The sequence below is a fragment of the Xanthomonas sp. Leaf148 genome, from assembly GCF_001423585.1.
In the GTDB taxonomy this organism is placed as follows: domain Bacteria; phylum Pseudomonadota; class Gammaproteobacteria; order Xanthomonadales; family Xanthomonadaceae; genus Xanthomonas.
The window spans coordinates 916,351-974,021 of the sequence record NZ_LMOP01000001.1 but is presented as its reverse complement, the minus strand read 5'-3'; the positions used below and the strand labels follow the sequence as shown (position 1 = coordinate 974,021).

The 57,671-nt window shown below is 64.5% G+C and carries 46 protein-coding genes and 1 pseudogene (1 of these 47 running past the window's edge); 26 read left to right on the top strand and 21 right to left on the bottom strand.

Annotated elements, in window-relative coordinates:
• A protein-coding gene (locus tag ASF90_RS04020) for a TonB-dependent receptor (protein WP_055846101.1) crosses the window boundary here: on the bottom strand, positions 1 to 1,204 show its 5' portion. It extends 920 nt beyond the left edge of the window; only the first 1,204 of its 2,124 coding nucleotides appear in the window; the start codon lies at positions 1,202 to 1,204; its stop codon lies beyond the left edge, outside the window.
• Positions 1,205 to 1,449: 245 nt separating this feature from the next.
• Here ASF90_RS04020 and ASF90_RS04015 point away from each other — a divergent pair, with 245 nt between their 5' ends.
• On the top strand, positions 1,450 to 2,847 hold the full coding sequence (locus ASF90_RS04015) for a 3-deoxy-7-phosphoheptulonate synthase class II (protein ID WP_055846098.1): 1,398 nt from the start codon (positions 1,450 to 1,452) through the stop codon (positions 2,845 to 2,847).
• Between the two features lie 85 nt (positions 2,848 to 2,932).
• Positions 2,933 to 4,060 carry a mechanosensitive ion channel domain-containing protein gene (locus tag ASF90_RS04010; RefSeq protein WP_055846095.1) on the top strand — a complete coding sequence of 376 codons (1,128 nt, stop codon included), beginning with the start codon at positions 2,933 to 2,935 and terminating at the stop codon, positions 4,058 to 4,060.
• Positions 4,061 to 4,151: 91 nt separating this feature from the next.
• Here ASF90_RS04010 and ASF90_RS04005 read toward each other — a convergent pair whose 3' ends face one another.
• The 3 genes from ASF90_RS04005 to typA form a co-directional block, all read right to left on the bottom strand.
• On the bottom strand, positions 4,152 to 5,765 hold the full coding sequence (locus ASF90_RS04005) for an amidase (protein WP_201782814.1): 1,614 nt from the start codon (positions 5,763 to 5,765) through the stop codon (positions 4,152 to 4,154).
• Between the two features lie 104 nt (positions 5,766 to 5,869).
• Positions 5,870 to 6,340 (bottom strand): DUF2127 domain-containing protein, encoded by a 471-nt coding sequence (locus ASF90_RS04000; RefSeq protein WP_055846090.1) that lies wholly within the window; start codon positions 6,338 to 6,340, stop codon positions 5,870 to 5,872.
• A gap of 21 nt (positions 6,341 to 6,361) precedes the next feature.
• Complete coding sequence (gene typA / locus ASF90_RS03995) at positions 6,362 to 8,191, bottom strand: translational GTPase TypA (protein ID WP_055846087.1); 1,830 nt, start codon at positions 8,189 to 8,191, stop codon at positions 6,362 to 6,364.
• A 243-nt stretch (positions 8,192 to 8,434) separates the two neighbouring features.
• On the opposite strand from typA, the gene ASF90_RS03990 reads away from it, so the two are divergent.
• Both ASF90_RS03990 and ASF90_RS03985 read left to right on the top strand, forming a co-directional pair.
• Positions 8,435 to 8,929 carry a peptidylprolyl isomerase gene (locus tag ASF90_RS03990; protein ID WP_055846084.1) on the top strand — a complete coding sequence of 165 codons (495 nt, stop codon included), beginning with the start codon at positions 8,435 to 8,437 and terminating at the stop codon, positions 8,927 to 8,929.
• Between the two features lie 118 nt (positions 8,930 to 9,047).
• Entirely contained in the window at positions 9,048 to 10,034 is a 987-nt protein-coding gene (locus ASF90_RS03985) for a malate dehydrogenase (RefSeq protein WP_055846083.1), read from the top strand.
• 200 nt (positions 10,035 to 10,234) lie between these two features.
• Here ASF90_RS03985 and ASF90_RS03980 read toward each other — a convergent pair whose 3' ends face one another.
• Positions 10,235 to 10,849 carry a glutathione binding-like protein gene (locus tag ASF90_RS03980; RefSeq protein ID WP_055846080.1) on the bottom strand — a complete coding sequence of 205 codons (615 nt, stop codon included), beginning with the start codon at positions 10,847 to 10,849 and terminating at the stop codon, positions 10,235 to 10,237.
• Positions 10,850 to 10,984: 135 nt separating this feature from the next.
• On the opposite strand from ASF90_RS03980, the gene ASF90_RS24475 reads away from it, so the two are divergent.
• The gene (locus tag ASF90_RS24475) at positions 10,985 to 11,287 is read left to right on the top strand and encodes a CBS domain-containing protein (protein ID WP_082473394.1); all 303 of its coding nucleotides are present in this window, start codon (positions 10,985 to 10,987) and stop codon (positions 11,285 to 11,287) included.
• 90 nt (positions 11,288 to 11,377) lie between these two features.
• Here the strand turns inward: ASF90_RS24475 and ASF90_RS03970 are convergent, their stop codons facing one another.
• The 4 genes from ASF90_RS03970 to ASF90_RS03955 form a co-directional block, all read right to left on the bottom strand.
• Complete coding sequence (locus ASF90_RS03970; RefSeq protein ID WP_055846073.1) at positions 11,378 to 11,839, bottom strand: cell wall hydrolase; 462 nt, start codon at positions 11,837 to 11,839, stop codon at positions 11,378 to 11,380.
• 980 nt (positions 11,840 to 12,819) lie between these two features.
• Positions 12,820 to 14,100 carry an MFS transporter gene (locus ASF90_RS03965; protein WP_236699189.1) on the bottom strand — a complete coding sequence of 427 codons (1,281 nt, stop codon included), beginning with the start codon at positions 14,098 to 14,100 and terminating at the stop codon, positions 12,820 to 12,822.
• A gap of 248 nt (positions 14,101 to 14,348) precedes the next feature.
• Complete coding sequence (locus tag ASF90_RS03960; protein ID WP_055846068.1) at positions 14,349 to 16,388, bottom strand: NADPH-dependent 2,4-dienoyl-CoA reductase; 2,040 nt, start codon at positions 16,386 to 16,388, stop codon at positions 14,349 to 14,351.
• 268 nt (positions 16,389 to 16,656) lie between these two features.
• Entirely contained in the window at positions 16,657 to 17,679 is a 1,023-nt protein-coding gene (locus ASF90_RS03955) for a zinc-binding alcohol dehydrogenase family protein (protein WP_055846065.1), read from the bottom strand.
• A gap of 413 nt (positions 17,680 to 18,092) precedes the next feature.
• Between ASF90_RS03955 and ASF90_RS03950 the strand changes: the two genes are divergently transcribed.
• The 3 genes from ASF90_RS03950 to ASF90_RS03940 all read left to right on the top strand — a co-directional run bounded on the left by ASF90_RS03950 (position 18,093) and on the right by ASF90_RS03940 (position 20,772).
• Positions 18,093 to 19,190, top strand: coding sequence for an OmpA family protein (locus ASF90_RS03950; protein WP_055846063.1), 1,098 nt, complete (start codon positions 18,093 to 18,095; stop codon positions 19,188 to 19,190).
• A gap of 201 nt (positions 19,191 to 19,391) precedes the next feature.
• Complete coding sequence (locus ASF90_RS03945; RefSeq protein WP_055846060.1) at positions 19,392 to 19,892, top strand: hypothetical protein; 501 nt, start codon at positions 19,392 to 19,394, stop codon at positions 19,890 to 19,892.
• Between the two features lie 19 nt (positions 19,893 to 19,911).
• Positions 19,912 to 20,772, top strand: a complete 861-nt coding sequence (locus ASF90_RS03940) for a pseudouridine synthase (protein WP_055846057.1) — start codon at positions 19,912 to 19,914, stop codon at positions 20,770 to 20,772.
• On the opposite strand, the gene ASF90_RS03935 is transcribed toward ASF90_RS03940, so the two are convergent.
• Positions 20,711 to 21,115 carry a hypothetical protein gene (locus ASF90_RS03935; RefSeq protein ID WP_055846054.1) on the bottom strand — a complete coding sequence of 135 codons (405 nt, stop codon included), beginning with the start codon at positions 21,113 to 21,115 and terminating at the stop codon, positions 20,711 to 20,713. The two genes, ASF90_RS03940 and ASF90_RS03935, sit on opposite strands and share 62 nt — an antisense overlap.
• 2 nt (positions 21,116 to 21,117) lie before the next feature.
• On the bottom strand, positions 21,118 to 22,326 hold the full coding sequence (gene kbl, locus ASF90_RS03930; protein WP_055846051.1) for a glycine C-acetyltransferase: 1,209 nt from the start codon (positions 22,324 to 22,326) through the stop codon (positions 21,118 to 21,120).
• Positions 22,327 to 22,418: 92 nt separating this feature from the next.
• On the opposite strand from kbl, the pseudogene ASF90_RS03925 reads away from it, so the two are divergent.
• From ASF90_RS03925 to ASF90_RS03905, 5 genes and pseudogenes are all read left to right on the top strand, one after another.
• A pseudogene (locus tag ASF90_RS03925) lies at positions 22,419 to 23,515 on the top strand (sulfate ABC transporter substrate-binding protein).
• A gap of 2 nt (positions 23,516 to 23,517) precedes the next feature.
• Positions 23,518 to 24,375: a sulfate ABC transporter permease subunit CysT gene (gene cysT / locus ASF90_RS03920; protein ID WP_055846046.1), complete on the top strand. Its 858-nt coding sequence runs from the start codon at positions 23,518 to 23,520 to the stop codon at positions 24,373 to 24,375.
• The gene (gene cysW / locus ASF90_RS03915) at positions 24,372 to 25,325 is read left to right on the top strand and encodes a sulfate ABC transporter permease subunit CysW (protein ID WP_055846044.1); all 954 of its coding nucleotides are present in this window, start codon (positions 24,372 to 24,374) and stop codon (positions 25,323 to 25,325) included. Before cysT ends, cysW begins: the two co-directional genes overlap by 4 nt.
• A gap of 7 nt (positions 25,326 to 25,332) precedes the next feature.
• Complete coding sequence (locus ASF90_RS03910) at positions 25,333 to 26,364, top strand: sulfate/molybdate ABC transporter ATP-binding protein (protein ID WP_055846341.1); 1,032 nt, start codon at positions 25,333 to 25,335, stop codon at positions 26,362 to 26,364.
• A gap of 293 nt (positions 26,365 to 26,657) precedes the next feature.
• On the top strand, positions 26,658 to 27,374 hold the full coding sequence (locus ASF90_RS03905) for a TorF family putative porin (protein ID WP_055846041.1): 717 nt from the start codon (positions 26,658 to 26,660) through the stop codon (positions 27,372 to 27,374).
• A gap of 137 nt (positions 27,375 to 27,511) precedes the next feature.
• Here ASF90_RS03905 and tdh read toward each other — a convergent pair whose 3' ends face one another.
• Together tdh and ASF90_RS03895 are read right to left on the bottom strand one after the other, a co-directional pair.
• Entirely contained in the window at positions 27,512 to 28,546 is a 1,035-nt protein-coding gene (tdh, locus tag ASF90_RS03900) for an L-threonine 3-dehydrogenase (protein ID WP_193552558.1), read from the bottom strand.
• Positions 28,547 to 29,152: 606 nt separating this feature from the next.
• Positions 29,153 to 31,477, bottom strand: coding sequence for a TonB-dependent receptor (locus ASF90_RS03895; protein ID WP_055846038.1), 2,325 nt, complete (start codon positions 31,475 to 31,477; stop codon positions 29,153 to 29,155).
• 194 nt (positions 31,478 to 31,671) lie between these two features.
• Between ASF90_RS03895 and ASF90_RS03890 the strand changes: the two genes are divergently transcribed.
• From ASF90_RS03890 to ASF90_RS03835, 11 genes are all read left to right on the top strand, one after another.
• On the top strand, positions 31,672 to 33,753 hold the full coding sequence (locus ASF90_RS03890) for a phospholipase C, phosphocholine-specific (protein ID WP_055846036.1): 2,082 nt from the start codon (positions 31,672 to 31,674) through the stop codon (positions 33,751 to 33,753).
• A 387-nt stretch (positions 33,754 to 34,140) separates the two neighbouring features.
• Positions 34,141 to 34,785, top strand: coding sequence for a histidine phosphatase family protein (locus ASF90_RS03885; RefSeq protein WP_055846033.1), 645 nt, complete (start codon positions 34,141 to 34,143; stop codon positions 34,783 to 34,785).
• Between the two features lie 64 nt (positions 34,786 to 34,849).
• A complete protein-coding gene (locus ASF90_RS03880; protein WP_153066537.1) occupies positions 34,850 to 35,410 on the top strand; it encodes a hypothetical protein in 561 nt (186 codons plus the stop codon).
• An 862-nt stretch (positions 35,411 to 36,272) separates the two neighbouring features.
• Positions 36,273 to 37,541, top strand: coding sequence for a bifunctional tetrahydrofolate synthase/dihydrofolate synthase (folC, locus tag ASF90_RS03870; RefSeq protein WP_082473393.1), 1,269 nt, complete (start codon positions 36,273 to 36,275; stop codon positions 37,539 to 37,541).
• Between the two features lie 67 nt (positions 37,542 to 37,608).
• Positions 37,609 to 38,673 carry an SPOR domain-containing protein gene (locus ASF90_RS03865; protein WP_055846026.1) on the top strand — a complete coding sequence of 355 codons (1,065 nt, stop codon included), beginning with the start codon at positions 37,609 to 37,611 and terminating at the stop codon, positions 38,671 to 38,673.
• A 226-nt stretch (positions 38,674 to 38,899) separates the two neighbouring features.
• The gene (locus tag ASF90_RS03860) at positions 38,900 to 39,655 is read left to right on the top strand and encodes a CvpA family protein (protein ID WP_055846024.1); all 756 of its coding nucleotides are present in this window, start codon (positions 38,900 to 38,902) and stop codon (positions 39,653 to 39,655) included.
• 30 nt (positions 39,656 to 39,685) lie between these two features.
• Positions 39,686 to 41,152 (top strand): amidophosphoribosyltransferase, encoded by a 1,467-nt coding sequence (gene purF, locus ASF90_RS03855; RefSeq protein ID WP_055846019.1) that lies wholly within the window; start codon positions 39,686 to 39,688, stop codon positions 41,150 to 41,152.
• Entirely contained in the window at positions 41,127 to 41,726 is a 600-nt protein-coding gene (locus ASF90_RS03850; protein WP_055846017.1) for a hypothetical protein, read from the top strand. Before purF ends, ASF90_RS03850 begins: the two co-directional genes overlap by 26 nt.
• Entirely contained in the window at positions 41,723 to 42,529 is an 807-nt protein-coding gene (locus tag ASF90_RS03845; protein WP_055846014.1) for a ferritin-like domain-containing protein, read from the top strand. Before ASF90_RS03850 ends, ASF90_RS03845 begins: the two co-directional genes overlap by 4 nt.
• 1,402 nt (positions 42,530 to 43,931) lie before the next feature.
• Positions 43,932 to 45,185: a zinc-dependent metalloprotease gene (locus ASF90_RS03840; RefSeq protein ID WP_055846011.1), complete on the top strand. Its 1,254-nt coding sequence runs from the start codon at positions 43,932 to 43,934 to the stop codon at positions 45,183 to 45,185.
• Between the two features lie 148 nt (positions 45,186 to 45,333).
• Entirely contained in the window at positions 45,334 to 45,753 is a 420-nt protein-coding gene (locus tag ASF90_RS03835) for a hypothetical protein (protein WP_055846009.1), read from the top strand.
• A 422-nt stretch (positions 45,754 to 46,175) separates the two neighbouring features.
• Here ASF90_RS03835 and lpxH read toward each other — a convergent pair whose 3' ends face one another.
• From lpxH to ASF90_RS03795, 8 genes are all read right to left on the bottom strand, one after another.
• Entirely contained in the window at positions 46,176 to 46,919 is a 744-nt protein-coding gene (gene lpxH, locus ASF90_RS03830; RefSeq protein WP_055846006.1) for a UDP-2,3-diacylglucosamine diphosphatase, read from the bottom strand.
• Positions 46,920 to 47,112: 193 nt separating this feature from the next.
• On the bottom strand, positions 47,113 to 47,655 hold the full coding sequence (locus tag ASF90_RS03825; protein WP_055846003.1) for a phosphatase PAP2 family protein: 543 nt from the start codon (positions 47,653 to 47,655) through the stop codon (positions 47,113 to 47,115).
• Positions 47,636 to 48,772, bottom strand: coding sequence for a glycosyltransferase family 1 protein (locus ASF90_RS03820; RefSeq protein ID WP_055846000.1), 1,137 nt, complete (start codon positions 48,770 to 48,772; stop codon positions 47,636 to 47,638). Before ASF90_RS03820 ends, ASF90_RS03825 begins: the two co-directional genes overlap by 20 nt.
• A gap of 229 nt (positions 48,773 to 49,001) precedes the next feature.
• Positions 49,002 to 50,528, bottom strand: coding sequence for an exopolyphosphatase (gene ppx / locus ASF90_RS03815; RefSeq protein ID WP_055845998.1), 1,527 nt, complete (start codon positions 50,526 to 50,528; stop codon positions 49,002 to 49,004).
• A 57-nt stretch (positions 50,529 to 50,585) separates the two neighbouring features.
• Positions 50,586 to 52,688: a polyphosphate kinase 1 gene (gene ppk1 / locus ASF90_RS03810; protein ID WP_055846336.1), complete on the bottom strand. Its 2,103-nt coding sequence runs from the start codon at positions 52,686 to 52,688 to the stop codon at positions 50,586 to 50,588.
• Between the two features lie 120 nt (positions 52,689 to 52,808).
• Positions 52,809 to 54,137 (bottom strand): phosphate regulon sensor histidine kinase PhoR, encoded by a 1,329-nt coding sequence (gene phoR, locus ASF90_RS03805; RefSeq protein ID WP_055845995.1) that lies wholly within the window; start codon positions 54,135 to 54,137, stop codon positions 52,809 to 52,811.
• A 76-nt stretch (positions 54,138 to 54,213) separates the two neighbouring features.
• Positions 54,214 to 54,903 (bottom strand): phosphate regulon transcriptional regulator PhoB, encoded by a 690-nt coding sequence (gene phoB, locus ASF90_RS03800; protein ID WP_002806631.1) that lies wholly within the window; start codon positions 54,901 to 54,903, stop codon positions 54,214 to 54,216.
• Between the two features lie 179 nt (positions 54,904 to 55,082).
• Positions 55,083 to 56,729: a M48 family metalloprotease gene (locus tag ASF90_RS03795; RefSeq protein WP_055845992.1), complete on the bottom strand. Its 1,647-nt coding sequence runs from the start codon at positions 56,727 to 56,729 to the stop codon at positions 55,083 to 55,085.
• Positions 56,730 to 56,878: 149 nt separating this feature from the next.
• On the opposite strand from ASF90_RS03795, the gene grxC reads away from it, so the two are divergent.
• Both grxC and ASF90_RS03785 read left to right on the top strand, forming a co-directional pair.
• Complete coding sequence (gene grxC, locus ASF90_RS03790) at positions 56,879 to 57,184, top strand: glutaredoxin 3 (protein WP_055845990.1); 306 nt, start codon at positions 56,879 to 56,881, stop codon at positions 57,182 to 57,184.
• On the top strand, positions 57,181 to 57,576 hold the full coding sequence (locus ASF90_RS03785) for a carboxymuconolactone decarboxylase family protein (RefSeq protein WP_011036180.1): 396 nt from the start codon (positions 57,181 to 57,183) through the stop codon (positions 57,574 to 57,576). The genes grxC and ASF90_RS03785 overlap by 4 nt, the downstream gene beginning before the upstream one ends.
• Positions 57,577 to 57,671 lie beyond the last annotated feature (95 nt).

The following is a 57,671-nucleotide window of genomic DNA, read 5'->3' as shown; positions in this document are numbered from 1 at the left end:
ACAGCGCGTACGTGCTGGCGTGGAAGCGGCTGCCATCGGCAATGAACACCGGCACGTTGCTGCTCTGGTTGCCGTCGGCATCGGCCGGGAAGACAAAAGAATTGTTGCTGGCGATGGCATGTTCAAAATTGCCGTACAGGCCATAGCGCAGCGTGTGCGCATTGCCCCAGGGCGTGGAGAAATCCGCCTGCACGGTGTTGGCGCGATTGCTGCGGTCCACCTGCGAGGCGATGCCGTTGAAGATCAGGTCGCCGGCCACATCGGGCGAGAAGGCGACGCTGCTGTAACGCTGGCCAGCCGACAGCTGATAGCTGGTGCCGCCGAGTGTGCCCTGCAGTGCCAAGGTGCCAAAACGGGTGGTTTCGCGCTGGTTTTCGTCCAGGCGCGAGGAATCGAAATCGGTGGTGCCAAGGTAATCGAAGGCCGGAGTCTGGCCGGGATTATTGGGGATCTGAAAGCGATTGTTGGCATAGCCGACCAACAGGCTGAGGCGGGTATTTTCGTCGATCAGATAGCTCAGATCGGCAAAGCCTTTGCCCTGATGGGTCTTGTCGTGTTCCGGCGAGCGGCTGTCGACCGGGTTTTCCAGGCCGTGGCTGTTCTGTTCGTAGTCGCCGGTCACGAACCAGCTCCAGCGCCCACTGCTGCCCCACAGCGAGGCGTTTGGATTGACGGTGTCGTAGGAGCCGCCGGTGATGCCGATGCTGCCGCCATTGCCCAGCTCGGCGCCGTTTTTGGTGGTGATGTCGACAACTGCGGCGGTGCGGTCGCCGAACTGCGCGGGCAAGGCGCCATCGAGCAGTTTGAGGTTCTTGATGATGCGCGGCTCCAGGCTCTGGCCGAAGCCGGAGATGGATTCGGGCAGCATCACGCCATTGATGCGGTACTGCAGGTTGGCATGATCGCCGCGCACGTGAATGCCGCCGTACGAGTCCTGTACCACGCCCGGCGCCTGCAGCAGCACCTGGTTGAGCGGTGTGGAGGCGCCGAGTGGGAGGCGGTCGATGTCTTTGGCGGTGATGGTGTACTGGCTGCTGCCGATATCCGGGGACAAGGCGTTGCGCGCCGCTTCGAGCTTGGCGATTACGTTGACGGTGTCCAGATCGGTGGTTTTGTCGGCAACGGCATCTGCGGCGATTGCGGTACCGGCACAGGAAGACAGCAGGATGGAAACGATGGCGGCTGGGAGGCGGCGAGGGGTCATGGCGGTCGCAGGACGGCTAGGGAGGAGGGTGTTACCTCTTAACATTCTGCTTACGGGCGGGCGCTAGCGTAGGCCGAAAGTCATGCCTGGGCCGATGGCTTTGCTTGCGGTTCAGTCGCTCGCGACCGCTTGGCAGGCGTTGCCGCGCCAACAGTGCTTTCGTCCCTGGGCGGCATCGGTGCAGAGCGCTTTGCGGGACGCGCCGGCTCTGCCACCATCGCAGGCTGTCCAGGAGTGCTGTTGCCATGAATCTTTCCTCCCCTTCTCCCGTTTCCGATTCCGCTGCCTCGGCGTGGGCGCCCGGTAGCTGGCGTGGCAAACCCGCGCTGCAGCTGCCGGTGTATCCGGATCAAGCCGCACTGCAGAGCGCCATGGACGAGTTGGGGCAGTTGCCACCGTTGGTGACCTCCTGGGAGATCTTCGCGCTCAAGCGCCAGCTGGCAGAAGCGCAGGAGGGCAAGCGCTTCCTGCTGCAGGGCGGCGATTGCGCGGAGAACTTCAGCGATTGCGAGTCGGGCACGATCTCCAATCGGCTGAAAGTGCTGCTGCAAATGAGCCTGGTGCTGGTGCATGGCCTGCACCTGCCGGTGGTGCGGGTAGGGCGCTTTGCCGGGCAGTACGCCAAGCCGCGATCGGCCGATACCGAAACGCGCGATGGCGTGACCTTGCCCAGCTACCGCGGCGATGTGATCAATGCGCCGGCCTTCACCGAGGCGGCGCGTGTGCCTGACCCGCGCCGCATGATTACCGCGCACTCGCGTTCGGCGATGACGATGAACTTCGTGCGCGCGTTGATCGATGGCGGCTTCGCCGACCTGCATCACCCCGAATACTGGAATCTGGATTGGGTGGGCTATTCGCCGCTGGCGGCGGACTACCAGAAGATGGTGGCGTCGATCGGCGATGCGGTGCGCTTCATGGAAACCCTGTCCGGATCGGAGGTGTACAACCTCAATCGCATCGACTTTTACACATCGCACGAAGCATTGTTGCTGCCGTACGAAGAAGGCCTGACCCGGCAGGTGCCGCGCCAGTGGGGCTGGTTCAATCTCAGCACGCACTACCCGTGGATTGGCATGCGTACCGCGGCGCTGGATGGCGCACACGTGGAGTATCTGCGTGGCGTGCGCAATCCGATCGCGATCAAGGTGGGGCCGTCGGTGCAGCCGGATCAGTTGCTGCGCCTGATCGATGTGCTCAATCCGGAAGACGAACCTGGCCGCCTGAGTTTCATCCATCGCATGGGTGCCACGCAGATTGCCGAGAAACTGCCGCCGTTGCTGGATGCAGTCAAACGCGATGGCCGACGCGTGCTATGGGTCTGCGATGCGATGCATGGCAACACCGAAAGCACCGGAAATGGCTATAAAACAAGGCGTTTCGACAATATTCGCAGCGAAGTGGAAACTTCGTTCGATCTGCATGCGGCGGCCGGCACGCGGCTGGGTGGCGTGCATCTGGAACTCACCGGCGAAGATGTCACCGAATGCACTGGCGGCGCGCGCGAGTTGACCGAGCGCGATCTGGAGCGTGCGTATCGCTCCAGCGTGGACCCGCGCTTGAACTACGAGCAGTCGCTGGAAATCGCGATGGCGATCGTGCGCAAGCAGCAACAGGTGGCATCGCAGCCGCTGGGCGCATGAAGTCACTGTGCGTATGACGTGATGCTCATGCCGCATGCGGCATGCTCTTGCAGCCATCCCTCTTTCCCCCCACAGGAGGAACGGTTTGACTGCCGATTGGAACGTCATCCGCGAATACGCAATCCCGCTGGGCGCCGCGCTGCTGGCGGGCGTCGTTACCTGGTCGCTGATGCTGTGGCTGTTTCGCCGCATGCAGGGCCGCGATTACCGTCGCGCACGCATCATTCGCGTGGTCACGCTGCCGGCGGCCTTTATTCTGCCGCTGCTGTTTCTGGGTATCGCCACCGAGGCCACGCCGTTATCCGGCAAGGCGCTGGCCGCGGTGCAGCACTTGTTGCATGTCGGCATTGTCGGCTGCGTCACCTGGTTGTTGGTGCGTGCGGTCGCCGCCGGCGAAATGGCGATCCTGCGCAGCAATCCGATCGAGGTGTCGGACAATCTCACCGCGCGGCGTATCCAGACCCAGACACGGGTCTTGAGTCGCGTGGTGATGGGCACGGTGATCCTGCTCGGTATCTCGGTGGTGCTGCTCGGTTTTGAGCAGGTGCGCCAGATCGGCAAGACGCTGCTGGCGTCGGCGGGGATCATCGGGCTGGTGGCCGGTATTGCGGCCAAGCCGGTGTTCGGCAACCTGATCGCCGGCTTGCAGATTGCGCTGACTCAGCCGATCCGCCTGGACGACGTGGTGATCGTGGAAGGCGAATGGGGCCGTATCGAAGAGATCGGCAGCTCGTACGTGGTGGTGCGGATCTGGGACGAACGGCGCATGGTGGTCCCGTTGACCTGGTTCATCGAAAACCCGTTTCAGAACTGGACGCGCGCCAGTGCGGACCTGCTCGGTACCGCGTTCCTGTGGCTGGATTACCGCACGCCGATTGCGGCAGTGCGCGCGGAACTGGAGCGCATCTGCCACAGCGAGCCGCTATGGGATGGGCGCGTCTGCGTCACCCAGATCACCGACACCAGCGACAACACCATCCAGGTGCGTTTGCTGGTGAGCGCGCGCAACTCCGGCGATGCGTTCGATCTGCGTTGTCTGGTGCGCGAACGCATGATCGATTTTCTGACCCGCGAGCACGCCTATGCGTTGCCCAGAATTCGCGCCGAAATTGCAACGCAGGAAAAGCCGTCATCAGGCGCGAAGGAAGCGATCGTACCGGACAGCGTGCGTTCGCCAGGTGCAGAAGACGGCGAGCCTGCGGCCTCGATCTAGCTGTGCCTGCCGACAGGCTGCGGCAGATTCGGTTGTGCGGCGTGCGGCATGCGCATCAATCGATGACCAGTGCTGCTTTGCAGATTCTCAGTCAGTCGGGCGCCTTCGGCTGCGGTGCGGCCGGTGTCGCAGGCGGTGCGCTTGGCGCGTAGCTGGGCGCAAATCGCGCGTGGCTGCGTTGCTCATAGGCGTAGGCCAGTTCGATCAGGCGCGGCTCGCTCCAGGCGGTGCCCATGAACAGCAATCCGAGCGGCAGACCCTGGGTCTGCCCCATCGGCACGCTCAGGCTGGGATACCCGGCCACTGCCGCGGCGCCGTAGCCGGCGCCGGGAAAGGTGTCGCCCTTGCCAAGCGTGGTGACCCAGGCAGCGCCGGTGGTCGGCACGATCAGTGCGTCCAGGCGGTCGGCTTTCAGGGCTGCGTCGATGCCTTGCTCGCCAGCGAGCCGCCTGGCGCTGGCGCGCGCGCTTAGATAGCCCGGGTCCTCCAGGCCGGGCGCAGCCTGCGCCTGCTCGAACAATTCCTGTCCGAAGTAGGGCATTTCGTGCTGCGCGTTGGCGCGATTGAAGGCGATCAGCGCGTCCAGATCTTTGATCGGCGCAGCGTGGCTGCGCAGATAGGCATTCAAACCGGCCTTGAATTCGACCAGTAAGACCGTCTGCTCAGCAGCATCCCATTTGCCATCCGTGACCAGGGCGGTCTCAACTACCGTGGCGCCGGCCGCGCGTAAGGTCTGTACGGCGCGATCCAATGCGGCGGCGATCGCGGGATCCTCGCGCAGTGGATTGCGCAGCAGGCCCAGACGCGCGCCGCGCAGGCCATCGGGCTTGAGGTGGGCGAGATAGTTCGGTGTGGACGACGGCGCATGGCGTGTGGCCGGGTCCTGCGGATCGGGCGCGGCGATCGCCTGCAGCAACGCGGCAGCGTCAGCGACGCTGCGGGTCATCGGGCCGGCGGTGTCCTGGCTGGCCGAGATCGGAATGATGCCGTCGCGGCTGACCAGGCCGACGGTGGGTTTGAGCCCGACCAGGCCATTGACCGCAGCCGGGCAGGTGATGCTGCCGTCGGTTTCGGTGCCGATGCCTACCGTGGCCAGACTGGCAGCGATCGCTGCGCCGGTGCCGGCGCTGGAGCCGCACGGATTGCGATCCAGCGCATAGGGATTGCGGGTCAGCCCGCCGCGGGCGCTCCAGCCGGAGCTGGATTGGGTGGAACGGAAGTTGGCCCATTCGCTCAGATTCGTTTTGCCCAGGATTACCGCGCCGGCCGCGCGCAGGCGCTGCACCAGAAACGCATCGCGGTTGGGGCGAAACTCGGCCAGCGCCAGCGAGCCGGCACTGTTGACCATCGGCAGCGCGTCGATGTTGTCCTTGAGCAGCACCGGGATGCCATGCAGCGGTCCGCGCACGCGGCCGGCGGCGCGTTCTGCGTCCAGGGTGTGGGCGTCCGTTTCGGCCTGCGCATTGCGCTCGATCACGGCGTTGAGCGTGGGGCCGGCGCGGTCGATGGTGTCGATGCGCTGCAGATAAGCGCGTGTCAGTGCCAGGCTGGTGGTGTCGCCCCGGGCCATGCGCGCTTGCAGGCCGGCGACGTCGGCATCGATCAGGTCGAGCGGTTTGGCAGCCGAAGCGGCGTCGGTTGCCGGACGCATCGTGTCATCGGCATGCGCACAGCCGCACAACGCCAGCAGCAGCGCAAAAGACAGGGTGGTGAAGCGCATGGTGGTTTTCCGCGGGGGACCTTCCGCAGGCTAACGTCGCTGCGTCGGGGTGACAACGTGATTGCGCGCCCGTGGACGGGCAGGCAGGGTCAGCGACGTCGGCGCTTGACCAGATCGCGTGCCAGTACGCCGACCACGATCAGGTTGATCGCCAGCACGGCCCAAGCGGTCCAGCCAGGATGGCGGACGATGGCGTAGATATCGAAGGGCAGATAGATGGCCGCCGACAGGCAGCCCAGTACCGAGGCCCAGGCCTTGGCACGCCACAGACCCCAGGCTTCCACCACGTGCAGCAGGCCGTAGGCCAGCATTGCGGCGGCCGCCAGATGCACCGCATCGGGGCTGATGGTCTTGAGTAACGACGGCAATGCGCCGTGGTCCGGATCCAGATTGAAGCGGCGAATCAGCGTACTGACCGCATGTTGCAGCGGGAGCGGGCCCAGAATTTCCAGGCCCGTCGCCGCCAATAGCGCAAGCCCGCCCTTGACCGCCTCTAGCAAGGCGATCGCGTGGAGGCCCGGATGCGCGCGCGGATCCGGGCTGTAAGGCTTGTTGCTCACGACTGTGGCTTAGTCAGTAACTCAGCCCGAACGGCCAGAGCGCTTACGGTCGCTTTCGGTCAAACCCTTCTTGCGCAGACGGATTTCCTTCGGGGTGACTTCGACCAGCTCGTCGTCCTCGATGAAGTCCAGTGCCTGCTCCAGCGTGTACTTGATCGCCGGGGTCAGCTTGATCGCATCGTCCTTGCCCGAAGCACGCATGTTGGTCAGCGGCTTGGTCTTGATCGCGTTGACGGTCAGATCGTTGTCCTTGGAGTGGATACCGATCAGCTGACCTTCGTACACGTTGTCGCCTTCAGCGGCGAACAGACGGCCACGCTCTTCCAACGGCCCCAGCGCATAGGCCGGAGTGGCGCCCGGTGCGTTGGCAATCATCACGCCGTTCTGGCGCTTGGCGATGGCGCCCTGTTCCTTCGGGCCGTAATGGTCGAACACGTGGAACAGCAGGCCCGAGCCCTGGGTCAGGGTGCGGAACTCGTTCTGGAAGCCGATCAAGCCACGCGCCGGGATCATGTAATCCAGACGCACGCGGCCCTTGCCGTCCGATTCCATGTTCTTCAGCTGGCCCTTGCGGCTGCCCAGCTTTTCCATCACGCCGCCCTGGTGCTGTTCTTCGATGTCCACCACGAGCTGTTCGATCGGCTCCATCTGCTTGCCGTCGATCTCCTTGATGATCACTTCCGGACGCGACACGGCCAGTTCGTAGCCTTCACGACGCATGTTTTCGATCAGCACCGACAGATGCAGTTCGCCACGGCCGGAGACCAGGAACTTGTCGGCGTCGGAACCTTCCTCGACCTTCAGTGCCACGTTGTGCACCTGCTCGCGGTCCAGACGATCGCGCAGCTGGCGGCTGGTCAGGAACTTGCCACCGGACAGGTCCTTGTTGCCGGCGAACGGCGAGTTGTTGACCTGGAAGGTCATCGAGATGGTCGGCTCGTCCACGGTCAGCGGCGGCAGGCCTTCCGGGGCGTCGAGCGCACACACGGTATCGGAGATGGTCAGCTCGGCCACGCCGGAGATGGCGACGATGTCGCCGGCCTCGGCGGTGTCCTGCTCGATACGCTCCAGGCCGAGGAAGCCCAATACCTGCAGCACCTTGCCCTGACGCTTCTTGCCTTCGCGGTCGATCACGCTGACCGGCATGTTCTTCTTCAACACGCCGCGCTGGATGCGGCCGATGCCGATCACACCGACGAAATTGTTGTAATCCAGCTGGCTGATGCGCATCTGGAACGGGCCGTCCGGATCAACGTCCGGTGCCGACACGTGCTGCATGATCGCTTCGTACAGCGGGGTCATGTCGCCGTCGCGCACGTCCGAATCCAGGCTGGCGTAGCCGTTCAATGCGGAGGTGTAGACGATCGGGAAGTCCAGCTGCTCGTCGGTTGCGCCGAGCTTGTCGAACAGGTCGAACACTTGGTCGATCACCCAGTCCGGACGTGCGCCGGGACGGTCGATCTTGTTGACCACCACGATCGGCTTGAAGCCCATCGCGAAGGCCTTCTGGGTCACGAAGCGCGTCTGCGGCATCGGGCCGTCCATCGCGTCGACCAGGATCAGCACCGAGTCCACCATCGACAGCACGCGCTCGACTTCGCCACCGAAGTCGGCGTGTCCCGGGGTGTCGACGATGTTGATGCGGTTGCCCTGCCAGGTGATGGCCGTGTTCTTGGCCAGGATCGTGATGCCACGTTCCTTTTCCTGATCGTTGCTGTCCATCACACGCTCAGCCAAGACGGTGCGTTCGGACAGGGTGCCGGACTGCTTCAGCAGGCAGTCGACGAGGGTGGTCTTGCCATGGTCGACGTGCGCGACGATGGCGATATTGCGGAGTTTTTCAATGGACATGCGGAAAGGGCCCCTGTCTGGCGCCAGTCTTGAGATGAGGTAAGCCGAATATTATAGCGGTTTCGTTGCGCTGCCGTTGCGGATTAGCTGAAGGCAATTCAGATCCCCCATTCAGGCAGCGTGACGGCGGGCGGATCCAGGCCCGGCGACGGCCTTGGACCATGGTCGTAACCGCGCGGTCGTCCACGCGCCCGGGTGTATCCTAATGGGCTGTTGATCACCCCAGAACCTGCAAGGATTTCCATGTCCCTGATCGCCACTTTCGACACGTCCCGCGGCCCGATCGTTGTTGAGCTGTACCCGGAGAAGGCGCCGCTCACCGTCGCCAACTTCGTCAACCTGGCCAAGCGCGGCTTCTACAACGGCCTGAGCTTCCACCGCGTCATCGCCGACTTCATGGTCCAGGGCGGTTGCCCGGAAGGTTCCGGCCGCGGCGGCCCGGGCTATCGCTTCGAAGACGAAACCAACAATGGCGTCGGCCACGAGCGCGGCGTGCTGTCCATGGCCAATGCCGGCCCGAACACCAACGGCAGCCAGTTTTTCATCACCCACACCGCCACCCCGTGGCTGGACGGCAAGCACACCGTGTTCGGCAAGGTTACCCAGGGCCTGGACGTGGTGGATAGCGTTGCCCAGGGCGACACCATCAACACGCTCACCATCGAAGGCGACACCGACGCCGTGCTGGCCGCCAAGGCCGACCGCGTTGCGGAGTGGAACAAGATCCTCGCCGCCTGATCGCACCCCATCGAACGGCCGCCATGTGCGGCCGTTTGCTTGTCAAAGCGCGCCGCCAGGCCTTGCGCCACGCCAGCGCGCGACCCCCACCAACGCTTTTTAGCAGAGGAAACACCCCATGAAAGCACCTGTTCGTGTTGCTGTGACCGGCGCTGCCGGCCAGATCGGCTACGCCCTGCTGTTCCGTATCGCTTCGGGCGAAATGCTGGGCAAGGATCAGCCGGTGATCCTGCAATTGCTGGAACTGTCCAACGAGAAGGCCCAGGCCGCGCTCAAGGGCGTGATGATGGAGCTGGAAGACTGCGCGTTCCCGCTGCTGGCCGGCATGGTCGGCACCGACGACGCCGAAGTGGCGTTCAAGGACATCGACGTGGCCCTGCTGGTCGGCGCGCGTCCGCGCGGCCCGGGCATGGAGCGCAAGGACCTGCTGCTGGAGAACGCCAAGATCTTCACCGCGCAGGGCGCGGCGTTGAACAAGGTGGCCAAGCGTGACGTCAAGGTGCTGGTGGTCGGTAACCCGGCCAACACCAATGCCTACATCGCGATGAAGTCGGCGCCGGATCTGAACCCGAAGAACTTCACCGCCATGCTGCGTCTGGACCACAACCGCGCCCTGAGCCAGCTCTCGCTCAAGCTCGGCAAGCCGGTCGGCGGCATCGAAAAGCTGGTGGTGTGGGGCAACCACAGCCCGACCATGTACCCGGACTACCGTTTCGCAACCTCCGATGGTGCGTCCATCGGCGATGCGATCAACGACCAGGAATGGAACGCGTCTACCTTTATCCCGACCGTGGGCAAGCGCGGCGCGGCGATCATCGAAGCGCGCGGCCTGTCCTCGGCCGCATCGGCTGCCAATGCCGCCATCGATCACGTGCGTGATTGGGTGCTGGGCAGCAACGGCAAGTGGGTCACCATGGGCGTGCCGTCCGACGGTTCCTACGGGATTCCGGAAGGCGTGATCTTCGGCTTCCCGGTGATCACCGAAAACGGCCAGTACACCCTGGTCAAGGATCTGCCGATCGACGACTTCAGCCAGAAGTGCATCGACAAGACCCTGGCCGAGCTGGAAGAAGAGCGCAGCGGCGTGTCGCACCTGCTGGGCTGAGGTTCGCAGCTGTAGTTGCTACAAGAGCGCCGGGCACTGCCCGGCGTTTTTTTGTCTGCATGCAGGCGATGAACGTGCATGCGGAGTTCGATCTGCTGCGATGGTCTGCGGGCGACACAGCGCGATGATCTGCACGCGCTGCGATGGGCTGCCTTATCGTGTGATGTGGCATCACGTCACCCGTTACACCACAGTGCCGATTACGACAGGCCTTCGGCGTTCAGTGCGGCCTGCACATCCGCATCGGCCTGCATGCGCTTGAAGAACGCATCCAGTGCGGTCAGGCCGCTGAGGTCCACGCCTGCCTTATTGGCCCAACGCAAGGTCACGAACAGATAGGCATCGGCGCCGGTATGGCTGTCGCCGGCCAACCACTCGCGGCCCTGCAGATGCGCATCGACGCGCGTGTAGAGCGCGCGCAACTTGTTGCGTGCGTCGTCGTGACTGCGCGCGATCAATGCCTCTTCCTGCAGATACGCGGTGCTGCCGAAGATCGGCTTGAAGGTCGGATGCACATCGGCATTCGAAAAGGCGATCCAGCGATTGATTTCGGCGCGGCTACGCGCACTGCCGTCACCGCCCAGGCTGGTGAGCGGCGCAACATCGGCGATGTAATTCAGGATGGCCGCGTTCTGGGTCAACGCCCAATCATCGACTACCAGCAAAGGCACGGCGCCTGCGGGATTGAGCTGCAGATACTCGGGCGACTTCATGGTGGCTGCATCGACCACGACCAGGTCGAACGGCAGCCCGGACCAACGCAGCACAATGTGGTCTGCAAGTGAACAGGCGCCGGGCTTGGTGTAGAGCTTCATGTGCATCCAGGGAGGACTAGGGGATGCAAGCTTAGCCGGGTTGGGCGGCCAGCTGTGCTGCCATGGGATCAACGGCAACGCGATGTAAGGCTGGGCGTATTGCGACCTGTAGCGCGACGTGTAGCGCACTGCGCAATGTGGAAAAACGTTTTCGTGCGAGACGACACGGCCGCGTGTACTGACGCTGTTGCCGCATCGATGGCGATCGCATCCCTGCTGCAATCGCGCACGTGCGGCGCGGCGGTTGTCATGGGCGAACAGCATCCGCTACGCGAAGCAGCCGATCACATGGCCGGCGCCGACGTCGGGCGCTTGGTTGTCAGAGACACGCCACAAACGCTGCGCGTCATCGGCATCATCACGCGTAGCGATTTGCTGGCGGCGCACGCCGGGCGCTTGCGTGCATCGCGAGACACCGTGCATAGAGCTACGCACTAATCGACTCGTGCGAAAACGCGGCATTATTAGCCCAATGCGGTATCGCAACGGTGTAGGCACGTTGCAACGCACTATCGGCCCACTACGTCTTTACGACGCAGTACGCGGCCGCAACTTCTGCACACGGTAGAACGTGTGATCGCCGATGGTGGCAACCTGATACGCATTCCGCCAACTCGGGCTAGCAATCGCGCTCGCGGCAAAGTGGCTGGCGCCAGGCACGATCTCCTTGCGCTGACCCACAGGCAACGCCCAGTTACGCTCTGCGGCGAGTGCAACGCCCAATGCCTTGTTCCAGGCATCGTCGTTCTTCAACTGCGTGCCCGGCGCGACGATTGTCGGTGCGAACTGCTTGCGTGCAGTGACTACCTCGCACATCGAGTCGCCCCACAAACCGCTGTCCAGTCGACGCAACGCAACTTCCGCAACAGCTTGCTGGCCGCGCAAGGTCTGATCGCGCGCTTCCAGATAAACGGTCGTGCTCAAACACAGCGAATCTGCAGCTGGCTGCGGCATCAACTGCGCCAGCCAGAATATCCAAATCATCTTCATACAACTCCTTGCTCCGTATGGGCCGGTTCGTAGAGCATCCAAAGTGGATGCACCAGTACGAAAGGCTTGGCGTCATGGGGAGGCGACCTGTCACGGGCCGCCCGGTCTTCGGTGAAAGAGAGATCTACCGAAGGTGCCCACCAAATGAGGTGGGTCAAAAAGTTGGCGCAAGGTAGGCGCCAATCACACAATCTTGGCTGAATGGGCGGGGTTGACGCGGGCTTGCCTCGGCTGTGTCTAGGTTGCGTCGGTAATGCCTCACGCATCGCACCATGCAATGCGCGTCGCATTCGTGCGGCGACAGGGGATCATGTGCGTTGGTCGTGTTTCGACATTACGCAGATGGCACACCTGGATTGTTGGTGAGTTCTGCTTTCACGCTGGCTGCACGCGTTATCTGGGAACGAAAAAAACAGTCATTAAATTCGGGTGTCGTTGAAGTGGACGCACACAAGCAGTCGCACGTTTTGTACGCGTCGGCGCCGCACATCCTGCGGCATTGTTGAGCGAGCAGTTGTCTGCCCATGTACGCATGAAGTGTCGTAGGCGATTGCAAAAATTGCGCTGCTGCATCGGTGTCGCAACGATCTCCACGACCCTTTCGTCGCAATCATCATTTGCTCAACTGTAGCGAGATCTGCGCGGGGTCTTGCTGGTTGGGCGGATATTCGAGATCGCCACATCTTATGGCGTGGTCGTCGCGGTCATGCGTCATCAGTGATCGATGTCCAGGGTCCTATCTACGATCACGCGCATCGCTCAGAGGCGCATGTTCGAGGTGGCGCAATGATTCGGACGACTACGCGCCTTAATTACGAACGTGGTGTTAGCCAACGCAGCGACTGGATCTGCATCGTGCTTCGGCCACGTCGGCCAAAACGAAAGTGATGCGTGCGTGTTTGGTACGCACCAACGACACGTTTTCGCGCGGTAATCGTCGAGGAAATGCGTAACGTGCAACTAGGTATGCGCGGTCAAGTTTATAGCGGCGTCGGTGTTGTTTCTGCAGGCAATCGCCGTGCAAGCGAGAAGGCGCGGGTGCTCCAGGCCAGCAGCAGGCAGGCCAAGCCGCAGGCGATGGGCCCGAGTGCCATCGACCACGCCAGGGACTCTTGAGGTGCATCGTGGCCGTTGTACAGATGGAGCAGCAGCCCGACCACAGCACTGCCTAGCGCAAGCGCGACCTGTGCGACGGCGGTCAGCATGGCAAAGCGGCGAGCTTGGTGCGCCGGGTCGTAGTGCATGGAGAGTTCGGCATGACGCGCCCACACCCAGTGCCCTGCGCTGCCCGCCGCCATGCCCACGCCAAGCGCCAGCGCCGCATCCGGCCAGACGCTGCGCGTTGTCTGCAATGCAAACAGCAGCCCACAGCCGACCAACGCGATACCGCTGTATCCCAGTCGCTCGCGCGCGCTGGTAGGCAGGCGCGCGGCCAGCGGTTGTACGACCACGGAGCCAATGGCGTAGCTGATCAGGAGCGCGCTACCCCAACGCTGCGAGATGATCAGCGTCTGCGCCAGATACGGCGCCAGTTTGGTAAACGTCGGCAAGGCCAGCGACAGCAGCGCAATCACCACTATCGGCAATAGTGGATGGCTACGCGAGGATGCGATCGATCGATCGGCAGGTGGGCTACTAACGTGCTGCGTGTGGGTGTGCAGCGTCTGGCGCAGCCACCAGGACGAGGTCATTGCGATGGTACTCACCGTGCCCACAACCGTCATTGCAGTCGCGGCCCCCGCATGATGTCCTGTGTGCAACAGCAGTCCGATCGCTGCACTCATCAATAATGCGGCCAGGCCGCTGCCGATCAATCGCAGCGCGCTCACGCCTTGCGCTCCACGCCATGGCCAACGGCACAGTCCAAGCAACGTGTTCTGCGCGACATCACCCATTGCGTAGGCCGCACGGAACGGCAGGCTGAGTAACAGCACGCAAGGCAGGCGTGCAGGTGGTGGCAATACCGGTACCAGAAACAACAACGACATCGTCACTGCCGCCAGCGACATGCCTCGCCATTGCACGCGCCCCGCCCATGCGAGGCTGACACCCGCACGCCAGCGGTGCGCAGCGAACACCCCCATGCCTGCACTGACGAGCAGCCCGGCTGCGACCGACAAGCCGGCAGCGGTTGCACTCAGCTCCACGTATTCGGTCAAGGCGAAGATCAGCAACAATTCGCCGGTGTACCAGAGCAGGCTTTTGCCGAAGTGTGCAGCCGTGTACGCCAGCAACGTGTCCGTTGACAGGGGAGGGAGCAAGCGCGTTGTCGGTGACGTCCGCATCCGCCGCTTATAGCCCCGATCCAAGACAATAAGAAGAGGGCTGCATGCCACGGCAGCGAGAAGGCGATGAGGGCGTTATTGCAGGCGAGGGTGGCAGCCGTTCCGCTGCAACGTCAACGCCGCTTTCCACTGGAGAAAGCGGCCTGCCGCTCGATTGCTATCGCGACTGGACGGTGCACCACAACCTTATCCCGGGCTTGTCTGGTGCGTCATCGGCTGAAGCATTACAGCACCGCCGCGAGTCGGCTGGCCTGGTTGATCGCACGCTTGGCGTCGAGTTCGGCGGCCACGTCCGCGCCGCCGATCAGGTGCGGTTGCTGGCCATTGGCCTGCAGGGCGGCCAGCAGCTCGCGTCGCGGTTCCTGACCGGCACAGATCACCACCGTGCCGACATCAAGCAATTGCTCGGCGCCGTCCACGCGAATGCGCAGGCCGGCATCGTCCACGCCCAGATACTCCACGCCACCCAGCATCTTGACGCCCTTGGCCTTGAGCGTTGCGCGGTGGATCCAGCCGGTGGTCTTGCCCAGGCGGGCACCCGGGCGGCCGGAGCTGCGCTGCAGCAGCCAGACCTGACGGGTAGGGGGCTCGGGTTGCGGTTTGGCCAGCGCGCCGCGCGCTTCGAAGGTCGGGTCCACGCCCCATTCGGCCATCCAGCGCTGCGGATCCAGCGCTGGCGACTCCCCGGCGTGTACCAGAAATTCGCCGACATCGAAACCGATGCCACCCGCGCCGATGATCGCCACCTTGGGAGCGGCCACATGCCGACCCAGCACCACATCCAGGTAGTTCACCACCATCGGGTGATCGGCGCCCGGGAAGTCGACCTTGCGCGGCTCGATGCCGGTCGCCAATACAACCTCGTCGAAGTCCTTGAGGTCTGCTGCCTGCACGTGCGTGTCCAGACGCAGCTGGACGCCAGTCGTTTCGATGCGATGACGGAAATAGCGTAGCGTTTCGTTGAATTCTTCCTTGCCGGGGATACGCCTGGCGACATTGAACTGCCCGCCAATCTCGCTGCTCGCATCGAACAAGGTGACGCGATGCCCGCGCTCGGCCGCCACCGTCGCGCACGCCAGCCCCGCCGGTCCGGCGCCGACCACGGCAATGCGCTTGGGTGTCGTGGTGGGCGTATAGATCAGCTCGGTTTCGTGTACCGCGCGCGGGTTGACCAGGCAGGTAGCCAGTTTGTTTTCGAACACGTGATCCAGGCAGGCCTGGTTGCAGGCGATACACGTATTGATGGTGTGCGACTGCCCGGCGCGGGCCTTGTTGGTCCACTCCGGGTCGGCCAGCAGCGGGCGCGCCAGCGACACCATGTCCGCTGCGCCGTCGGACAGAATGCGTTCTGCCACTTCCGGCATGTTGATGCGGTTGCTCGCCACCACCGGAATGCGCAGGTGCGGTTTGAGTTTGGCGGTAACGCCGGCGAATGCGGCGCGTGGCACCGAGGTGGCGATGGTCGGTACGCGCGCTTCATGCCAACCGATGCCGGAGTTGATGATGGTCGCGCCGGCGGCTTCGATTGCCTGCGCCTGCGCCACGATCTCCTGCCACTGGTTGCCGTCTTCGACCAGGTCCACCAGCGACAACCGGTAGATGATGATGAAGTCCGGCCCGCAGGCTTCACGGATGCGACGCACGATCTCCACCGCAAACCGCATGCGCTTGGCTGCGTCGCCACCCCAGGCATCGCTGCGCTTGTTGGTCCGCGCGGCGGTGAACTCGTTGATCAGATAGCCTTCCGAGCCCATCACCTCGACACCGTCGTAGCCGGCCTCGCGCGCCAGCCGCGCGGCGCGCGCATACGCGGCGATCTGCCGGTCCACCGCCGCTGCCGACAGCGCGCGCGGGGTGAACGGGTTGATCGGCGCCTGCAGCTTGGACGGCGCCACCGACAACGGGTGATACGCATAGCGCCCGGCGTGCAGCAACTGCATGCAGATCTTGGCGCCGTGTTCGTGCACCGCGCGGGTGACCTGGCGGTGCGGGCGCACTTCCCAGGGCCACGACAGCTTGCCGCCGAACGGCTTGAGCCAACCCACCACGTTCGGCGAGAAGCCGCCGGTGACAATCAGGCCCACTCCGCCTGCCGCCCGTTCGGCGAAATAGGCGGCCAGCCTGGGGAAATCGCGCGCACGATCTTCCAGCCCGGTGTGCATCGAGCCCATCAGGACGCGATTGCGCAATTGGGTGAAACCCAGATCGAGTGGCGTGAACAGGTGCGGAAAGGAGGAGGCGGAAGGGCCGGTGGCGGGCGACATGATATGGATACGCTGGCGTACGGAGTGCGCACGATGCAGGCAAACGGGCCTGGCGGCAAGCCCTGGGTGCCGAATTCCACGCTGCCGGCCGCGACGCAGCTGCAGGTTGGCCGACGTCACACCGTCCGCTAGGCCAAGACCTGCCTTGCGGAGCGTCTGCCCATGCGGCGGTGGCGCTTGATCACAGCGCTCGTGCAACCCGAAGGCGGGCGCGGGCGCCTTCGGGCTGCCTCACTGCAGTGCAAACAGGCGGGGCCAGCCACCGCGGCTACCACCCGGCCAGCACCAGTTTGCCGATCGTGCTGCCGCCCTCCAGCCGCCGATGCGCTTCGCGCAGGGTGTCGGCATTGATCGGCGACAGCGTCTCGGTATGCGTCGTGCGCAGCTCACCAGCATCGATCAGGCTTGCAGTACGGTTGAGGATGCGATGCTGCTCCACCATGTCGTCGGTGGCGTAGCGCGACCGCGCAAACATCAGCTCCCAATGGATGCCGATGCACTTGGATTTGTACGGGTCGCCAATCATCAGCGGGCCGCGTGGCTCGACGATCAGACCGACATGCCCCTGCGGCGCCAGGATCTCGCCCAGCTGCTGCCAGTAGCGGTCGGTGTCGGCCAGATTCAGCGCTGCATCCACGTGCGGCAGACCTAACGCCTGCAACTGCGGCTGCAGCGGCTGGTGATGATCGATCACCTGCTGCGCGCCCATCTGCCGCACCCATTCGATGCTTTCCGGGCGCGAGGCAGTGGCAATCACCGTGAAGCCGGCATGCCGCGCCAGCTGGATCGCGATCGACCCCACGCCGCCGGCACCGCCGATGATCAACAGATGCCGGCCGCGATTGCGTGCGCCATCGAACGCGAACGGCATGCGTTGGAACAGAAGCTCCCACGCAGTCAGTGTGGTCAACGGCAGTGCGGCCGCCTGCGCAAAACTCAGCGAGGTGGGCTTGCACCCGGCAATGCGCGCATCCACCAGCTGATACTGCGCGTTGCTTCCCGGCCGGCCGATATCGCCGGCGTAGTACACCTCATCGCCCACGGCAAACGCGGTGACCTCCGGGCCGACTGCTTCGATCACGCCAGCCGCGTCGTATCCCAGGATTTTCGGCTCGGTCAGGGGCTGCGGCTTCGGCGCCCGCAGCTTGGTATCGACCGGATTCACGGAGATCGCTTCGACACGTACCAATAAGTCATACCCCGACGGCGCCTCAGGGACGGGGATGTCGATGTCAAGCAGCGATGCCGGATCGTCGATCGGCAGATAGCGGGTGAGGGCGACGGCTTTCATCGGGGCTCTCCTGATGGGAAGTTCAGGGTGCGTTGTGAAGCGAGTCAGCTGCAACTACCGGCCCCACAATTCAGCTCGTACGGGGCCTTGCGTTCACCAATGTGGTTTTTGGCTTGGTCGTGGCCATTGAAAACCAGCAGGCTTGTAACCGTATTCAACAGGCTTGAGTCGGCTGCCGTTCAGATGGGGTGGCCGGTGAAAGTGAGTGCCCGGTCCTTTCCTTCATGAAACTGTATACGTAGTATTGCCTGGGGTTTGCAACCCTGGTGATTGCTTTCACATGTTATATGACCGTTAACGCGATCTTCACTGAGGCCGGCTTAATCTGCGCCCCGATGGCTCTGGATGTGACGAGCATCTTTACCAAGAACAACGCCTCTATCGGTTTATCTCCCAAAGAAGGAGCTGTATAAATGAACAAGAAAATTCTCACTGCCGCGTTGCTCGGCGGTCTGGCAGTTGCCCAGGCTGCGTCCGCGCAGGAGTTCGATGACCGTTGGTACCTGACCGGTAGCGCTGGCTTCAACTTCCAGGACAGCGATCGTCTGACCAATGATGCTCCGTTCGTCACCCTGGGCTTGGGCAAGTTTGTCAGCCCGAACTGGTCGATCGACGGTGAACTGAACTATCAGAACCCGAACTTCGATGCCAACCAGGATCAGAACTGGAGCCAGTACGGCATCTCGTTCGACCTGCGTCGCCACTTCATCCAGGAAGGCCGCGGCTGGAACCCCTACCTGCTGTTCGGTCTGGGCTATCAGCGTTCGGAAGAAGAGTTCGACGCAACCCCGAACCCGGTTTCGCCGGGCCAGCAGAAAGACGGCAACTTTGCCGCCAAGGCTGGTGTCGGTCTGCAGACCACCTTCGACAAGCGCGTCGCCGTGCGTGCTGAACTGGCCTACCGCGCCGACTTCAACGACCAGAGCGTTGCTGCTCCGCAGGAAGACTGGTTCGGCGACGTGCTGGCTTCGGTCGGCGTCGTGATCCCGTTGGGACCGGCTCCGTCGACCGCTCCGCCGCCGGCTCCGGCTCCGGTTGCTCCGAGCTGCGCAGACCTGGATGACGACGGTGACGGCGTCAACAACTGCGACGACAAGTGCCCGGCTTCGCAGCCTGGCCAGACCATCGGTCCGGACGGTTGCCCGGTGCCTGTGTCGATCGACCTGAAGGGCGTTAACTTCGACTTCAACAAGTCGACCCTGCGTCCTGACGCAATGTCGATCCTGAGCGAAGCGACCGAGATCCTGAAGCGCTACCCCGACCTGAAGGTCGAGGTTGCCGGTCACACCGACTCGAAGGGTACCGACGCGTACAACCAGAAGCTGTCCGAGCGTCGTGCGACCACCGTGTACGACTACCTGACCAAGAACGGCGTTGATGCGTCGCGTCTGGTCGGCCCGATCGGCTACGGCGAGAGCCGTCCGATTGCTCCGAACGCCAACCCGGATGGTTCTGACAATCCGGAAGGCCGTGCGAAGAACCGTCGTACCGAGCTGAACGTCCAGAACTAATTGGACCGCTAGCTTGTTCCATACAAAACCCGGCCTTGTGCCGGGTTTTGTCTATGTGCGCTCCAAACATCCCCAAATTCCTTCGCACACAGGCCGCAATGCTGTCTGTGTTGCTATCCAGGCACGGTTCCGGTTGAAACAGCGTTCATCGCTGCCTACACTCGCCGCGTCGACACCACACTTTTATTGGAAGAACCAACGATGCTGCGTACCGCTTCGGCAGGATTGCTCTGTCTCGCCTTGATTCCCGCCGCCTACGCCGCTCCGAACTGCGCCGGCAGCACGGTGTCCCAGCCGCTGCCGTTGCCCGCCACCGTCATTGCACCGGCCGCCGCCGAGTTCTACACCCGCAGCGTGCAGCTGGGCATGCCCACCGGCGTGCTGGCACAGCCGTACAGCAGCGATCAGTCCGTGGACCGCGTGCTGCTGCGCCTGCGTGTGGAAGGTTGCCAGGATCTGGCCAAGGTCATTCCGCCGGGCGGCACCGTCAATCCGAACGATCCGGCGGCCTACAAGGCCACCACCGCGTTCGACAACACGCCGTGGCGCTTCGACATGAGCCAGAACGGCAAGCGCATGACCGCCGAAGAGTTCGATGCCTGGATGAAGGCGCGCGGCGTGCGTGTGGTCAAGGCGCGTCCGGTTGCGGCACCGGCTCCGGCTGCGCCCGCAGCCGACGCCAAGCCGATCGAAAACAAGTAAGCCGCACGGTCGGGACGGCATGACCCGGCGGCCTCCGCCGGCAACGTCCCGGCATCGCAACCGTGGTTCGGCAGCGCCGCCGCGCGTCTCGCGCCCATCGGTGGCAGGACCGGTGACCGCCGCGCCACGCCATGGGCTGGCGCGGGTGTTGTCCAAGCTAGGGGTGTGTTCGCGCACCGAAGCGGCACGCTGGATCGCCGATGGGCGGGTCAGCGTGGAAGCGCGGGTGATCCGCGACCCTGAATGTCCGATCCGTGCCGACCAGCATGAGGCGATCACGGTCGATGGCCAGCCGTTGGCCGGGCCTGCGCGGGTCTATTTGATGCTCAACAAGCCGCGCGGCGTGGTCACCACCGTGCGCGACGAGCAGGGCAGGGACACGGTGTATCGCTGTTTCGACGGCGCCGGCCTGCCGTGGATTGCGCCGGTGGGGCGGCTGGACAAGGCCAGCGAAGGTCTGCTGCTTTTCAGCAACGACCCGCAATGGGCGGCGGCGGTGACCGACCCGGCGACCGGGCCCGACAAGACCTATCACGTACAGATCGACTGCCGCCCTGGCGCCGAGCAGCTGGTGCAGTTGCAGGCCGGGGTGATCGATCCCGACCCCGACGGTGATGGCGCGCTGCTGCGCGCCAAGCAGGTGCGCTTGCTGCGCGAGGGCGAGCGCAATGCGTGGCTGGAAATCGTGCTGGACGAAGGCCGTAACCGGCAGATTCGTCGGCTGCTGGCGGCCGTGGAGATCGGGGTGTTGCGGCTGGTGCGCGTGGCGATCGGGCCGCTGCCGATGGGCGAGTTGGGCAAAGGCGCCTGGCGGATGCTCAGCGCGGAGGAAGTCCAGGCACTGACGTCGGTTCCCGCCAGCGTGCCAAACGCGCGCTGAGCAGCGCGCTGACGACCTCGACGGCGCGTGCATCGCCGGCGCCATTTGCATCGTGGCGCCGTCCTTTGGCGTGATTGCAGCCGGCACACGCCAGCGCCAGATTGCGCGCGTCGTTGGGGTCGTCGCCAACCAGCGCGCACAGCGCTGCCGCCGCGCGGCGTCCGAACCAGGCCTGCGGGACCACGTGTTCGAGGGTGGTGTGGCCCAGCGGTTCACCATCGACACGAATCTGCAGGCGGCGACGGCAATGCAGGCAGCGGGTTTCCCAACTGCCGGCGAGCAGCTGCGCCTGGGCATCGGTGTGCGCCGCGAGCAGGAGCCGTTGGCGCAGCACCGTGCGCATGCTCAGGCCTTGATGACGTCGAGTTCGCGGCCGATCTTGATGAAGGCGTCGATGGCCAGATCCAGATGCTCGCGGGTATGCGCGGCACTGATCTGGGTGCGGATACGAGCCTGCCCCTTGGGCACCACCGGAAAGAAGAAGCCGATGGCGTAGATGCCTTCTTCCAGCAGGCGCTCGGCAAACTTTTGCGCCAACGGTGCGTCGTAGAGCATCACCGGGCTGATCGGATGCACGCCGGGCTTGAGGTCGAAGCCGGCGGCGGTCATGCGCTCGCGGAAATAGCGGGTGTTGTCGACCAGTTGCGTGCGCAGGTCGCCGGCCGCTTCCAGCATGTCGAACGCCTTGATGCCGGCGGCTACCACGTGCGGCGGCAACGAGTTGGAGAACAGGTAGGGGCGCGAGCGCTGGCGCAGCAGTTCGATCACCTCGCGCTTTGCGGTGGTGAAACCACCCAGCGCGCCGCCCATCGCCTTGCCCAGGGTGCCGGTGAAGATGTCGATCTGGTCCAGCACGCCCTTGACCTCGGCCGAGCCGCGCCCGGTGGCGCCCAGAAAGCCGGTGGCGTGGCATTCGTCGATATGCACCAGCGCGTTGTACTTGCGCGCCAGCGCAGTGATTTCGTCCAGCGGCGCGATGAAGCCGTCCATCGAGAACACGCCATCGCTGGTGATCAGTTTGGTCTTGCAGCCGGCCGCATCGGCGGCCTGCAGCTGCGCTTCCAGATCGGCCATGTCGCAGTTGGCGTAGCGGAAGCGCTTGGCCTTGCACAGGCGCACGCCGTCGATGATGGAGGCATGGTTGAGCGCGTCGGAAATGATGGCGTCGTGCTCGCCGAGCAGCGGCTCGAACAGGCCACCGTTGGCATCGAAGCAGGCCGCATAGAGGATGGTGTCTTCGGTGCCGAAGAAATCGGCAATGGTGCGTTCGAGCTGCTTATGCAGATCCTGGGTGCCGCAGATGAAACGCACCGAGGCCATGCCGAAGCCGTGCGTGTCCAGTGCGTCCTTGGCGGCCTGGATGATGTCCGGGTGGTCGGCCAGGCCCAGGTAATTGTTGGCGCAGAAGTTGAGCACGCTGCGGCCGTCGGCCAGCGTGATCCGCGCCGACTGCGGGCCGGTGATGATGCGCTCGGACTTGAACAGGCCCTGGGACTGGATCGTCTCCAGTTCGGCGGCGTAGTGGGCGGTGAGCGCGGCAGGCGGACGGGTCATGGCGGTCGCTGTGGCAAAGAAAGAAGCGCAATGTTAACGATCACAATGGCATACCACTACGTCATGCAAAATCGGCATAAGCGGCGGCACTGATGTCATTTCACCGCCCGCGTGCCGCTGCGCAGCATGGCATGCTTGCTGTTCAGCTGCGCCCACCGGCCAGGAGATCGTTGTGACACACCCCCGTATCCGTCTTGCTTCCCTTCTTTGCACCCTCCTGGTTCTGGCCGGCCCGGCGGGGGCGCGCGACATCGGGCTGCTCAATGTGAGCTACGACCCTACGCGCGAGTTTTACCGCGACTACAACACGGTGTTTGCGGCGCAGTGGAAACAGCAGCACCCGCAGGACACGGTCACCGTGGAGACCTCGCATGGTGGCTCCGGCAAGCAGGCACGCGCGGTGATCGACGGGATCGAGGCCGACGTGGTCACGCTGGCGCTGGCGTATGACGTGGATGCCATCGCGCAGAAGGCCAAGCTGATCGATACCGATTGGGAGAAGCGACTGCCCGACAACAGCGCGCCGTATACCTCCACGATCGTGTTCCTGGTGCGCAAGGGCAACCCGAAGAACATCCACGATTGGCCGGACCTGCTGCGCTCGGGCGTGGCGGTGGTGACCCCCAACCCCAAGACCTCCGGTGGCGCGCGCTGGAACTATCTGGCTGCCTGGGCCTACGCCGATCACATCTTCAAGGGCGACCGCGAACGCATCCTGCGCTACATGCAGGCGCTGTTCCGCAACGTGCCGGTGCTGGATACCGGCGCGCGCGGCGCCACGACGACCTTCGTGCAGCGCGGCATCGGCGATGTGCTGCTGGCCTGGGAAAACGAGGCGTTGCTGGCGCGCGAAGAGTTGGGCAAGGACAAGTTCGAGATCGTGGTGCCGAAGTTGTCGATCCTGGCCGAGCCGTCGGTTGCGCTGGTCGACAAGAACGTGGACAAGCACGGTACGCGCGATGTGGCCGAGGCCTATCTGCGTTATCTGTACGCGCCGGAAGGCCAGAAGCTGGCCGCCAAGCATTTCTATCGCCCGCGCCACCCCGAATTCGCCGACCCGGCGGACCTGGCCCGCTTCCCGGACATCAAGCTGGTCACCATCCAGCAGGCGTTCGGCTCCTGGGATAAGGCGCAGCAGGAACACTTCGCCGATGGTGGCCTGTTCGACCAGATCCAGGCCAAGAAGTAGGCATGCAGACGTCGGTTGCACGCCCAGCGTCGCCATCGCGCCGACGCGTGATGCCGGGGCTGGGCCTGAGTCTGGGCATCACCCTGACCTGGCTCGGATTGATCGTGCTGATCCCGCTGCTGGGGATCTTCATCAAGACCAGCGGCCTGGGCTGGGAAGGCTTGTGGAAGGTGTGGAGCGAGCCGCGCGTGCTGTCGGCGCTGCGGGTGAGCTTTGGCACGGCCTTCGTGGCGGGCGCCTTCAATGCGGTGATGGGCACCTGGGTGGCGTGGGTGTTCGTGCGTTACAGCTTTCCGGGCAAGCGCTTGTTCGATGCGGTGATCGATCTACCGTTTGCGTTGCCAACTGCGGTGGCCGGCATTGCGCTGACCGCGTTGTACGGTGAAAACGGCTGGGTCGGGCGTTGGTTGGAGGCGATCGGCATCAAGGTGGCCTACACCCAGCTGGGCATCGTGCTGGCGCTGGTATTCGTGGGATTGCCGTTTGTGGTGCGGGTGGTGCAGCCGGTGCTGGCCGAGAGCGAGCGTGAGCTGGAAGCCGCCGCTGCCACGCTGGGCGCCTCGCGCTGGCAGACGGTGTGGCGGGTGGTGCTGCCGGGGTTGTGGCCGGCTGTGCTGACCGGGTTTGCATTGGCCTTCGCGCGTGGGGTGGGCGAGTACGGCTCGGTGATCTTCATCGCCGGCAATCTGCCCAATTCCACCGAGATCGCGCCGCTGCTGATCACCATCCGGCTGGAGGAATTCGACTATGCCGGTGCTACCGCAATTGCAGCGGCAATGCTGTTGCTGTCGTTCGTGATCCTGCTGCTGGTCAACACGCTGCAGGCACGCCTGCTGCGCTATCAACAGAGGCCCGCATGAGCAATGCTGCTTCGTCGCTGCCTTCCATGTTGCAGACCCGCACGATGACCGAGCAGGCGCGCCGCATCACCGACTCGGCCACCAATGAGCCGCGCTGGGTGCAGTGGTTGATGATTCTTGGGGCGCTGGTCTTTTTGCTGGCGTTCCTGCTGCTGCCGCTGGTGCTGGTATTTGCCGAAGCGCTGCGCGGCGGTTGGGACGTGTTTCTGCGCGCGGTGGTCGACCCGGATGCGTTGTCGGCGATCAAGCTGACGCTGCTGGTGACGGCGATCGTGTTGCCGTTGAATCTGATCTTCGGCGTTGCTGCGGCGTGGGCCATCAGCAAACATCAGTTCTGGGGCAAGCGTCTGCTGGTCAGCCTGATCGACCTGCCATTCTCGGTTTCGCCGGTGGTGGCTGGCTTGATCTTCGTGCTGATCTTCGGCCGTAGCGGTTGGGCCTGGCCGTTGATCGACGAAGGTTGGCGGGTGCAGTTGCCGGCCTTGGGCGAGCTGGTGATCCAGCTGCCGCGTATCGTGTTCGCGCTGCCGGGCATCGTGCTGGCGACGACCTTCGTCACCTTCCCGTTCATTGCGCGCGAGTTGATGCCGCTGATGGAGCAACAGGGCAGCGACGAAGAACTGGCCGCGCTGAGTCTGGGTGCGAATGGCTGGCAGATGTTTTGGCGCGTGACCTTGCCCAATATCCGCTGGGGCCTGTTGTATGGCGTGTTGCTGTGCGCGGCGCGTGCAATGGGCGAGTTCGGCGCGGTGTCGGTGGTGTCCGGGCATATTCGCGGGCGCACCAATACGCTGCCGCTGCATGTGGAAATTCTTTACAACGAATACGCCTACAGCGCCGCATTTGCGTGCGCGTCGCTGCTGGCCTTGACCGCGCTGCTGACGCTGGCGCTGAAGACGTATCTGGAATGGCGGCACGGCGATTCGCTGGCCGCCAACCACCGCCATTGAGGTGACCATGGGCATCCGCATCCACCGCCTGCGCAAGCAGTTCGAGACCTTCACCGCCTTGGACGACATCACCCTGGATGTGCGTCAGGGCGAGTTGCTGGCCTTGCTCGGCCCCTCCGGGTCGGGCAAGACCACGCTGCTGCGGATCATGGCCGGGCTGGAGCACGCCGATGGCGGGCAAGTGCTGTTCGGCGATGAAGATGCCACGCGTATGAGCGTGCAGTCGCGCCGGGTCGGTTTCGTGTTTCAGCACTACGCATTGTTCAAGCATATGGACGTGTTCGAGAACATCGCCTTCGGGCTGCGGGTGCGCCGCGGCAACGAGCGCTGGGCCGAAGCGCGTATCCGTGCGCGGGTGGAAGAACTGCTGGCGCTGGTGCAATTGCAGGGCCTGGAGCAACGCTATCCCACCCAGCTCTCGGGTGGGCAACGCCAGCGTGTGGCACTGGCGCGTGCGCTGGCGATCGAGCCGCGCGTACTGCTGCTGGACGAGCCATTCGGCGCGCTGGATGCGCAGGTGCGCCGCGATCTGCGGCGCTGGCTGCGCGCGCTGCACGAGCAGACCGGTCTGACCACGGTGTTCGTGACTCATGATCAGGAAGAAGCACTGGAACTGGCCGACCGCGTCGCCATCCTCAACCGTGGCCGCATCGAGCAACTCGACACCCCGGCGATGATCTACGACAAGCCGGCTTCGCCGTTCGTGTATTCGTTCGTGGGTGCGGTGAACCGCATTCCCGGTGTGCTGGCGCAAGGGCAGATCCAGGTGGCAGGTCACGCGTTGCCGGCAGCCAACGCCGCACTGGCCGCTGGCCCGGTCGAGGTGTACGTGCGTCCGGAAGATCTGGTGCCCGACGACGCCGGCTGGCCGGCCACGGTGGCCTGGTCGCAGCGTAGTGGGGCGCGCCTGCGCCTGCGTGCCACGCTGCAGCCGGCAGGCAATGAGGTGGAAGTGGAACTACCGGCCTCGGCAGGAAGCTTCGAACCCGGCCAACAGCTGCGACTGTCCGCACGGCACTACGGCGTGTTTCCAGCCTGATGCAGGCAGGTGGGCGACGCCCTGCGTCTGGATAAGCGATCGGCACCAAAGATTCGCCAAAGGCGTCTTGCTGTGGCTGTTGCGAATCTCGACTCCCCACTCCCCAATCCCCTCCATCAAGATTCGGCCCGATCGGTCGATGAAACAGGCATCTGACCAGCGCATCGGCGACCAGAGATGTGCGCTGGATCGAGCGAGCGCGACTTTTATGTTGCGCTGCAATGACAGTTGGACTAAGAAGTCATTGCAGTCTTCGCTCGCCAACCGACCGCCCATCGTTTCAGGAGATGCCCATGAAGCCTTCCCCGCTCGCTTGTTGTCTGTCGTTGCTGCTGTTGGGTGTGGTGCCGCTTGCACAGGCACAGGACGAAGAAGCGCCCGCGTCGCCGCTCAGCGGCACCTTTGCGGTGACCAGCGATTACCTGTTCCGCGGTATCTCGCAGACCAACGAAGAACCCGCGTTTCAGGCCGGGCTGACCTACAAATTGCCGTACGGGTTCTACGTCGGCACCTGGGCCTCCAATGTCGATTTCGGCGCTGGCGATCCGGATTGGGAAGTGGACGGCTTTGTCGGCTACAACACCGATCTGAGCACCAATTTCAATCTCGACGTGATGGTGAACCGCTACCAGTACCTGGGCGCGGGCGCTTCCAACTACGCCGAGCTGATCACCAAAACCACGTTCCTGAAGACCTACAGCCTGACCGTTGCCTACACCAACGATCTGTACGGCACCGACACCGATGGGTATTACTACGCACTGGACGCCAACTGGGCGTTGCCGCATGACTTCACCGTTGGCGCGCACGCCGGGCACAGCATTTACACCTCGGCGCTGAGCCAGGTGGACCACGACTACAACGACTTCGGCGTGAACGTGGGCAAGACCTTCGGCCCGCTGGGTTTGACCGTGGGCTATTACGACACCAGCGAAGCGGCCGAATTCGGCTTCGGGCGGCAAAATTCGCAGAACCATCTGGTGGCGACCGCCACCGTCACCTGGCCGTGAGTGCGATGCGTTAAACGCGTGGCTGATGCATGCGTGGCGGGCGATGACTGCCACGCGTGATGTAGCTGTCGGACACCGAACACGCGACATGCAAAAGGCGCCTTGCGGCGCCTTTTGCGTTGCTCACTGCCGCTCGGTCAATTCCAACTCAATACGACCTTGCCGGCCTTGCCTTCTTCCATCAGGTCGAAGCCTTTCTGGAAGTCGTTGATCGGCAGTTGATGCGTCAGCACTTTTTGCAGCGGGAAGCCCGACAGCACCAGCTGGGTCATCTTGTACCAGGTCTCGTACATCTTGCGGCCGTAGATGCCTTGCACGGTGAGGCCCTTGAAGATGATCTTGTCCCAGTCGCAGCCGGCGCCGCGCGGCATGATGCCGAGCATGGCGATCTTGCCGCCGTGGTACATGCAATCGAGCATGTCGTTGAACGCGCGCGGGTTGCCGCTCATTTCCAGGCCGACGTCGAAACCTTCCATATGCAGGTCCTTCATCACCTCCTTCAACGAGGTGTTGGACACGTTGACCACGCGCGTGGCGCCCATGTCGGCGGCCAGCTTCAGACGGAAATCGTTGACGTCGGTGACCACCACGTTGCGCGCACCGATGTGCTTGCAGATGCCGGCGGCAATGATGCCGATCGGGCCGGCGCCGGTGATCAGCACGTCTTCGCCGATGACATCGAACTCCAGCGCGCAATGCGCGGCGTTGCCGTACGGGTCGAAGAACGCGGCCAGCTCGGAGGGGATCTGGTCCGGGATCGGCCACAGGTTGGACGCCGGCATCACCATGTATTCGGCGAATGCACCGTTGACGTTGACGCCGATACCCACCGTGTTGGGGCACAGGTGCGGGCGGCCACCACGGCAGTTGCGGCAATGACCGCAGACGATGTGGCCTTCGGCCGAGACGCGCTGGCCGACCTGGTAACCGGTGACTGCCGAACCGAGCTCGGCCACACGGCCGACAAACTCATGGCCGATGGTCAGGCCAGGCGTGATGGTGCGCTGGCTCCATTCGTCCCACAGGTAGATATGCAGATCGGTGCCGCAAATGGCGGTCTTTTCCAGCTTGATCAGCACCTCGTTGGGGCCGGGCGTGGGCACGGGAACCTGCTCCATCCAGATGCCTTTGTTCGCTTCGCGCTTGACCAGCGCCTTCATCGTCTGCGCCATCTGGCGGGGCCTGCTGAGTAAAAGTAAGTGGCCGATTATATGCGGGGCGAGGTGGCTGCCATGCGGCGGTGCAAGAACCGGTCTGCAGTGATGGCTGCCGTTCGGGTGGGCGCTGGATGGGGTGGGGGCCGCATGCGTGAGGGTTGGCTGACGACTGCTGCCCCCATCCGCCCTGCGGGCACCTTCCCCCGCTGGCGGGGGAAGGGCGGGGATGCCAGAGAAGCAGGGCACGTTGAGAAGGCGAATACGTCGACAAGTCGACAAGGCCAGAAGGCTCGCAGGCGAGAGGGCCAGGAGGCAAGAAGGCGAGAGGGCGATAGAGCGATAGAGCGATAGAGCAAGGAGGCCAGATGGCGAGAAGGCGAGAAGGCGAGAAGGCAAGAGGACGAGGAGGATTGGGTCGGGCTACGCAGCGGCGGATCGACGCAAGACCAGGCGATCGTCCGCATGCCTTCTCCCGCGTGCGGGAGAAGGTGGCGCGCAGCGCCGGATGAGGGGTGCCTCAGGCAGTCAGCCGCCCAGCCGCGTCGCCATGCGCCCTCGCTTGGCGCCCGTCTTCTCACCCCAAGCTCTTCCCCAGCGGGAGAGCGGCGATTGCAGGGCTGATCAGAACTTCACGTCCAGACTCATGAAGTACTGGCGTGGGGCGCCGACCACCATGGTCTGGTTGTAGCCGTCCGGATCGGAAGCGACGTAGCCGTTGGTGCCAGTGCTGGCGAAGTAGCGCTTGTCGGTGAGGTTGGTGATGTTGAGCGCCAGGGCGATATCCGCCACGCCGCCGACGCGACCGAAGTCGTAGCGCGCACCGGCGTTGAACAGCCAGTACGAGGGCACCTGCGAATCGTTGAGAAAGGTGATGTAGCGCTTGTCGACGTACTTGCCGTCCAGATCCAGGCGCAGGTTACCCAGCTGATAGCTGGCGCTGGAAGAGAACATCAGCGCCGGGATGCCAACCACGTCCTTGCCCGAGGTCGCGACCACACCGTTGTTGAGGTAATCGTCCTGATAGCGCGAGCGATTCCACGACAGCGAGTTCAACCAGCTCAGGCCGTCGGTCGGGCGCCACATCACCGCCAGATCCGCACCGGCGCTATGCACCGCGCCGACATTGCTCAGGATCGAAGCGCAGGTCTGCACCGCGCTGCACGGCGAGGTGGTCAACAGACGGTTGGAGAACTTGGTGAAGTAGGCATCGGCCGAGAGCTGGAACTGCTCGTCCTGCATGCGGTAGCCCATCTGTACGGTTTGCGACTCTTCCGGCTCCAGCGTGGAGCGGCTGCGATCGAACGCGGCCTGCGAGGTGGCGAACGGGGTGAACCCGAAGGCGGCGATGTTCTTGCTGTAGGACGCGTAGATGTCCTGCCGTTCGTCGAGTTTGTAGTTCACGCCGACTTGCGGCAGAAAGCTGTCTTCGGCACGAATGCGGCCTTGCGCCAGTGATGTGGTGGGCACCAGCGACTGCGCGCGCGTGGTGGTGTTGAGCGCCTTTGCGCCGTAGTTCAACGTCAGGCGGTCATCGAGCAAACGCACGGTGTCCTGCACGTAGAGCATGCGGGTCTGGGTGGTGTAGCGCTGCAGAAAATCGCGGCGGAACGGGGTCTGCGCTTCGTACACGTTGTACAGCGAGGTGTAGCCCTCGTTGCCGAGCGCGAAGTAGTTGCGGCCCTGCGTGGTGCGCGCATTCTCGGCCCACACGCCGGCTTCCAGATCGTGAGTGCCCCACGACCATTTCAGTGCGCTGGTACCGCCGAAACGGTCCAGGCCATAGTCGGTGGTGCGCATCGACACCGGAATCTGCGCCGAGGTGACGACATACGGCGTGACCCACTGTCCTTCGCCGCGATTGGCGTGGTAGTAGCCGGTGGCATCCAACGTGACACCGCCGAACACGAACGTGCCCGACAGGCCGGCAAGATTGTCGCGGCGCAGGCCGCCGCCGGCGTAGTAACTGGCATCGAGCCAGCTGTAGTCGCTGGGCAATCCGGCCAGCGATTGCGGGTAACCGTTGGTCACGCCGCTGGTGGCGCCGGTGCTCTGGTAGGCGCGCGCCATCTGTACGGCGGTGGCCCAATCCGGTTGCAGGTAGTCGTAGTCCCAGCCCAGTGCGCGCTGGCTGGTCAACGACAGATCCATGTAGTCGTATTCCTTGCGCCGCGAGGTATCCAGGAACAGGCTCAGACGATTGCCGTCGCCCCACTGGTACACGGTCTTGAGGTTGGCCTGTTCGGATTGCTGATCGCCGAAGCCTTTCCACTTGTCGGTAGTGGCATTGGCGTAGGACAGGTACGCCGACAAGCCATCGCGATCGCCCGTATCGGCGCGCACGAAGGTGCGTCGCGTGGCATCGCTGCCCACCGTCTGCACCAGCCGCGCGCCGGGCGTGGTCTGCGGATCGGCGGAGTAGAACTGCATGGTGCCGCCGAGGTTGGTGTTGGACGCGGTGCCGAGTGCGCCGGCGCCTTGTGCGATCTCTACCGAGCCGAGGTTTTCGGAAATGATGGCGCGGGTGATGTGCAGGCCGTTGGTGACGCCGTAGCTCATGTTGCCCAGCGGAATGCCGTCGAGCGTGTAGCCCAGGCGGCTCTGGTCGAAGCCATGCAGGGTGACCTGGGTGGACCACTCGTAGGTGCCGAACGGATCGGCGGACTGGAACTGCACGCCGGGCAGTTTTTCCACCGCCTTGAAGGCGCTGCTGCCTGGCGTCAGCTGCTCGATATCCTGCCGGCTGATGCGCTGCACCTGCCGCGTGCTGCCTTGCGAGACCACGTTGATCGCATCCAGCTGAGTCGCGTTGCTTGCGGCATCGGCGGACGTGACCGGTGCGTCCGCCACGCTGGCAGCGACCGGATTGGTGGCGTGCGCAATGACGGGAAGCAGCGCGGCGAGGGCGAATGCCAGTGGCGTGACATGGAAACGACGGGCGGGAGTCATGGGGGAGTCCTATTCGAGCGCGGCTGAGGGCGGACGCACGGTGCAAGACCGGCGTTTCGCGACGCAGGGTGTCAATGGCTCATGAAACATTGATGACGGTGGCTGTCGCAAAACTGTCGCGTAGGCCCGCTATACGTGTCGTGTGCGGCCGCCGTGTGCGCTGCACGTCACCGACTTTTGCAGGGTTTTTCGTCATGACGTCATCTTCTTCGCGCCGCGATTTCCTCAAGCGCGTTGCTGCGCTCACTGCCGCCGGGGCATTGCCGTCGTCGATCGGTCGCGCGCTGGCACTGCCAGCCAATGCACGGACCGGCACGCTGCGCGATATCGAACATGTGGTGATCCTGATGCAGGAGAATCGCTCGTTCGATCATTACTTCGGCACGCTGCGCGGTGTGCGCGGGTTCGGCGATCCGCATGCGCTGCAGTTGCGCGATGGTCAGCCGGTGTGGAGTCAGCCGGCGCCCGATGGGCGCCGACTGCTGCCGTTTGCCTTCGATGCGCAAACCACGAGCGCGCCGCTGATCAAAAGCCTGGATCATTCGTGGAAAGCCGGCCACGGGCAGGACCCGGCGCGCTGGGCCGAATACGACGCGTGGGTGCCCTACAAGGGCGAGTTGACGATGGGCTACTTCCAACGTCACGACATTCCGTACTACCACGCACTCGCCGACGCGTTCACCATCTGCGATGGCTATTTCTGCTCGATGCACGGGCCAACCAATCCCAATCGCATGTATCTGTTCACCGGCACCAGCGGCCTGAGCGTGGGCGATACCCGCGCGCAGGTGGCCGACAACGCCGATGACGGCAACTGGACCGCCGACATGGCGCGCGACAAACCTGGTTACGCGGCGATGGGTTGGACGACCTATGCGCAGCGCTTGCAGGCGGCCGGCATCGATTGGCGCGTGTATCAGGAGTACGACAATTTTGGCTGCAACTCGTTGGCGTATTTTGCGTACTACCGCGGGCTCGACACAGCTGACGAACGATATCGCCGCGCGCGTGCCTGTGTGCCTGGATCCACCGCAGACAATGCAGCCAGCACCCAGGCCGACCACCTGATTGCCGCGATCGCCGCCGACGTGCAGGGCAATCGCTTGCCGCAGGTGTCGTGGATCATTCCGCCGACTGCATATTGCGAACATCCCGAAGCGCCGCCGGCTTACGGCGAATCGCTGGTGGCGCGGTTGATCGATGCGCTGACCTCCAATCCGCAGGTCTGGGCGAAAACAGCCTTGATCATCAATTACGACGAGAACGACGGCTTTTTCGACCATGTGCCGGCGCCATTGCCAGCGCTGGACGCGCGCATGGGCCGCAGCAATGTCGATGTGCGCGGCGAGGCCTACAACGGCGTGCCGGTGGGCCTGGGCATCCGCGTACCGATGCTGGTGATTTCGCCATGGACGCGTGGCGGTTGGGTCAATTCGCAGGTGTTCGATCACACTTCGGTGCTGCGGTTGCTGGAACGTCGCTTCGGTGTGGCCGAGCCGAATATCAGCCCGTGGCGTCGCGCGGTCAGTGGCGATCTCACCAGCGTGTTCGATTTCCGCAAGCCGGACGATTCGGCGCTGAGCGCATTGCCGTCTATCGGCGACTACCGCGCACGCACGGCGGCGCTACGCAACAAGCCATTGCCGGTGCCGCCGACCAACGCCGTCATGCCGCGACAGGAGCCCGGCCAACGCCCGGCGCGCGCGTTGCCATATGCCGCACAGGTGCACGCACGCGTGCAGGACGATGGCGCGCTGCAGTTGCAGTTCGTCAACACCGGGACGGCTGCGGCGGCATTCAACGTCTACACCAGCGCGTCCACCGGCGGGCCGTGGTACTACACGGTATTACCTGGTACCCGGCTCGATGACGTGCCGATGGGCGCCGCGCACGACGGCGCATATGCGCTGCGCGTGCACGGGCCGAATGGATTTCTGCGCGAATTTGCCGGCGATCTGGCGACCACGCCGCAACCAGCGGCAGCACCGTGGCTCGAAGCGCGCCAGGACGGCGGCACGCTGATCCTGGAGATCGGTAACGCCGGGCAACAGCCTTGCACGCTGCAACTGCGCGCGCTGGACTACGCAGATCCGAGCCCGCGCGCGCTGCAACTTTCTGCAGGTCAGCGCCAGATCCTGCAGTTGCCGCTCGCCGCAAGCGACCACTGGTATGACGTGGTCGTCGAGCAACCGGGCGGCGCGTTCCGGCGGCGTCTGGCCGGCCATCTGGAAACCGGCAAGCCCAGTCGCAGCGATCCGGCGTTCGGGCGCGTCTGAGTGCGCCTGGCAGAGTGGCGGATATTGGCCCGGAACAGCGCCCTGCCGTATCGGGACGCGTACTGCGTGCAAGGGCTGCAGGTCCAGCGTGGCGGCGCTGTTCGCTGCATCGCGCGCGTGACACCGGCACACAGCGGCCGATCTCCAGGTTGAACGCGCCGGCACCGCTGCCGGCCTCGACAAGTTCACCAGGACCCGAGGATCGGAAGCGTACAGCCTCAGCTTGGAGGATCTAGAGGCTCAGATGGGGTGCGTAACGGCCGCGCGCGGCGGTCAGCAGGGAACAGGGCGTGCGCTGAAGCGCAGAGGGAAGGGGCGGGGAGCGGTTATGATGCGGTCCGGTTTCGCCGCGGCGTGCCGGCCCCTCCCCCAAGGAACTCTCAGCGCATGCGCATCCTGCTTGCTCGTCACGGCGAGACGCCGTGGAACGCCGAAGGCCGTTACCAGGGCCAGATCGATATTCCGCTGTCGCCGGTTGGCGAAGGCCAGGCACGTGCGTTGGGCGAGCGGCTGCAGGCGCTGCAGATCACCCGTGCGGTCGCTTCGCCGCTGTCGCGCGCGCAGGCCACTGCCAAAGCTGCATTGGGCGCATCGCGCGAAAGCCTGCTGCAGACCGATCCGGACCTGCAGGAAATTGCCCATGGGGAGTGGGAAGGCCTGCTGGCCAGCGAGATCAACGACAAGGACCCCGCGCGCCTGCGCGCCTGGCGCGAAGAGCCGGACACCGTGCTGATGCCGGGCGGCGAATCGCTGCGTCAGGTGCTGGACCGCAGCTGGCGCGGACTGACGCGCGCGGCCGATGGCCTGGGCGCCGACGACACCTTGCTGGTGGTCGCGCACGACGCGGTCAACCGCGTGATCCTGTGCAAGATCCTGGGCCTGCCGCTGTCCAAGCTGTGGAGCTTCCGCCAGGCCCCGACCACGCTCAACCTGCTCGAAGGCGACGACGTCGATCACCTGGAAGTGGTGCGCCTCAACGACTGCGCGCACCACACCCCGTTCTTTGGGGAAGCCAAGCATCGGGCGTTGTAGTAACACCAGGGTCAGTGTGTTGCTCAAGGATGGCGGCTAAGTCACTTACTCCGGTGTCTCAAGCATGAGAGATTTTGGTAATCGTTTTCGTGTTTTATTACTGTTTGTGACGCCGGTGGCGTTGCTTTTCTTCGCTAATTCTTTCAAGTTCCTTCCGCCGGCCAACGCCTTGATCGACCTCACCCTCGTGGTGTTCGGTTTCACCGCGTTAACCCTGTTTGGCGCGCTGCTCTGGGCCAATGCCAGTGGCAGGCTCCAGCGTCAGTTGCAGCGAATCGGTATCGAACGCTGTATCTTTCGCTGGCTGATGTCCACGATGGTGATCGGGCTGGTGGTATGGGCGCTGGTCGTCAGGATTGTGCCTTGGGTATGGACTGAGGCGTTCGGCAGCACGTATTCAGAGCAAGTGCTCATACATTCGGCGCCGAAAAGCCTGATGTGCCCTTACGCACTCAGGATTTCCCCATTGCCTCATGGGATACCTGTGCGGCTTTGCATTCGCGAGCACGAAATGATGAGCTTCCCGAATGGTGCGGTGAGTGCGGTCATCCAAGGGAAGCGCTCCTCGCTGGGTTCCACAGTGCATGACTACTATCCCGCCGCACCGCAGGCAGCGGTACCTTAGCCATTGTGGTGTGCTGTATGCGCCAGTGCCACATTCATTGACCTCTTTGTTTTTCTAGGATGGATGAGATATCACTGCCCCGCTTGCCTATGTGCGGTCCAACGAAAATTTCAAGGGTTGTGCAGTGAAGTGAAAGCTGTTTGCTTGGATGAAGGCAGCTTCCGTATTCCTCCTGTTGGGCCTGATCTTGCTCGGCGCATTTGCCGATTCCATACCGGCGCGAGTTCATGCAAGGACGCTATTGGAGATGACTATTCCTGATTGTCGGCATCGTGCTAACAGTGCTGCGACATAAATACAGTCGTCGTCTTGTTCGACCAGCGGACATGGAAGGCCAGGGACGCGTCTTTGTATGTATTCATGCTCTTCGGGACACTAATGATGCTGGGTTTTCTGTCCAGGCTGTTGCGCAAAAACAGTGCCTTGGTCGCTGACTTTCGCCATCGGTGGTGGGTTTGAAGAACCGTAGGTTATGCAGAGCTGCTATCAATCGAGCAGACACTTTTGCGGGTATCGGTTGCGTGGCGGACCAATGGAGTATGCGTTTCCAAGTTACCTCTGCATCAGCGAAAGCCTGTACCGCCGCTATCCCGAGCAACAGATTGCAGTGACATTGAAAGGCCAGCGCTCGATGTTCGGCTAACGTATCGATGAGATTTACGGGGCGCAGTAAGGGGTATCGTCGCCCAGCTGTCTCCACTCTGGCACGTAAGTCTCTTATCCCTGTATACCTTCGCCGGTTGCCGCGGCACACAGCAGGTGTCAACGCTTGCGATTTACGCTGGAGCGGGCTTGCCTGCATTGGTCCAAGACTCCATCAACCGGGATAATGTCTGCCGCCCGCACGACATCAGGTAACCCCGTGACCACTCCCACCACACTCACCGACTGGCTCGCCTACATCGAGCAGCAACACCCCAGCAGCATTGCGATGGGGCTGGAGCGCGTGCGCGAGGTGGCTGCGCGGCTGCAGATCGAGGCGCCGGCCAAGCATGTCATCGTTGTGGGTGGCACCAACGGCAAGGGCTCGACGGTGGCTTTTGTCGAGGCGATCGGCCGCGCCGCTGGGTGGAAGGTGGGGGCGTACACGTCGCCGCATCTGCTGCGTTACAACGAGCGTGTGCGCATCGATGGTGTCGATGCGAGCGATGCCGCGCTGGTCGCCGCATTTGCGGCAGTGGAGGCGGCGCGTGGCACGACGCCGCTGACCTATTTCGAGTACGGCACGCTGGCGGCGCTGTGGCTGTTTCAGCGGTCCGAACTTGACCTGGCGGTGCTGGAAATCGGCCTGGGTGGGCGCCTGGATGCGGTCAACCTCATCGATTCGGATGTGGCGGTAATCACCACCGTGGATATCGACCACACCGACTGGCTAGGCGAGGACCGCGAGGCGATCGGCGCCGAGAAGGCGGGCATCATCCGCGCGTGGAAGCCGGTGGTGCTGGGCGAGATCGACCCGCCCTCCAGCGTGCTGCGCCGCGCCTACCAACTTGGTGCCAACGCGATCCGCGCCGGCAGCGATTACTTCTTCGAGCCGATCGACGCCCAGCATTGGCGCTGGCGCGATGTGGCGGTGCGCCTGGAGCTGCCGATGCCGGCATTGCAGGCCCCGGTGCAACTGGCCAACGCCGCCGCCGCCATCGCTGCGCTGCAGGCGTTGCCGGTGGAGCTGCCGCAAACGGCATGGGCGCAGGGCATCGCCGATGCTCAGGTAGCGGGGCGCCTGCAGCGCAGCGACGTCGCTGGCGTGGAGGTGCTGCTGGATGTTGGGCATAACCCGCAGGCCGCGCGCGCGCTGGCGCAGGCGCTCGGCGCGCAGCCAATTGCCGGCAGCACGCATGCGATCTACGCGGCGCTGGCAGACAAGGACGTCTCGGCGGTGGTGGAGGCAGTGGCCGCGCAGATCGATCATTGGGCATTGGCCGGCTTGGAAGGTGCGCGTGGCCAGTCTGCACAGGCTCTGCAGCAGCGCCTGCAAGGCACGGTTGCTGCGCAGGCGCCATGCCATGACACCGTCGCCGGCGCCGTGCAAGCGGTGCTCGCCATGGCCAACCCGGGCGACCGCGTGCTGGTGTTTGGCTCGTTTCATACCGTTGCCGACGCGCTGAACGCACTTCGTTCAGCCCACTAGGGTCGGCGAGGTGGCGCCGGCCTTATAATCGCCGCGGCACCCCGCCACGCCTGTAGCTCTCTTTACTGTGGACACTGCTCTGAAACAGCGACTGATTGGCGCCATCGTTCTGGTGGCGCTTGCCGTGATCTTCCTGCCGATGCTGGTCAAGGGCCCCGCGCCGTCGAGCGGTGTCGCCGATGTGCCGCTGGAGGCGCCTGCCGCGCCCGGCAATGGCGAGTTCGAAACCCGCGAATTGCCGCTGGTCACCCCTGGCAATGCGCCGGCGGGTGGTGCGCTGGGCATGGCTGGTGCCCCCAGCGCTCCGGCGGCGGTGCAGGACAACCCGGACGCAGCCGACCTGGTGAACCCCAGCAGCGCGCCGTCTGCGCCGGACGTGGCGGCCGGCAACTACGCGGTGAATTTTGGTGCGTATGCCACCAGCGCCGACGCCGATGCGGTGATCGCGCGGCTCAAGCAGGCTCAATTGCCCGGCTTCAGCGAGAAGACCCAGATCAATGGCCGCCCTGCCTGGCGCGTGCGCGTGGGGCCGTATGCCGATCAGGCCCAGGCCGAATCGGCCAGGCTGCAGGCAGTGAAGGTGCGCGGCGACGTCAATGCGCAGGTGGTGACGTTGGACGCCAATGCCGCCGCACCGGCGCCGGTTGCGACGCCAACGCCCGCGTCGGCCGCAAAACCCAGCAGCAGCGTGGCCGCTGCCAGCGCGCCTGCCGCGCCCAAGACCGAAAGCCTGCCGCCGGAACCGGCCAAGCCGGTCGCCGCCGCTCCCAAGCCGGCCGAAGCGACCAAACCTGCACCGCCCAAGCCGGAAGTCGCCAAGGTAGAACCGGCCAAGCCCGAGCCTGCGAAGCCCGTTGCCGCCGCACCCACCGCGCCGGCGGCCCCTGCCGCGAGCGGCGTCGGGTTTGCCGTGCAGCTGGGCGCGTTCGGCCGCGCCGAAGACGCCAATGCCCTGCGCGACCGCGTGCGCGCTGCCGGCTTCAGCGCCTTTGTCGAACAGGTCCGTACCGACAAGGGCGCGCTCAACCGCGTGCGCGTCGGCCCGGTTGCCAACCGTGGCGATGCCGAGCAGTTGCGCGCGCAGGTCGCGGCCAAGGTTGGCATTTCCGGCATGGTGCGTCCGCATCCTTGAGATGAGCGCAACGCGTCGCGCCGCCACGCAGCGAGCGCGACAGCGGTGCGAATCGGTGGGAGCCACGCGTCCCGTCCACGTGTTGTAGGCACCGCAGTGGCGGATGATCAGCGCTGGCATCTTTCGGCCATACCCGCAATTTCGACAGCCTCACGCCCACGGAGGGGAAGGCAATGATCAGCAAGCCACGTTGGACCGGCGCATGCGCCGCGCGGAGACCTCGCCAATGATCGACATGGTGCTGGGCGTCATCATTCTGGTGTCGGCCCTGTTGGGCTTGCTGCGCGGCTTTGTCGCCATCGTGGTTGGGACCTTGTCGTGGTTGCTGGCGGGCTGGGCCACATTTCTGTTTGGCGGCGCGGCTGCGCGTTGGTTGGCCGATGGCAAGCACCCATCGGCCACCGAGTCGTTTGGTGGCTACGCCATGGTGTTTGTCGGTGTGCTGATCAGCGTGGCGGTGATCGGCATGGTCATTCGCGCCGGCGTGGATGCGGTCAAGCTCGGCGGGACCGACCGCATGCTCGGGTTCGGTCTGGGCGTGGTGCGTGGCGGGTTTCTGGCCAGCGTGTTGGTGCTGCTGATGGGCTTTACGCCGTTGCCGCGTGAGCCGGCGTGGCGGCAATCGGTACTGTTGCCGATGCTGCAGCCCGGCGCCGGCTGGATGCGAGCGCAACTGCCGGCCTGGCGCATGCCGTCGATGGACATGCCATCCATGGAACTCGGCAACTTGCCCACGGAGTTGGGGAAGTTGCCCTCGACAGGCGATAATACCGACCTGGGCAAAATGCTGTCCGGGTCCGGCTTGAGCGACACCGTGTCGCGGGCGCTCGGTAAACCTGGCAAACCCGGCAATGCCGCCAGCGACGGACGCGATCCGGCGCAGGCGATGCCGGCCAATATCGATCCGGCGCAGGTTCGCGGCGGAGAAAGCGACCCGGCTCGGGTCGAATCCCAAGGCCAGGCACGGCCACCTTCACAGTAACGGCGCAAGCCGCAGCGGAGAACGCGCACCATGTGTGGCATCGTCGGTATTGTCGGCAACCAAAACGTCGCCGGGCAACTTTATGACGGCCTGACCGTCCTGCAGCATCGTGGGCAGGACGCCGCAGGCATCGCCACCGCCGACGGCACGCGCTTGCGCGTGCAAAAAGCCAATGGCCTGGTGCGCGATGTCTTTGACGAAAAGAAGATGGCGGTGCTGGAAGGCCGCGTCGGCATTGCGCATTGCCGCTACCCGACCGCAGGCTCGGAAGGCATGGACGAGGCGCAGCCGTTCTATGTCAATTCGCCCTACGGCATCGCGCTGGCGCACAACGGCAACCTGATCAACACCGAGGCCTTGCGCCAGCAGGTGTTCGAAGCCGACCGCCGCAACATCAACACCGATTCGGACAGCGAAGTGCTGCTGAACGTGTTTGCCTACGAGCTGGACGCACAGCGCATGCTGACCCCCGAGGCGGCGATCCGCGCGGTGGCCGGCGTGCACCGTCGTTGCAAGGGTGGCTACGCGGTGGTGAGCGTGGTGCTGGGTCTGGGTCTGGTGGCGTTCCGCGACCCGCACGGCATCCGTCCGCTGGTGCTGGGCAAGCGCGAGCATGCCGAAGGTACCGAATACATCGTGTCCTCCGAATCGGCGGCGCTGGATATTCTTGGCTACCAGCGCGTGCGCGACGTGCGCCCCGGCGAGGCGATGGTGATCACCGCGCGCGGCGAGCTGTTCTCGGAAGTCTGCGCAGCCCCGACCATCAATGCGCCGTGCATCTTCGAGTACGTGTACTTCGCGCGTCCCGATTCGATGATCGACAACATCTCGGTGCACAAGGCGCGCATGCGCATGGGCCTGAAGTTGGGCGAAAAGATCCTGCGCCTGCGCCCGGATCACGACATCGATACCATCATTCCGATCCCGGACACCTCGCGCGATGTGGCGCTGGAAATGTCCAACGTGCTCGGCGTGAAATACCGCGAAGGCTTCGTCAAGAATCGCTACGTGGGCCGCACCTTTATCATGCCGGGGCAGGGCGAACGGCAGAAATCGGTGCGTCGCAAGCTCAACCCGATCCACCTGGAATTCCGCAACCGCGTGGTGCTGCTGGTGGACGATTCCATCGTGCGCGGCACCACCAGCCGGCAGATCGTGCAGATGGCGCGCGATGCTGGTGCGCGCAAGGTGTATCTGGCCTCGGCCGCGCCGCCGGTACGCTATCCCAACATCTACGGCATCGACATGCCGGCCGCCGAAGAACTCATCGCCCATGGCCGCAGCGAGCTGGAAATCCAGGAATTTCTCGGCTGCGACTGGCTGATCTACCAGGACCTGGAAGATCTGGAAGTGGCGGTGCGCGAAGGCAACCCGGACATCAAGCAGTTCGATTCCTCGTGCTTCAACGGCGAGTACATCACCGGCATCGAGCCGGGCTATTTCGAACGCATCCAGCAACTGCGCTCGGACGATGCCAAGAAGCGTCGCCGCGCCTGAACTGCTGCGTCGCCGCGGCCACCTGACCGTGGTCGCTGCCGGGGTGGCAGCGCTGCTGGCGGGCTGCGCCGCCGATGACGCTGCGGCGATCCGCACGCTGGACGACCCGCGTTTGCGCAACGGGCAGGTGCCTGTTGCGCTGAGCACCACCCTGGACATGCAATTGGATTGGCAGCAACAGGCCGTGCTGGACCCCGCATTCGCCACGCCTGCCGGCGCGCAGCGGCTGGATCTAGCCGGCGCCACGCGCGTGGGCGAGTCACTTGTTGTCGTGCGCCTGCGCGAGGCCGCCGCCGCTGCGTCAGCGGATTTGGCGGAATGGACGTACGCGGTGGATTGCCGCAGCGACCAGGCGCGCTTGCTCGGTGCAGGAATCGGTATTGGTGCGGGTGGCCCGGGCGCGCTGCCGTCATCGGTGCCAGCGCCTGCGCAGGCCGATCGCATGCGTCTATTCGCGCTGGTGTGTGCCAAACGCACGGCCTGCGAGTTGCGGATCAAGGCAAACGCCTGCGATCAGGTACGTGCCGCATCGCTCGCGGCACTGGGGCAGCAACAGGTGCGGCAGGCGCCGTGATCACCGATCTGTTCGACGCCGCACGCGCCTGCCTGGATGCTGCCGATCCGCTGCAAAAAGTCGCGCTGACGCAACAGTACGCGGCCACGTTTCGCGATGGCGAGCTGCGGTTGAATGCGGCCGCGCTAGCGCCTGCGCCGATCTGCATGCCGGGCCGGCCGGCCACACCGGCACTGGTGCATCCGCGCGAGTTGCCGCGGCGGGGACTGGGGACAGTGGAAGGGCGCGCGGCCTTCATCCATGCGATTGCGCATATCGAACTCAATGCGATCGATCTGGCCTGGGACGCGGTCTATCGCTTCCGCGGCCTGCCCGATGAGTTCTATGCCGATTGGGTTGCGGTGGCCGACGACGAATCCCGCCACTTCATGTTGCTGCGCGCGCGCTTGCAGGCGCATGGACACGACTACGGCGACTTTGCCGCGCACAACGGCTTGTGGGAAATGTGCGAGAAAACCGCGCATGACGGTCTGGCGCGCATGGCGCTTGTGCCGCGAGTGCTGGAAGCGCGCGGCCTGGACGTGACACCGGCGATGATCGTCAAATTGCGCTCGCTCGGTGATGCCGCCACGGCCGAGGTGCTGGAGACCATCCTGCGCGAGGAAGTTGCGCACGTCGCGGCCGGCTCGCGCTGGTACCGCTGGTATTGCGCGCAGGCCGGTATCAAACCACGGGCGCGCTTCAAGGCGTTGCTGCGCGAATACGCCGGCGGCTACCTGCATGGCCCGTTCAATCTGCAGGCGCGGCTGCTTGCCGGTTTCGACGAAGACGAGCTGGCCGATCTGGTGGAGCAGGCCGGCTGAGTAAGTGGGTTGATCGTGCTGTTGTGGAGCGGAACACACACATGCCTGGTCAGGCACTGGCCGCAGAGTGGCGCGGTACGTGCGCTTGGTGTAGTCGGAGCTTCGCAAGCTGCGCTGGTCGATGCCGCGGTGCCCTCACCAATCGTAAGACACGCCGTGAATCCCATCGCTGCCGCCTCTGGAGCCCGTAAGCGCTGAAAACACCGCATCAGAGCCTTGCTCGATTGCTCGGTTGAAAACCAGACACAACGACCATCACGACGGGTCCTTGCCCGCTCACCGTCGCGGGACCTTACGCGGCATGGATGCCGCGTAAGAGCCTCCAGGGACGGATTCACGGCGTGTCCCGCGATGGTGGGCGGGCAAGGGCCCTGCAGNACCATCTCGACTGGTCCTTGCCCGCCCACCGTCGCGGGACCTTACGCGGCATGGATGCCGCGTAAGAGCCTCCAGGGACGGATTCACGGCGTGTCCCGCGATGGTGGGCGGGCAAGGGCCCTGCAGATAAAACGCAGATCAAGCGCTCCGCAACCGACCCAGTCAAAGCACCCAAGCTTCCTAAGACAACGGAGAGCTCCATGGATGGATGCACGGCGTGTCCCGCGATGGTGAGCGGGCAAGGGCCCTGCAGATAAAACGCAGATCAAGCGCTCCGCAACCGACCCAGTCAAAGCACCCAAGATTCCCAAGATAGCGGAGAGCTTCATGGATGGATTCACGGCGTGTCCCGCGATGGTGGGCGGGCAAGGGCCCTGCAGATAAAGCGCCGATCAAGCGCTCCGCAACCGACCCAGTCAAAGCACCCAAGCTTCCCAAGACAGCGGAGAGCTCCATGGATGGATGCACGGCGCGTCCCGCGATGGTGGGCGGGCAAGGGCCCTGCAGATAAAACGCAGATCAAGCACTCCGCAACCGACCCAGTCAAAGCACCCAAGCTTCCCAAGAAACCGAGAATCCCTCGCTGTTAGAGCGGCTGACAAAACGCCGCGAGCGAGAGGCCGATGGCTGCAGAAGGCGCACCCAGAACCGGCATCCCGCATGTCCACCTGATGCAGACCCAGCCGAACAATACCGACACCCGGCTGATCGACGCGTAGTGGTGCGTTACCGGCTCTCAGTCTGTCGATGCACCTGCGTGAACCGGCTAACTCTCGCCGCCGCGATATCCGGGGTGCGGCACAACGCACGCGCATCACCGCCACCCCGGGCGACCGGAACTGTGCGCTACGTCGTTGCGCATGCGCGCCGGAATCGCATCCAGTCATCGGCAAGCATCACAGAAATGTAATTTTCTTTTGCAACAACTTGCATTCGGTACATTCCGGCGCGCCCTAATGGCGTCCCGGGGACAGGGGCCCGGTGTTTCGCACCCGTTGCTTCCATGTCTTAGGAGAGAGAGACGATGAAGTCGAAGTCGATGTGCACCACAGTGGGTCTGATCGCCATGTGCCTGGCCGGATCGGCTGCCGCTGCCGGCAAGCCGCTGTATCAGACCGGCCCGGCACTCAGCCGCGGCGCCGCGGCAACCGCCACCGCAGAACCCTCGTTGCAACGCCTGTTGAGCGCCCCGTCCACCACCAACGCACAGGTGGTGCAGCTCGACGCCGGTGCAGTGGTTGCCGGTGAAAAACTGCTGGAATTGCAGCTGGATGGCCAGACCATCACCGCCACGCAGGCCAAGGTGGATGCGTTGGAAGGCGGCGATAGCGTGTGGTACGGCAACCTCGGCCCGCGTGCTGGCACCCGTGCACGCACCTTGTCGGGCGTGGATCCGCTGAACTCGGCCATCCTGGTGCGTAGCGGCGACACCGTCACCGGCACCATTCGCTACGCCGGCAAGCTGTATCGCCTGCGTCCGCTGGCCGATGGCCGCCATGTGCTGGTGCAGGTCGACGAGCAGCGCATGCCGCAGGAACATCCGGCCGAATACAGCCTGCTGCCCAAGTTCGACATGCCTGGCGATGGGCGCGTGACCGCGGCGGCGGCCTCATCCGGCAGCCCGGCCACCATCCGCGTGCTGGTCGTGGCCACCAACAAGGCGGTGACGGCGTACGGCGGCAACATGCAGTCGCTGGTGCAACTGGCGGTGGCCGAAGCCAACCAGGGCTACATCAACAGCAATGTCGGCATCACCTTGCAGCTGGCCCGCTATGAGACCACCAGCTACACCGAAACCGGCAACTTCACCACCGACCTGCAGCGCTTCCGCGTCACCAATGACGGTTACATGGACAGCATCCACACCAGCCGCAACACCTACACGGCCGATGTGGGCGTGATCGTGCTGGACAACAGCAGCTACTGCGGCTTGGCCTCGGGCATCGGCTCCACGGCCGCCAGCGCCTTCGCATCGGTGTACTGGGATTGCGCCACTGGCTACTACAGCTTTGCGCATGAAATCGGCCATCTGCAGAGCGCCCGCCACGATTCCACCAACGACCCGAGCACCTCGCCATACGCCTACGGTCACGGCTATCGCTACGGCAACAGCTGGCGCACCATCATGGCCTACGACTGCACCAGCGGCTGCCCGCGGCTGAACTACTGGTCCAACCCCAACATCAGCTACAACGGCGTGCCCATGGGCAATGCCAGCACCGCCGACAATCAGCGCGTGCTGGTCAACACCAAGGCCACGATCGCCGGCTTCCGCTGATCTTTGCGGCTTTCGCCGATTCCTTGTGTGATTGCGATGGCCCGGCACCGACAGGTGTCGGGCCATTGCGCTACACCCGAGCGCGGTGATCGCGCAGACTAGACGCACCGTCGGCACCTGCCGGCCACGTCCCGTCAGCGGAGCACTCATGTCCATGTCCTCGCGTTATGCGCTGCTGTGCCTGGCCGCGCTGGCAGTTGCCGGATGCAAACAGCAACCTGCCGAGCCCGCCGCCACTCCACCCAAGCCCGCAGTTGCGGCGCCAGCGCCGACCACCGAAAACGCTGCCGAAGCGCGTGCGTTGCAGGTACTCGAAACGCGCTTGCAGAGCGACAAGGTGTACCCGGACAACTGCATCAGCATCATGGCCGAGCAAGACGATTCGCCATCGCCGGACGTGTTTGAATTTGCCGTGCACGAACGCCACGGCGACGGCTGCCCAGGCGATCCGCAGACCAGCCCGGTGCGTGACCGCTTCCGCGTCCAGGCCGACGGCACACTGTTCTGGTACGACGTGGTCAATGCGGATTTCGTCGACTACGCCGAGCGTGCGCGCAGCATGCAGTGACGCGTTGAAGTGGTTTGGTCAGGCAGGAGTCCGCGCCCGCGTTGGGTTGCCGCCGGGCGCTGAGAATTGAGGATTCCCGTACCAAAGCGCGCTATTGCTAGCGGCGTCCGTTGTCGATGAGCGTCGCCAAGTGCGGCCCTTCAACAGCGCGATTCATCGATATGTCCGATGCCGGGTGGACTCGCTGCGACACTCGGATTGAAATGCGGAACGCGCGCGCTGCGTCGTTTTGAGCGCGCTCTTCATTGGCTGGCCTTACCGAACGTCCTTGCCGGTATCCAGTCGCACGCCGTCGTGCTTGCGAAGCATGAGGCACGATGGGCCTGCGATGCGGATAGCAGCGGCAACGCATGCACAACCGGTGGCGTCACGGCTCACCGCGGCGCGATCCCCGCATGCAGGTGCAGCTGCGAGTGCCGGATCTAAAGCGGCAACTGCTCCAGCGCAACGCCATCGGCGTCCACCCGCAGCACCGAACCTTGCTCGTACCAGTCGCCCAGCACGATGCGCGTGCAGGTGTTGCCACCGGCTTGCAGGGTGTGGATTGCAGGGCGATGGGTATGGCCGTGGATCATCCGATCCAGCCCGTACCGCACGAAGGTCGCTTCCACCTCGGCCGGCGACACGTCGGTGACGGTTTCGAGCTGCGCCTGGTCGCCCTGCTTGAGTTCGGCGTAGCGGGCCTGGCTAGCCGCACGCGCCTGCTGCGCGAACGCCACGCGCGCTGCCAGCGGCTGCGCCAGAAACTGCGCCTGGAACGCCGGGTCGCGCGTCTGCGTGCGAAACGCCTGGTAGGCGGTGTCGTCGGTGCACAGCAGGTCGCCGTGCATCAGCAGCGTCGTATGGCCGTAGAGATCGATCACGGTGGGGTCGGGCAGGATGCGGAAGCCCGCGCGCTGTGCGTAGGCATCGCCCACCAGGAAATCGCGGTTGCCCGGCATGAAGAAGACCGGGACGCCGGAATCGGCCACTGCGTGCAGTGCCACCGCCACCTCGTCTGCCGCGGTGGACGGCGTGTCATCGCCGATCCAGGCTTCGAACAGATCGCCAAGGATGTAGAGCGCATCGCTACCGGGCACCTGCGTCCGCAGGAAATCCAGAAACAGCGCGGTGATCGCCGGCCGGGCCGGATCCAGATGCAGGTCGGAAATGAACAGTGTCGTCATCGCGCCATTGTACGGCGCGACCGCCGGATGGCGAGGCGCGGGAACTGCGATTGCGTGAGCGGGCGATTAGCGCATTGCAGCGGGGCATGCCTGCGCAGGCAACTCGGGCAGAGTCCGCTCTCCTGCGGAAAACGATGAGGGCATGAAGCGAGGGCACATGCGAGGACGCGCAGTGCAGTGTCGCAACACACCGCTACCCAATCAGCGCCGGCAGCCCCCACAACGACAGGCTCGCCAGTCCCACCCCGATCGCCGTGGCGGCCAGTACGTCGCTGGGGTAATGCAGCCCGAGCACCACGCGCGACAGCGCCACGCATGCCGAAAATGGCACCAGCAACGGCGCGAGCCATGGGTAATAGGCCAGCGCCACTATGCTGAAGGACACCGCATGCAAGGTGTGGCCGGACGGAAAACTGAACTCGTCCAGCGGTGCCACCCAGGCGCGGATACGCACGTCGGCCGCATACGGGCGCGGGCGGCGGGTCCAGCGTTTGAGTGCCTTGTACAAGGTCAAAGCGAGCACGCCGGTGGCGGCCATGTGCGCCGATGCGCGAACGCCGTCCATGCCGTCGAGCAGCACCAGAATGCCCATCAGGCTGTACCAGAACACGCCATCGCCCAGCCGGCTGACGGTGGCGAATGCGCGGCGTACCGGGTGGCGCCGGCACCAGTGATTTGCGCGCCGGCACCAGCGCGCTTCGTGGCCGCGCAAGACCTCAAGCCGCGTTGACGACATAACGCCCCCGTGCCGCAGTGATGCCCAACAACAAGCCATCGAAGTCGGACACCACATTGTCCGGATGCAGCCTTTTCATCGCCTGCGCCGCCGCCGCACCGAGGCGTTGGCGCAGCGCGTCGTCTTGGGTAAGCGCGACGGCGGCCTGGATAAAGGCCGCATCGGTGTCTACCGCCGCGCCGGTCTGACCATTGCGCAGATATTCGCGGGCGGCACCGTAGTCGAAGGCGACCGTCGCCACACCGCTGGCCATCGCCTCCAGGGTCACGTTGCCGAAAGTCTCGCTGCGGCTGGGAAACAGGAACAGATCGCCGCTGGCAAAATGGCGCGCCAAGGCATCGCCACGCTGCACACCGCAGAAGATGAAGTCCGGATTCTCATGCGCGATCTTTGCGCGCGCCGGGCCATCGCCGACCCACACAAAGCGCGCTTTCGGGCGGACCTGCTGCAACTTGCGAAACGCCTGCACCGCCAAGGGCAGATTTTTTTCGTTGGCGATCCGTCCCACATAGATCGCTGCAAAGCCTTCGTCTTCGATGCCCCACTCGGCGCGCAAGGCATGATCACGACGGCCCGGATCGAACTGCTGGCTGTCCACCGCGCGTGCCAGCAACTGCACACGTTCGAAGCCGTCGTCGCGCAGCAACTGTTGCAGCTCGCGCGTTGGTACCAGCGTGGCGTCTGCCTGGTTATGAAAGCGCCGCATCCAGCGTAGCGCGGTGCCTTGCAGCCAGGCGGCACCGTAGTTCGGCAGGTATTCGTCAAAGCGCGTGTGGAAGCCGGATGCGACCGGAATGCCCAGCCGGCGTGCCGCCCGCATCGCCGACCAGCCCAGCGGGCCTTCCGTGGCCACGTAGATCGCATCCGGTTGCGTCGTTCGCCAATGACGGATCAGTCGCTGGGTCGCTGGCAGCCCGAATTTCAGCCCCGGGTAGCGCGGCAGCGCAGCGCCACGCACCAGCAACGCATCGGATGTGCCGGTGTCGCTGCTCTGACGTGGACGCACCACGTCCACCTGATGTCCGCGTGCGCGCAGGCCGGTTTCCAGGCCGTGGACGGTCAGCGCAACACCGTTGACCTCGGGGGGATAGGTTTCGGTAACGATCGCGTAGCGCATGCCGCTCTCCCGTTTTCGCTAGCTTCCGGCAGGGCGATGGCATTGATGTTGCGCCGACAAGACGCGGCAGTGACAAGCGCGACGGGATTGGGGAATAGAGAATGGGGAATCGCAAAGGCAGCGTTCTGCATTCGTTCGGCGTAATCGCCGCCAGTCAGAAACTTCTCAGAGCCCCGTGGTCGACTATTCTCGAATCCCCATTCCCGATTCCCGCCTGAGGCCGCAGGCCTCAGGTTACAAACGGTTTGAACGCGATGCCCAGGCCGGCCATGCTTTCGACTTCGCCGATCAGATCGGCGCGCAGCAGCGGGTGCGAATCGATCCAGCTTTGCGACAGGATCAACGACAGCCGCGTGTCGTCGGCGGTGAGTTCCAGTGTCGGAATCGGGTCCGATTCGTGCGCACGGTGCAGCAGCACCGCCAGCCGCAGCAGCGCAGCCTTGCGGCGGGTGGGCAGCAGCAGCCGGTCGGGAAGCGCGTCGAAGGCGGTCTTGGGCACGTTGCGTCGATGCGTGCGCACCAGCGAGGCCACGACCTGTTGTTCCTGCCGCGAAAAACCGGCGATATCCGAATGTTCCAGGATGTAGCTGCCATGCACGTGGTACTGGCTGTGCGCGATGATCAGGCCCAGCTCGTGCAGGCGGGCGGCGCGCCGCAACACCTGCGCGTCGTCGCCATCCAGCTGCCAGGATTCGCACACCTGATCGAACAGGCGGCAGGCCGTGGCTTCCACGCGTTGCGCCTGCACCTCATCGATGCCGTAGCGCTGCACCAGCGAGGCCACCGAGCTATCGCGCGGGTCGTTTTCGCCGCCGCGGCCGAGCATGTCGTACAGGATGCCTTCGCGCATCGCCGCCTTGCTGACCATCAGCTTCTCCAGCCCCAGGGCCTGGAAGGCCGCTTCGAGCACCAGAATTCCACCGGCGATGATCGGCCGGCGCTCGGCCGCCAGGCCGGGTAACTGGATATCTTCGATGCGCTTGGCCTTGAGCAGCTCGTCGCGCAGCGCCGGCAGCGCCTGCGCGGTGATCGCACCCTTGGTGAGCTTCATCGCCGCGCACATGTCGCCGATCGCCTTGTGGGTGCCGGACGAGCCAATCGCCTCATGCCAGCCCAGCGCCTTGTACTGACCAGCAAATTGCTGAAATTCGGCGCCGATCTCGGTCAGCGCATCTTTCCATTTTTTCTTCGACAGCTTGCCGCCCGGGAAAAACCGCCGCGTGCTGGCGATGCAGCCGGCCTGCAAACTCTCTCGTTCCAGCGTCTGAAACCCGCGACCGATGATGAATTCGGTCGAGCCACCGCCGATGTCGATCACCAGCCGGCGTTGATCGGGTTTGGGCGGTTGCGCATGGGCAACGCCCAGGTAAATCAGGCGCGCTTCCTCGCGCCCGCTGACCACTTCGATCGCGTGCCCGAGCGCAGTTTCCGCCGGCATCAAAAACGCTTGCGGCGAACGCAGCTGACGTACCGTGTTGGTCGCTAGCGCGCGCACGCGCAGCGAGGGCACTTCACGGATGCGTTGACCGAAGCGCGCCAGACATTCGAGCGCACGTTGCCGCGCTTCGTTGGACAGGCCGCCCTTGCCATCCAGGCCGTCGGCCATGCGCACGGTTTCGCGCAGGCGGTCGACGACGCGCAGCTGACCCATCAGGTAGCGCGCAATGACCATGTGGAAACTGTTGGACCCTAAGTCGATGGCGGCAAGAAAATCGCCGTCGCGCAGGGGCGGAATCGTGGGGGAGGGCGTTGGCATGGCCGCATGGTAGCCGATGGGCGGTCGGCCACGTGAGAGGCCACGGCCGCGGCGTTCTCAGATCCGATCGAGCAAGGTCATCTGCGCCGAATGGGCCGGTTCGCCAGGGCCGGGGGTGCGCTTGTGGTACACGCCTTCGGCATCCAGTTCCCAGGCACTGACGTTGTCGTCCAGGTAGTTCTGCAGCACTTCGCGATAGACACGCTTGGCCAGATCCGGGTCCAGGATCGGGAAGCAGGTTTCCACGCGGCGCAACAGGTTGCGTTCTAGCCAATCGGCGCTGGCGCAGTACAACTCGGCCGCCCCGTCGTTGCCGAACCAGTAGACACGGCTGTGTTCCAGGAACCGCCCCACGATCGAACGCACGCGGATGTTGTCCGACACACCCGGCACGCCCGGCCGCAGCGTGCAGGCGCCACGCACGATCAGATCGATCTGCACCCCGGCTTGCGAGGCGGAATACAACGCACGTACCACCTGCGGTTCGTTGAGGGCATTCATCTTGGCGATGATGCGGCCGGGGCGGCCGTTACGCGCCAGGCGGGTCTCGCGTTCGATCCGCTTCAGCACACCGGCATGCAAGGTAAATGGCGACTGCAGCAACTGCTCCAGCTTCATACGCGGAGCAAGCCCGGACAACTGCTGAAACAGCATGTGCACGTCGTTGCCGATCTCCGCATCGGCGGTGATCAGGCTGATGTCGGTGTACAGACGCGCGGTACCGCTGTGGTAATTGCCGGTGCCCAGATGCACATAGCGTTTGAGCTTGCGCCCCTCGCGCCGCACGATCAGCAGCATCTTGGCGTGGGTCTTGAAACCGACCACGCCATAGACCACCTGCACGCCGGCTTCCTGCAACTTGTCGGCCAGGCCCAGGTTGGCCTCTTCGTCGAAGCGCGCACGCAGCTCCACCACCACGGTGACGTCCTTGCCGTTGCGCGCGGCCAGAATCAGCGCATCGACAATCAGCGAATCCTTGCCGGTGCGATACAGCGTCTGCTTGATCGCCAGCACGTTCGGGTCGACGGCGGCCTGGCGAATCACATCCAGCACCGCAGTGAACGCATCGAAGGGATGATGCAGCAGCACATCGCCCTTGCTGACAATCTGGAAGATGCCCTCGCTGTCGCGCAAAGTGCGCGGGTTGAACGAGGGGTACTTGAGCTCCGGGCGCTGCACCAGGTCGTAGACCTGGGTGACGCGGCTCAGATTGACCGGCCCGACGATGCGATACACCGCGTTCTCGTTCAAGCCGAAGTTCTGCAGCAAGGTGCGCATGATCGGCGCCGGGCAATCGTGCGCAATCTCCAGCCGCACCGCTGGCCGGTAGCCACGCGTGACCAGCTCGTCGCGCAGTGCAAGTGCCAGGTTTTCGACTTCTTCTTCGTCCACCACCAGTTCGGAATTGCGGGTGACGCGGAACTGGTAGGAGCCCTTGACCTGCATGCCCGGGAACAATTCGTCGACGAACTCCGATAACACCGAGGACAGGAACACAAAGCTCTGCGCACCCTCCGGCGACAGGCTGGCCGGCAACTGGATGATGCGCGGTAACGAGCGCGGCGCACGCACGATGGCCAGATGGCCGGCGCGCCCGAACGCGTCCTGGCCTTCCAGCACCACCACGATGTTCAAGGTCTTGTTGAGAATCTTCGGGAACGGATGCGCCGGGTCCAGGCCCAACGGCGACAGCACCGGCATGATTTCGTTGCGGAAGTAGGCACGCAGCCAGCGCTTCTGGCGCGAGGTCCACGTCGCGCGGCCGAGCACGGCAACGCCGGCCTCTTCCATCGCCGGGCGCAGCACGTCATTCCATGCGTGGTACTGCTGTTCCACCAGTTTGGCCGCGCGGTCGTGCACGGCATTGAGGATGGCCGTGGGGCTCAATCCGTCCGGCGCCGGCGGCAGGCCGAACTCCTGCGCATGCCGCACGGTGGCGGCGCGGATCTCGAAGAACTCGTCCAGGTTGGTGCACGAAATGCACAGGAACCGCAGCCGTTCCAGCAGCGGCACCTGTTCGTCCAGCGCCTGCGCCAGCACCCGGAAATTGAAGTCCAGTTGCGACAGTTCCCGATTGATGTACAGCGCCGGATCACGCAAGGGATCGGTGGCGATGTCTTCGGAAGGTGTGACGTCGTGCAGTTGTTTGGCGTGGCCCATGGAGTCGGTCATCAAGACGAGTTGGTGTGCGGTGTTGCTACAGGCGCGTTGCGGTGCAGCGCGTGCAACGTGCGTTGCGCAGGTGCATCGCGCCGCGCGGCGACGCGCACTCCCTACATATCATGCCAAGCGTGACAGTGGCAGGGACTGTTCGCGCTGCACGATGCGTGCGCCCACAAAATGACACGAGAATTCGCTGCCGCGTCCCACTTCGCTTTCGATCTCCAGCCGTGCCTGGTGCAGCCCCAGGATGTGCTTGACGATCGACAGCCCCAGCCCGGTGCCGCCGCTCTCGCGCGAGCGGCTGCTGGATACGCGATAGAAGCGCTCGGTGATGCGCGGCAGATGCGAGGCAGGAATGCCGTAGCCGGTGTCGCGCACTGCCAACGCCGCGCCATCGCCTTCGCGCATGAAGCGGATCGTCACCGTGCCGCCGCCGGGCGTGTAACGCACCGCGTTGGTGACCAGATTGGAAAACGCGCTGTGCAATTCCTTGTTGGAGCCGAGCAGATCCACGCCGGCCTCATCAATCACGTCCACCGTATGCCGGCCCTGGCTATGCGCCTCGGCCTCGCGGCGGAGTGTCGAAAGCATCGGTGCCATCGCCACGTGTTCTTCGCCGAGTTCTTCCTGGGATTCCAGCCGCGACAGGGTCAGCAGGTCTTCGACCAGCTGCGCCATGCGCTGCGACTGCTTGCGCATCTCCGCCAGCATCGGGCCAGAGTCCGGGAAGTCCTCCGGGTCGAGCATGTCCAGATAGCCGTGCACCACCGTCAATGGCGTGCGCAGCTCGTGCGACACATTGGCTACGAAATCGCGACGTACCTGTTCCAGACGCAGCAGCTTGCTGACATCGCGTGCCACCAACAGCCAGTAGTCGTCGGAGTAGGGGATCAGGCGCAGATTCAGGCGCAGATCCGGGTCCACTGGCGAGGCTGCATCCAGCATCGGCTCGGCGTTGCGACCGGCTGCCAGCCAGTGCGCCAGCGGCAACGGCTGCAGCCGCTCCACCACCGACACGCCCATGTCGCCGGGATGATGCAAGCCCAGCAGTCCGCCGGCAGCCTTGTTGAACCACTGCACGCGCTGGCTGTTGCGATCCACCACCACCACCGCATCCGGCAGCGCCTGTGCGGCGGCGCGGTAGGTGCGCAGCATGTCGATCAAGCGGCGCTTGCGGCCACGCATTTCAGCCTGGCTGCGATACAGCAGACGGTCCAGTTCGTTCCAGGCACCCACGCCGGCGGCAGGTTCGGCACGCTGGCGTGCGGTGAGGCGACGCAGCACCTGGCGCAGCCGCCAGTAATGCCAGGCCAGCACGCCCAGCGCGGTGAGCGTCAGTGCCATCCACACATGCCCGATCAGCACGCCCGCTACGACGGCAGCGCCCAATAACAGCGCAAGGGTGCCGAGCGTCTTGAGCCAGGCGGAACGGATATGTTGGGGCATGGAAGGCGTTACCACGAAGCGTCAGGTAGGCAGCCAACCCGGCCAGGCAGCGGCCGGGTTGCCGTGCGGCACGTACTTAAGTTGCCGACGAAAAACGATAGCCCGAGCCACGCACGGTCTGCACCATGTTTTCCAGGCCGAACGGTTCCAGCGTCTTGCGCAGGCGGCGAATGTGCACATCGATGGTGCGTTCTTCCACATACACGCTGCCGCCCCAGACATGGTCCAGCAACTGGGTGCGCGTATACACGCGCTCCGGATGGGTCATGAAGAAGTGCAGCAGGCGGTACTCGGTCGGGCCGATCGGCACTGGCGCATCGCCGGCGAACACGCGGTGCGCCGCGCCATCGATGCGCAGCCGACCCACGGCCACGCTGCCGTCTTCGTCGTCCTCGCGGGTGCGGCGCATCACCGCACGGATACGCGCCAGCAACTCGCGCGCTGAAAACGGCTTGACCACGTAGTCGTCGACGCCGGCTTCCAACCCGCCGACACGGTCGTTTTCTTCGCCACGCGCGGTCAGCATGATGATCGGAATCTCGCGCGTCAGCTGTTCCTTGCGCCAGCGCCGCGCCAGATCCAGCCCGCTGGTGCCCGGCAGCATCCAATCCAGCAGAATCAGGTCGGGGACGCGGTCGGCAATGGCGGTCTGTGCTTCGCGCGCGTCGCCGGCATGGATGGGCTCGAACTCGCCTTTGCGCAGCGCGAACGCCACCATGTCGCGGATCGCGGGTTCGTCATCGACGATTAGAATGCGTTTTTGCACGCGGGGCTTACCGTCTGGCTTTGGTGATCGCCAGTAGACTACGGTTTTGTGACTCTAATGTGACATCGCTGGCGCTGCTTGTAGACAGGCTGCCATTTTGCGAAGCGGGCTGAGCCGTTGCGAGCGGCTCCAGGCCCGGGCGCCGCATGTCGCGGTCGGCGCCAATCCCGTGCCAGCTGTCAACGCGTGGAAAGATCCGGGTCGCGAATGCCCTGGCGACGCAGCTCCAGCACGGTGGGCGTGATCGCAGCGATGCGCGCATCCACACGCGCCCGCGTCACATAATCCAGATCCTTCTTTTTCAGTGCTTCCAGCTGGATCAGGGCCTGCTCCGGGCGCCCGTTTAACGATGCCGATTCGGCATAGGCTTCACTGGCGCGCAGATGGTCGCCAGCGAGTTCGCAGGCGCGGGCGTAGGTCTGCTGCAGCAACGGGTCTTCGCCGTTGCGGTAGAGCAGGGGTTCCAGCACCTGGCGCGCGCGCTGGCCGGATTCCTTGCTGGCTTGTTCGTTGAGCGCGCCGGCATAGGTCAACGCCACCGCACGGTTGTTCGGCAGCCGCTTGAGCAGCGCATCGAAGCGCGCATTGGCCGCCTCGCGCTGCCCCACGCGCGCCTGCGCTTCGCTCAGGCCCAACGCCAGCCACAGGTTGTCCGGATGCGCCTCCAGCAGGCCGGCCAGCTCGGCCACCGGCTCGCTCGGCCGGCTTCCGCTGTTGCGCAGCTGTGCCAGCGCCAGCCCGTAACGCTGCGCATCGGTCAGGCCTTGCTTGGCACTGCGGCGCAGGTTTTCGTATTCGCGAATGGCCGCATCGGGCGTGCTCGCACTGAGCACGCGCAGACGTTCCTTGGCCCAGTCGAAACTCTGTTGATCGCCGCCACGGCTCAACGCATCCACCGGCAGCCGCAGCGCATACGGCAGCAACGCGTTGCCATTGCGGCTCAACGGTTCCGACAACGACGGGTCGGACGGGTCCACGCGCTCCTGGCGCGTTCCGCCCGGCACCGAGGTGGTCAACACCACGGTGTTCTTCTTCATCTGCTCGGCGCGCGCCTTGGCCTCGCTGATGCGGGTGGTGGTGACCGGGTGGGTCTGCAGGAAGTCCGGCGCGCTATAGCCGCCCTCGTTGGCGCGCATCGCCACCGACATGCGCTCGAAGAAGCCGGCCATCGCGTCCACGTCGTAGCCGCTGCGCACCAGCGTGCGGATGCCCAGTCGGTCGGCTTCGGATTCGTTGGAGCGGGTGTAGTCGATCTGGCGTTGCTGCATCAGCCCCATCGCACTGGTGATGGTGGCCATGGTGGCATCGCCTTTGGAATTGCCACCGGCCTGCTGCGCCGCCACCACCGCCGCCAGCATGCCGAGCAAGATCGGAATCTGGTCGCGCTGCGCCCGCTCCACCCCGCGCAGCACGTGCTGCTGGGTGACGTGGGCGATTTCGTGCGAGAGCACCGCCGCCACTTCATCCTCGCGCTCGGCGGTCAGCACCAGCCCGGCGTTGACCGCGATATAGCCGCCCAGCGTGGCGAACGCGTTGATCTGGCGGTCGCGCAGCATGAAAAAGGTAAATGGCTGCTGCGGCTGGTCGCTGTTGGCGCCCAGGCGGGTGCCCATGGTCTGCAGCCAGTCGCCGATCAGCGGGTCGTCCAGCACGTAGTCGTAGTTGCGCAACTCGGCCAGCATCATCTTGCCGTACTCGGCCTGACGGGCCGGGGTCAGCAGCTCGCCCGCCGACGAGCCGATATCGGGCAGGCGGCTTTCCTGGGCAGGTGCCACGCCCATGGCGAGGGCCAGGGTGAGGGCGGTGGCGAGCGGAAGCAGGCGCAAGTGAAACTCCCAGGTGATGCGCGGAGCATGCGGGCAGCGCAGCGCAGCGGTGTGAATCGGCAGTTAATCCACAGTGTTGCGGTGACGACATGGAAATTCCAGTCGCCCGCTACCATGTATCAGACCTCAGACCCACCACGGAGTTTCCTGTGAGCCAAGACCACACCGGGCAGGACGCGGCCACCGGCCCGCAGATCACCCTGTATTCCACCGCCATCTGCCCGTACTGCGTGGCGGCCAAGAACTTCCTCAAGAGCAAGGGCCAGACCTGGACCGAGGTGCGGATCGACCTGGACCCGGTCGAGCGCGACAAGATGGTCGCCCTGGCGCGACGCACCAGCGTGCCGCAGATCTTCGTCGGCGACACCCACGTGGGCGGCTACGACGACATGATGGCCATGCACCGCGCCGGCAAACTCGAACCGCTGTTCTCCGCTGCGGGCGGTCAGGCGTGAGTGGTTCCGACGACGGCAGCGCCGATCGCCTGCGCGAGTTCACCGACTTCCGCCAGCGCATGAACCAGCGCATCCTGGCCGAGCCCAATCAGGTCGTGCGGCGCTTCTTCGCGCTGGATACCCAGACCTACCAGGCCGGCGCGCTGGATGTGAAGACCAAGGAGCTGCTCGGCCTGGTCGCCTCGATGGTGCTGCGTTGCGACGACTGCATCAGCTACCACGTGGCGCAATGCAAGGAGGCCGGCGTCACCCGCGAAGAGTTCTTCGAGACGTTCTCGGTTGGCCTGGTGGTCGGTGGCTCCATCGTGATCCCGCATCTGCGCCGCGCGGTGGATTTCCTCGACCAGCTCGAAGGCGGCGCTCCTGCGCCGGCCGAACACAGCCACGGCTGATCCACCGCTGCTGTGGCTACAGTGCGCCGCCCACCGAGGCGGCGCGCTGCCTTTTGGTGCCTGGCGGCCATCCGGCGCACGGGACCTGGTTCGCG

What these genes read in the sequence shown, in the direction of transcription:
- phoR (WP_055845995.1), bottom strand. Translation starts at nt 54,137, where the DNA reads ATGCCCCAACATATCCGTTCCGCCTGGCTCAAGACGCTCGGCACCCTT.
- ASF90_RS03885 (WP_055846033.1), top strand. Translation starts at nt 34,141, where the DNA reads ATGCGCATCCTGCTTGCTCGTCACGGCGAGACGCCGTGGAACGCCGAA.
- ASF90_RS03835 (WP_055846009.1), top strand. Translation starts at nt 45,334, where the DNA reads ATGTCCATGTCCTCGCGTTATGCGCTGCTGTGCCTGGCCGCGCTGGCA.
- typA (WP_055846087.1), bottom strand. Translation starts at nt 8,191, where the DNA reads ATGTCCATTGAAAAACTCCGCAATATCGCCATCGTCGCGCACGTCGAC.
- ASF90_RS03840 (WP_055846011.1), top strand. Translation starts at nt 43,932, where the DNA reads ATGAAGTCGAAGTCGATGTGCACCACAGTGGGTCTGATCGCCATGTGC.
- ASF90_RS24475 (WP_082473394.1), top strand. Translation starts at nt 10,985, where the DNA reads ATGTGGAAAAACGTTTTCGTGCGAGACGACACGGCCGCGTGTACTGAC.
- ASF90_RS03895 (WP_055846038.1), bottom strand. Translation starts at nt 31,477, where the DNA reads ATGACTCCCGCCCGTCGTTTCCATGTCACGCCACTGGCATTCGCCCTC.
- ppx (WP_055845998.1), bottom strand. Translation starts at nt 50,528, where the DNA reads ATGCCAACGCCCTCCCCCACGATTCCGCCCCTGCGCGACGGCGATTTT.
- ASF90_RS03960 (WP_055846068.1), bottom strand. Translation starts at nt 16,388, where the DNA reads ATGTCGCCCGCCACCGGCCCTTCCGCCTCCTCCTTTCCGCACCTGTTC.
- ASF90_RS03850 (WP_055846017.1), top strand. Translation starts at nt 41,127, where the DNA reads ATGCCAAGAAGCGTCGCCGCGCCTGAACTGCTGCGTCGCCGCGGCCAC.
- ASF90_RS03890 (WP_055846036.1), top strand. Translation starts at nt 31,672, where the DNA reads ATGACGTCATCTTCTTCGCGCCGCGATTTCCTCAAGCGCGTTGCTGCG.
- ASF90_RS03935 (WP_055846054.1), bottom strand. Translation starts at nt 21,115, where the DNA reads ATGCGCACGGTGCTGCGCCAACGGCTCCTGCTCGCGGCGCACACCGAT.
- lpxH (WP_055846006.1), bottom strand. Translation starts at nt 46,919, where the DNA reads ATGACGACACTGTTCATTTCCGACCTGCATCTGGATCCGGCCCGGCCG.
- ASF90_RS04015 (WP_055846098.1), top strand. Translation starts at nt 1,450, where the DNA reads ATGAATCTTTCCTCCCCTTCTCCCGTTTCCGATTCCGCTGCCTCGGCG.
- tdh (WP_193552558.1), bottom strand. Translation starts at nt 28,546, where the DNA reads ATGGCGCAGACGATGAAGGCGCTGGTCAAGCGCGAAGCGAACAAAGGC.
- ppk1 (WP_055846336.1), bottom strand. Translation starts at nt 52,688, where the DNA reads ATGGGCCACGCCAAACAACTGCACGACGTCACACCTTCCGAAGACATC.
- ASF90_RS03985 (WP_055846083.1), top strand. Translation starts at nt 9,048, where the DNA reads ATGAAAGCACCTGTTCGTGTTGCTGTGACCGGCGCTGCCGGCCAGATC.
- kbl (WP_055846051.1), bottom strand. Translation starts at nt 22,326, where the DNA reads ATGACCCGTCCGCCTGCCGCGCTCACCGCCCACTACGCCGCCGAACTG.
- ASF90_RS03905 (WP_055846041.1), top strand. Translation starts at nt 26,658, where the DNA reads ATGAAGCCTTCCCCGCTCGCTTGTTGTCTGTCGTTGCTGCTGTTGGGT.
- ASF90_RS03910 (WP_055846341.1), top strand. Translation starts at nt 25,333, where the DNA reads ATGGGCATCCGCATCCACCGCCTGCGCAAGCAGTTCGAGACCTTCACC.
- ASF90_RS03825 (WP_055846003.1), bottom strand. Translation starts at nt 47,655, where the DNA reads ATGTCGTCAACGCGGCTTGAGGTCTTGCGCGGCCACGAAGCGCGCTGG.
- cysT (WP_055846046.1), top strand. Translation starts at nt 23,518, where the DNA reads ATGCAGACGTCGGTTGCACGCCCAGCGTCGCCATCGCGCCGACGCGTG.
- ASF90_RS03820 (WP_055846000.1), bottom strand. Translation starts at nt 48,772, where the DNA reads ATGCGCTACGCGATCGTTACCGAAACCTATCCCCCCGAGGTCAACGGT.
- cysW (WP_055846044.1), top strand. Translation starts at nt 24,372, where the DNA reads ATGAGCAATGCTGCTTCGTCGCTGCCTTCCATGTTGCAGACCCGCACG.
- ASF90_RS03950 (WP_055846063.1), top strand. Translation starts at nt 18,093, where the DNA reads ATGAACAAGAAAATTCTCACTGCCGCGTTGCTCGGCGGTCTGGCAGTT.
- purF (WP_055846019.1), top strand. Translation starts at nt 39,686, where the DNA reads ATGTGTGGCATCGTCGGTATTGTCGGCAACCAAAACGTCGCCGGGCAA.
- ASF90_RS03880 (WP_153066537.1), top strand. Translation starts at nt 34,850, where the DNA reads ATGAGAGATTTTGGTAATCGTTTTCGTGTTTTATTACTGTTTGTGACG.
- ASF90_RS03945 (WP_055846060.1), top strand. Translation starts at nt 19,392, where the DNA reads ATGCTGCGTACCGCTTCGGCAGGATTGCTCTGTCTCGCCTTGATTCCC.
- ASF90_RS03980 (WP_055846080.1), bottom strand. Translation starts at nt 10,849, where the DNA reads ATGAAGCTCTACACCAAGCCCGGCGCCTGTTCACTTGCAGACCACATT.
- ASF90_RS03970 (WP_055846073.1), bottom strand. Translation starts at nt 11,839, where the DNA reads ATGAAGATGATTTGGATATTCTGGCTGGCGCAGTTGATGCCGCAGCCA.
- ASF90_RS03860 (WP_055846024.1), top strand. Translation starts at nt 38,900, where the DNA reads ATGATCGACATGGTGCTGGGCGTCATCATTCTGGTGTCGGCCCTGTTG.
- ASF90_RS03940 (WP_055846057.1), top strand. Translation starts at nt 19,912, where the DNA reads ATGACCCGGCGGCCTCCGCCGGCAACGTCCCGGCATCGCAACCGTGGT.
- ASF90_RS03955 (WP_055846065.1), bottom strand. Translation starts at nt 17,679, where the DNA reads ATGAAAGCCGTCGCCCTCACCCGCTATCTGCCGATCGACGATCCGGCA.
- ASF90_RS03990 (WP_055846084.1), top strand. Translation starts at nt 8,435, where the DNA reads ATGTCCCTGATCGCCACTTTCGACACGTCCCGCGGCCCGATCGTTGTT.